The sequence below is a fragment of the Streptomyces sp. GL_148 genome (assembly GCF_057834205.1).
Genome location: NZ_CM174396.1, coordinates 4,082,609 through 4,134,775, shown reverse-complemented (window position 1 = coordinate 4,134,775; position 52,167 = coordinate 4,082,609). Strand labels below are relative to the sequence as shown.

Genomic DNA, 52,167 nt, shown 5'->3' with positions numbered 1-52,167 from the left:
GACGGTGCCGGCGACCTCGCGGCCGGGGACGGTCGGGAGGTCGGGCAGGGGCGCGGGCGGGCCCTGGACGCCGCCGCGCAGCGCGGTGTCGATGAGGTGGACGCCGGCGGCGGCCACCGCGATGCGGACTTGGCCGGGGGCGGGGACGGGGCGGGGGACGGACTCGTACGTGAGGTTCTCGGCGGGGCCGAAGGCGTGGAGGCGGATGGCTCGCATGGTGGTCATGGCGGTCGTGGTCGTCGTGGTGGTCATGGGTGAAGCCTCGGACCTCAAGTGGGGTTGAGGTCAAGGGGTGGGTCAGGATGGGGGGATGGCGATGGCGCGGGACGGGCGGAAGACGCAGAAGCGGCAGCAGCCGCAGACGGTGAAGGCGGCGCGGCGGGCGGAGGTGCGGCTGCCGGAGCTCGGTGGGTGGGAGGACGCGGGGCTGGAGCTGGAGCCGGACGGGGACTACGACGGGCTGGAGCTCGTCGAGGTGGACCTGACGGGTGGGGACGGGCGCGGGGCCCGGTTCATGGACTGTGCGCTACGGCGCTGCGTGCTGGACGAGACCGGGCTGGCCAAGGTGCGGATCCTGGACTCGGTGCTGGACGGTGTCCGCGGGGTGGGGACGGACCTGTCGGAGGCTTCGCTGCGCGACGTGGAACTGCTGGACGCCCGGCTGGGCGGGGTGCAGCTGCACGGGGCGGTGCTGGAGCGGGTGCTCGTGCGCGGGGGCAAGATCGACTACCTGAACCTGCGGAAGGCGCGGCTCAAGGACGTGGTCTTCGAGGGGTGCGTGCTGGTGGAGCCGGACTTCGGGGGCGCGGTGCTGGAACGGGTGGAGTTCCGGGACTGTGAGCTGCGGGCGGTGGACTTCACCGGGGCGCGGATGGCGGACGTGGACCTGCGGGGCGCGAGCGCGCTCGAGATCGCGCGGGGCGTGGACGCTCTGGCCGGGGCGGTGATCAGTGCGGGGCAGCTGTTCGAGCTGGCTCCGGCGATGGCTGCGCAGCTGGGTGTGCGGGTGGTTCCGTAGCGGGCCGCCGTCCTGCGTGCTCGCTCTGCCTCCGGGACGTGGCGAGCACGCAGGCGTGCAGGGCGCGTCAGGAGTAGCGGTGGTTCGGCCAGTGCGGGTCGTACCAGCGGTCGCCGTCGGTGAGGCCGAGCAGCCGCACGGCGTGGAGGAGCTGTTCGGGGGCGCCGTGGGCGCGCAGGCGTTCGGGCGCCCGGCTCACGAGCCAGGCGGTCAGTTCCGTCCGTACGGCTTCCGCTTCGTCCGGCCAGAAGGCCCACGTCGTCCAGGGGAGCGAGTCCCCCAGGAGGTCCCGTTCCCATTCGTCGACGGTGTTGGCGAGGTGCTGGTCGGCGACCGGGTGGTGGAGGGCCTCCCAGTCCGCGAGCCAGGGGCCGATGGTGCCGGAGGCTTCGGTGCACAGTTGGAGGAGTTCGTGCACGGGGAGGGCGGGGTCCGGGGTGAGGAGGGAGTGGGCCCACCAGGCGTGCAGGAACTCCCGTACGGCTGCGCTCTGCGGCGCGGGCCACTCCTGCCACTCGCCGCGGTGGAACGAGTAGCCGACACGGTCGCGGTCCCACCAGTCGCCGAGGCCGCCGGTCAGGAAGCGGGCGAACTGCGGCAGGATGCGGCGCAGCACGGCGCCGTGGTCGCGCCAGTCGGGGACGCTCCAGGTGCGGTGCAGGAGGTCGGGGTCGAGTTCCGTGTCGGGGAGCTTCAGCAGGGCGAGCTCCTCAAGGCTGCCCCAGTGGCAATCGCAATTGCTCTCGTCGGCCCGGGCGGTCATCCCACGGAAGGTGACGGCCAGCTGGGCCAGTGCCCGGTCCAGTCGTACGCGGGCTGCGGCTGTGGCCGCGGCTGCGGGGTCCTGGTCGTGCGCGGGGTCGTGGTCGTGGTCGGTCATGGTCGGCGGTGCCTCACGGGACTCCAGGCCGTCCGGACCTGAAGAGTGCGACCCTACCGGCCGGTCGTCCCCGGGCGGCCGGTGGGTCGGGCCGACGGCTCGGGCCGACGGGTCAGGCCGGGACCCGGGGGAAGCGGGACTGCAGGGTCCAGATGACGGGGTTGTCGCCCAGGCCGTCGTGCATGTCGATGAGGTCCGCGATCACGTCGTGGAGGAAGTCCCGTGCTTCGCGGCGCAGCAGGCGGTGGCTGAAGGTGAGGGGGGCTTCCTCCGACGGCATCCAGTCGGCCTCGACGTCGACCCATCCGAAGCGGCGCTCGAAGAGCATGCGGTCCGAGGACTCGGTGAAGTCGATCTCGGCGTACTGCCGGTTGGCGGCGCGGCTGCCGCGCGGGTCCTGGTCGAGCTGCTCGACGATGTCGCACAGCGCCCAGGCGAAGTCCAGTACGGGCACCCATCCCCAGGCTGTGGACACTTCCCGGTCCGCGTTGGTGTCGGCGAGGTAGACGTCCCCGCAGAACAGGTCGTGGCGCAGCGAGTGGACGTCCGCCGAGCGGTAGTCGGTCTGCGGAGGGTCGGGGAAGCGCCGGGAGAGGGAGTAGCCGATGTCGAGCACGTACCCGATGGTGTCACGTGCGGGGAGGGTGTCGCCGCATCGCGTACCAGCCCGGGAGGGGAAGGGGCGGTGGTGTCGGTCTGCGTGCCGGTGCCGGTGTCGGTGTCGGTGCCGATGGCTCCGTGCTCAGGGGAGGAGGCGTTGCTCCTTGGCCACCGAGACCGCGCCCGCGCGGGTGTCGACGCCGAGCTTGTCGTAGATGCGGCCCAGGTGGGTCTTGACCGTGGCCTCGCTGATGAACAGGGCGCGGGCGATGTCGCGGTTGCCGAGGCCGCGGGCGAGCTGGCCGAGGATGTCGAGTTCACGGTCGGTCAGGGTGGGCCGGGTGCCCCGCATGTGGGCCATCACGCGGCTGGCCACGGGTGCGGAGAGCGTGGTGCGGCCCTGGGCGGCGGAGTGGATCGCGGCGAAGAGCTCCTCCGGGCGTTCCGCCTTCAGGAGGTAGCCCGTGGCGCCCGCGCCGATGGCCCGGGTGATGTCCGCGTCGGTGTCGTAGGTGGTCAGGACCAGGACGTGCGGGGGGTTCGGGGCGGCGGTGATGCGGCGGGTGGCCTCCACGCCGTCGATGCCCTCGCCGAGCTGGAGGTCCATCAGGACCACGTCGGGGCGGAGTTTGGCCGCGAGGGCGACCGCCTCCTCGCCGCTGCCCGCCTCGCCGAGCACCTCGATGTCCGGCTCGCTGCCGAGCAGGGCGAGCAGGCCGGCGCGGACCACGACGTGGTCGTCGCAGAGGAGGATCGTGGTCGCCTTCTTGGCGTCCGCGGCAGGGGTGGCGGCAGGGGCAGGGGCATGGGCAGGGGCAGGGGCAGGGGCAGGGGCCGAAGGGTCCGGGGTCGTCGCGGCCGGGTTCTCGTTCGTGGTCATGGGGTGGGCTCCAGGGGGATCGACGCCGACAGGACCGTGCCCTCGCCCGCGGTGGATTCGATGGTCAGGGTGCCGCCGAGCTGGCGGACGCGGGCCCGCATCGCGGGGAGGCCGTGGCCGCGTTCCCCGGCGGCGCTGCGGGTGGTCTGGGTGAAGCCGTGGCCGTCGTCGGCGACGTCCAGGACGACCTGGTCGCCCAGGAAGCTCAGGGTGAGGGCCGCGGTACGGGCCCCCGAGTGCTCCCGTACGTTCGCCAGCGCGCCCTGCGCGATGCGCAGCAGCGCCTGCTCCGCGCGGTCGGGGAGGCGGACCGGCGCGCCCTCCAGGTGGAAGCGGACCTCGATGTCGGGGCCGGCGTCCAGCGCGCGCAGGGCGTCGGGGAGGCCGGCGCCGTCGGCGAGTTCGCGCGGCGCGAGGTCGTGCACCAGGCGGCGGGCCTCGGCGAGGCCGCGGGCGGTGATGTCGGTGGCGGTACGGACGTGCGCGCGGGCGGTGCCCGGGTCCGTGTCCCAGGTGCGGTCGGCTGCTTGGAGGAGCATCTGCTGGCTGGACAGGTGCTGGGCCAGGGTGTCGTGGATCTCCATCGACAGCCGCTGGCGTTCGGCGAGGGTGCCGGCGCGGCGTTCGGTGGCGGCCAGTTCCCGGCGGGTGCGGATCAGGTCGTCGATCAGGGTGCGCTGGGCCGCCGCCTGGCGCTCCATGTGGACGAACACGGCGGTGGCGAGCGCGGCGACGGCGGGCGGGGCGAGGAGGAGGTTCGGGTCGAAGGGCTCGGCGCCGGAGGCCTGGGCGAGACGGAGCTGGGCCGCTACGACGAACACGGTGAGCAGGGCCACGAGGACGATGGCCGCGCGGGGCGGGAGGGTGCGCAGGGCCGTGTAGAAGAGCGGTACGGCGCACCAGGCGAAGCTCGGCGCGAGGACGACGAGGACCACCCAGACGGCGACGACCAGGCCGAGCCAGAGGAGGCGGCGCAGGGTGGGGGCGGCGCCGAGGGCGGGGCCGAGTACGTAGAGCAGGGCCAGGGTGATGCTGAGGGCGATGATCCAGGGGGTGCGGGGTTCGTCGGGGTGGCGGAGGAGGAAGCGGGCCACGGAGGCGCCCAGGAGGAGGAAGAAGGCGGTGTGCATGACCGTGGCCAGGGCGCGGGTGTCTTTTTGGGGTGGGGGGGTTGCCGGGCGGCTCGGCGGGCCGGGTTGGTGTGCGGTGGTCACGGGGGTGCTCCTGGGGGTGGTGCGTAGGTCCATGGTGCCGGTTGTCCGGCTGTGCGGGTGGGTGGCGCTGCGCGGGCTGTCCCCTACCCGCCCTTCCTCCGTTCCCCGGGCGCTGCCCGGACCCCGGTCCTCACGGTCCTCAAGCGCCGGACGGGCTGGAGGGGTGCCGGGCTGCGCCCGGACCCCCTGGGGCTCCGCCCCAGACCCCGCGCCTCAAACGCCGGCGGGGCTGGATTTGGCTCCGTCCCAGACCCCGCGCCTCAAACGCCGGCGGGGCTGGATTTGGCTCCGCCCCGGGCCCCGCGCCTCAAGCGCCGGCGGGGCTGGATTTGGCTCCGCCCCGGGCCCCGCGCCTCAAGCGCCGGCGAGGCTGGATTTGGCGCCGGACGGCTGGGGGCAGGGGACCGGAAGGTCAGGTAAACGCCTCGTGGGGGCAGGCCGCATCAGCCGATCGGTTGACCCTTGGGTCAACCGGTGGGGGGCGGCTTCGGAGCCGGTACGGGGACGGGGTGGTGGGGGTGGCGGGGAGAGGCTTGGAGCAACGGCAGGACAGCCCGCCGAGCCGACGTTCACAGGAGCAGCAGACATGAACACCCGCACCCGCGTTCTCACCGGTACCGCCCTCGCCGTCGTCCTCGGCGCCGGAGCCCTCGGCGCGGTCAGCGCCAACGCCGCCCCGGCCTCCGCCCCGGCTTCCGCGCCGGCCGCCGTCGCGAAGAAGGACGGCGACAAGAAGAACTTCACCACCTCCACGCACCTCACCGTCGACGCCGCCACCCGCGCCGCCCAGGCCGCGCTGCACGCCGCCGAGCAGGAGAACCAGAAGGTGACCGTCGCGGTCGTCGACCGCAACGGCAACACCATCGTCACGCTGCGCGGCGACGGCGCCGGCCCGCAGTCCTACGAGTCCGCGCAGCGCAAGGCCTACACCGCCGTGTCCTGGAACGCCCCGACCTCGGTGCTCGCCGGCCGCCTCGCCCAGACCCCGAACCTGAAGGACATCCCCGGCACCCTCTTCCTCGGCGGCGGCACCCCCGTCCAGGCCGAGGGAGCCCCGGTCGCGGGCATCGGCGTGGCCGGCGCCCCGAGCGGTGACCTGGACGAGAAGTTCGCCAAGGCCGGCGTGGACGCCCTCGCCGAGTAACGGGGACGAGCGGCACGGGACGTAGTCTCGGACGCGTGGATCACCGCTTTCTCGCACGCCTGGCCGCCCCTGCCGTCGCCACCCTGCTCGCCCTCACGGGCTGCACGGGGGAGACCGTGCAGGGGCGGCCGGGTGCGTCGGGGGTGCGCGACCCGTTCTTCCCGAAGGCCGGCAACGGCGGTTACCAGGTCGAGCACTACTCCCTGGACCTCGACTACGACCCGGCCGACGGGCGGCTGCACGCCACTGCCGTCATCACCGCCCGTGCCGAGCAGGGGCTCAGCTCCTTCAACCTCGATCTCAGCGGACTCGAGGTGGAGGGCGTGAGCGTGCAGGGCGCCGGGGCCCGCTTCAACCGCACCGGCAACGAGCTGACGGTGCGCCCCGCCGAGGACCTGGAGAAGGGGGAGGTCTTCCGTACGGAGGTCGACTACTCCGGCCGGCCCAAGGCGCTCACCGATCCCGACGGGTCCGAGGAGGGGTGGATCGTCACCCCGGGCGGCAAGGGCGCGGTCGGTGTCGGTGAACCCGTCGGGTCGATGGCCTGGTTCCCGGGGAACCACCACCCGAGCGACAAGGCCACGTACGACATCACGGTGACCGTCCCCCACGGGTACGAGGCCGTGTCCAACGGCGAGCTGCGTTCCCGTACGGAGGAGACGGAGGAGGACGACGGGCGGACCGTGTTCGCCTGGCACTCCGCGGAGCCGATGGCGAGCTACCTGGCGACCGTGGCCGTCGGGAAGTTCAAGGTGACGACCGGGCGGACCGCCTCCGGGATCCCCGTCTACACGGCGGTGGCGCCCGGCGAGGCGGCGGCGAGCGGGGCCGCGCTCGCGCGGCTGCCCGAGATGGTGGAGTGGGGCATCGGGCGGTTCGGCCCGTACCCCTTCTCCGCGACCGGTGCGATCGTGCTGCCCGCGCACAGCCTCGGCTACGCGCTGGAGACGCAGACCCGGCCGGTGTTCCCGGGGGCGCCCGGCAGCCAGGAGCTGGTGCTGCACGAGCTGGCGCACCAGTGGTTCGGGAACTCGGTGTCGCCGAAGTCCTGGAAGGACATGTGGCTCAACGAGGGTTTCGCGACCTACGCCGAGTGGCTGTGGTCCGAGGACCACGGCGGGCCGAGCGCGCAGCAGCACTTCGACGCCTACGTCGCCGGGGACACCCGCGTCGACGGCGAGGCGGGCTCGGACTGGAGCGCCTTCCCGCCGGCCGCCCCCAGGAACCCGAAGGAGATCTCCGGGTCCCCGGTGTACGGGCGCGGGGCGATGGTGCTGCAGCGGGTCCGGCAGGAGGTCGGCGACGAGAAGTTCTTCGCCCTGGTGCGGGGCTGGGCCGCCGACCACCGGCACGGGAACGCGAGCACGGCCGATTTCACCGCCTACGCGCAGAAGAAGACCGGCCGTGACCTGACGGAGGTCTGGGACGTGTGGCTGTACGGGAAGGACCGCCCGAAGGCCCCGAAGGCCCCGAAGCCCCCGCAGGCTCCGTAGACGCCGTGGCCCCGCTTACAGAGCCTTGCGCAGGACCGTGCAGGGGCGGCCCGCCTCGCGGTCGGCGCCCCGGCGCAGGGTGACGTAGCCCTGGGACTGCCAGAAGGCGAGGCCCTTCTCGTTGCCGTCGAGCACGGCGAGCCGTACGCCCGACCGTCCGGCGGCGCGGAAGCGGTCCTCGACCAGGGCGACCACGGCGCGGCCGTATCCCTCGCGGTGCGCGGTGGCGTCGATGAGCAGCAGGCCGATCCACGGGTCGGGGTCCTCGGACGCCGGGTCCGGGTGCTGGGCGAGCGTGGCGGCCAGGCCTACGAGGCGTCCGGCGGAGCGGGCGAGGAGGACCTCGGCGCCTTCGCGCGCGAGCTCGTCGGCGAGGGCGGCGGCGACCTGCTCGACCGTGATGCGGCCGGGGTCGGGGAAATCGCCGCTGAGCTCGAAGAACGCGTGGTTCGTCGCGTAGAGGGTGGCGATTTCGGTGAGGACCGGGCCCGGCAGGGCGCCGTCCTCGACGGGAGCGAGCGGCAGGAGGATCACGTACCGAACGGTAGCGAAGCCCCCTCCCCGGACGGCCGGGAGGGGGCTTCGGCTTCAGACGCGTCCGTGGACGCGGGCGCTCAGGGTCAGACGTTGACGCCGAAGTCCTGGGCGATGCCGGTCAGGCCGGAGGCGTAACCCTGGCCCACGGCGCGGAACTTCCACTCGGCGCCGTTGCGGTAGAGCTCGCCGAAGACCATGGCGGTCTCGGTCGCCGCGTCCTCGGAGAGGTCGTAGCGGGCGATCTCGACGCCGCCGGCCTGGTTCACGACGCGGATGTACGCGTTGCGGACCTGGCCGAAGTTCTGGCTGCGGGTCTCGGCGTCGTAGATGGAGACCGGGAAGACGATCTTGTCCACGTCGGCCGGCAGGCCGGCGAGGTTGACGTTGATGGCCTCGTCGTCGCCCGCGCCCTCACCCGTGCGGTTGTCACCGGTGTGGACGATGGTCTGGTCCGGGGTGGACTTGTTGTTGAAGAAGACGAAGTGGCCGTCGGAGACGACCTTGCCGAGCGCGTTGACCGCGATCGCGGAGGCGTCCAGGTCGAAGTCGACACCGGTGGTCGTGCGGGTGTCCCAGCCCAGGCCGACCGTGACGGCCGCGAGGCCCGGGGCCTCCTTGCTGAGCGAGACGTTTCCGCCCTTGGAGAGGCTTACTGCCATGGTGACTGGTGTCCCTTCCTAGTCTCACTTGGTCTCACTTGTCGTATCGACCGTGAGGATGCCCAAGTTACCGCTGACCTCCATAACGCGGCGAGAGGGGCGCCAGGTTCCGCACCGGGGGAATTGTCGAAGAAATGAGGGTGACGGGGCTCCGGCGGGCACGGATCATAGGGGGCATGCCTGGTCCCTATGTCATCCGCGGTTCGGTCGTGCTCCCCGAGGGCGAGCTCGCCTGGCGTTTTTCGCGGTCCTCCGGGCCGGGCGGCCAGCACGTGAACACCTCGGACTCGCGCGTGGAGCTCCTCTTCGACGTCGCGGCGACGAAGTCGCTGCCCGACGTGTGGAAGGAGCGGGCGCTGGAGCGCCTCGCGTCCCGGCTGGTCGACGGGGTGGTGACCGTACGGGCCTCCGAGCACCGCTCGCAGTTCCGCAACCGCGAGATGGCGCTGGTCCGGCTGACCGCGCTGCTGGCCGAGGCCACGGCGCCGCCCCCCAAGGCGCGGCGGGCGACGAAGATCCCCCGGGGCATCAACGAGCGGCGGCTGCGCGAGAAGAAGGCCCGCGGCGAGACCAAGCGGGGCCGCAACGCGCGGGACTGGTAGCCACCGGGCCGCCGGCCGGGCCGCCGGCCGGACCGCCGGCCGCCGGGCTCAGGGCGCCAGGTGCCGGTAGCGCCCCCGGAAGTACGCAAGGGGCGGGGAGTCCGGCGCAGGCTGGGTGGCGGTGAGGACGTGGCCGATGACCAGGGTGTGGTCGCCCGCCTCGACGCGGTTCTCCGTACGGCACTCCAGGGTGGCCAGGGCCCCCGAGAGCAGCGGGGCGCCGGAGACGCCGCCGCGCGTGTAGGGCAGGTCCGCGAACAGCAGTCGGTCGCTGATGCGGTTCTTCATCGAGAACCGGCTCGCGATCTGGACCTGGTGGTCGGCGAGCACCGACACCGACCACAGGGGCTGCTCGGCCAGCAGGTCGTCCATCCGGGAGCCCTCGCGCACGCTGACGAGGACCAGGGGCGGTTCCAGGGACACGGACATGAAGGCGGTCGCCGTCATGCCGACGTCCTCGCCGCGGCTGCCCGCCGACAGCGGGGGTTCCTGCGCGGTGATCAGGCACACGCCCGCCGCCAGTCGGGACATCGCGGCCCGGAACTCGTCGTTGCTCACCCCCACAGCATGGGGTGCGGGTACGGAAAGTGGTGTCACGGGGTCGTTGGGGGCACGGTCGGGACGCTACTGTCACCCCCTCGCGCGGCGCATCGGGCGGAGGTCCGACGGCGCCTCGGGCGGAGGTCCGAGGCGCGCCCCCGTCCGATGGCCTACGCCGGCCCGGGCCGTTCCGGGTTCGGGCGTATCGTTTGCTTCCGGGAACAGATCGGGCGAACCGGCCGGAATGAACCCGAGTGGGGCGACGCGGCGACCCCCTTATTCATCTCATGTGACTTGAGTCACAGAGAGCAAGATTTGTTGACCCTGTGTACCTGCCGCACAGCTCACTGTGATTCAGTGGACGGGATACCGCAACGAAGCGCCGATGACAAACCTGGAGTTGCTGTCGAGGTCTCGGGGAGAGCGAGCAATGGAGACCGAGTCGGAGCCGTACGTCCGTCTTGCGACCCTGCGGCAGCTGCACCGGGTGGTGGCCGAGCTCAATACGGCCCGGAGCCTGGCGGACACCCTGCAGACCGTCGTGGACGGCATCGTCCTCGGCCTCGGCTACGAACTCGCCTGCGTCAACCTCGTTCGCCCCGACGGTGATCTGGTCGTCGCCGCCTTCGCGGGAGACCCCGCCGCAGAAGCCCTGATCACCGGCCGTGTCGGCTCGCGCGCCTCCTGGGAACGCCGCCTGATGATGGGCGAGAACTGGGACGGACTGCGCTTCATCCCGCACACCGAGCGCTGGGTCCTCGTCGAGGACGACGTCCCGCAGTGGCACACGGAGGGCCCCGACCCGCGGTTCGAGGACGAGTGGCACCCCGAGGACCGGCTCTACGCCCCCATGTACGCCACCGGCGGCGAACTGCTCGGCGTGGTCTCCGTGGACCGGCCGCGCAACGGCCGCCGGCCCGGCGCCTGGGGCCGCGAAGCACTCCAGATGTATGCCTTCCAGGCCGCGATTGCCATCAGCAACGCCCGGCTCCGCGCGAACATGCAGCGGGCCCTGGTCCGCCTCGAGCGCGAGCAGCAGGCCCTGCGGGCCAGCGAAGAGTCGTTCCGCCAGGCCTTCGAGTACGCGCCGAGCGGCATGGCCATCGCCGAGATGGGCGGGGACCAGCACGGCCGCCTGCTGCGCACCAACGACGCGCTGTGCCGGCTGCTGGGGCGGCCCGCCTCCGTGCTGCGCCGGTACTCCTTCTCCGACCTCGTGCACCCCGAGGACATCGGCACCCTGCTGCGGACCTCCGCCGAGGGCGGCCGCGCCGAGCTCAGACTCGGCCGGCGCGACGGTACGTACGTCTGGGTGTCGCTGCGCAACTCCGTCGTCGCCGACGCCGCCGACGGGCCGCGCTTCCTGCTCACGCACGTCGAGGACATCGAGGAGCGCAAGCGGCACGAGCTGCAGCTCGCCCACCGGGCCAGCCACGACTCGCTGACCGGCCTGCCCAACAGCGCCGAGCTGCGCTCCCGGCTCGGAGCCCGGCTCTGTCGCCGCCCGCAGTCGGTGCGCGCCACCGCCGTGGAGGCGCTGGACGCCGCCTTCGAGACGCGGCCCCCAGGAGAGGGCGCACCCGGTCAGCACGGCGCGCACGGCGAGCACGGGTACCGGCCCGACGGCTTTCCCGAGCCCTTCGAGTTCCCCGGGGGCATGGGCGGCCCCGGCGGCACGCCGGGCGGTGGCTCGGCCGCGGTGGGCCCGTACGACCACCACGTGCACACGGTCGCGCCGGCGACCGACATCGACGACGGTACGAAGGGGCTCGCGGTGCTCTTCTGCGACCTCGACGGATTCAAGTCGATCAACGACCGGTTCGGGCACCACACCGGCGACGCGGTCCTGATCGAGGTGGCCCGGCGGCTGACCACCGGGGTCCGGGACGGGGACACGGTGGCCCGGCTGGGTGGTGATGAGTTCGTCGTCCTCGCCGACGGGCTGGGCGCCGCCGACGCCGCCGACCTCGCGGTGCGGCTGCGCAACGCGATCATCCCGCCGATCCGGGTGGACGGCCGCGCGGTCCGCGTGGGAGCCAGTTTCGGGATCGGCTGGGCGAGCTGCGGCATGTCGGCCGACGAGGTGCTGCGCTCCGCCGACCAGCGCATGTACATCGAGAAGCGGTCCCGTTCGAAGGCGCACCGCCGGGCCGGGTAAGCTCTCGGGCCGCCCGTGGGCGCACCTGTTCGGGGTAGGCTCCCCGGGGTCGAAAGGAGTGACCTGCGATGACGACGCCCGCGAACCACGGCCCGAACAACGGGGCGAACCAGCCCGAGGATGACGACCCGTTCGGCTACCTCTACGAGGACGGCCAGGCCGCGGGGGCCACCCCGCCCGGGCAGGGCGGCGGGTACGGCTACCCGGGACCCACGGCCGGCGGTCAGCCGGGTGTGCCCCGGACCTCGTACAACCAGGTCCGCACGGTCGGTGACCGGCCCAAGGGCGGCCAGCGCGGCCCCGTGCCCTATCAGCAGGGCCCGCCGCAGCAGCCCCCGGCCTACCAGGCGCAGTACCAGGCCCCCGAGGCGCTCCAGGCGGGCGGCTACGGCGTTCCGCCGCAGCAGCCCCCGCAGTACACCCAGTCCGTTCCGCTGCCGGGCTCCGGCGGCGGGCGCGGTGGCGGCCACGGCGGCGGGCACGGCAGCGGCGGGTCCAGCCGCAGGGGCATGCTCGTCGCGGCCGTCGCGGTGGTCGCCGCGGTGGCGATCGGCATCGGCGCGGCCGTGATCTTCGGCAAGGACGACGACAAGGACAAGGGCAAGAACACCGCGAACACGGGCCAGAGCCCGTCGGCGCCCGCCCAGAACACCCCCTCGGGCCGGCCGAGCGGCTCCGCGTCGCCGGACGCTCCGCTGCCCAAGGGCGACGCGGGCGGCTCCGGCATGGTGATCACCGGTGGCGCCACGCTGGAGAGCGCGGTGCCGGGGGCCAAGAGCGCGAGCGGCAAGTACGTCGGCGGCTTCAACCAGCAGGGTGCGGCCGTGACCTGGACGCTGGACGTCCCCAAGACCGGCGAGTACACCTTCCGGATGTACTACGGCGTGCCGGGCAAGGACGCCAACATGACGCTGGCGATCAACGACACCGTGCAGACCCGGCCGATCAACATGAAGAACTTCGCGAAGGCCGGCGAGGGTGACTGGGCCAAGGGCTGGACCAACACCTACTCCTACGTGAACCTCAAGCAGGGCACGAACACCATCAAGATCTCCTGCGAGGCGGGCAACTCCTGCGAGGCGGTCATCGACCGGTTCGTCCTCGAGAAGCGCTGAGTCCTCGCGCGGTCGGGGCCCCAGCCGGGCCCCGACCGTGGCAGGCTTCCGTTAGATCCGGCCGGCCTCGACGCAGTAGATAGCGACCCAGCCGATACGCCCGTTGTAGTTGACCTTCACCCAGTCGTTGCCCGAGGGACCTCCCGACCAACAGCTGTAAGACCCGCCCTCGTTGTTGCGTGTACAGGGCGTCGTGGTGCACGGGACGCGGGTCGACGTGTTCGAGACCGTGGCGATGAGGCTTCCGGACGTGCTCGCGCTGGTGCGGATGTTGAAGGAATGGCTGCCGTTCATCCACACGCCCGCCGTTTCGGCAGCGGCTGCCGGGTTCGACAAGCCCAGTACTGCCGCAGCGGTGAAGCCGACGCATGTCAGGGCGGCCCGGATTCGTGAGTTCATCAGTGAACACTCCAATTAGCGACTCGGATATGTGTTCGATTTAATGTAGGGGTGAGGTCTCGGTACAGCCCGGGGCTGCACGGAATTGGCTGAAATCCTCGGTCTGACCTGCGGGAATGGCCGAACTACGTGCCCGCCGTGACCTTCACCGACCCCCGTACCTCCTCGTAGGTGCGGGGGTCGAAGTCTCCCGCCGTGGGGGCGGCGACCGTGGCCGCCGAGAGGGCCACCGCGCGGGTCAGGCGGTCCGGCCAGTCCAGGCCCTCGGTGAGGGCCGAGAGCAGGCCCGCGACCGCGGAGTCGCCGGCGCCGGTGGGGTTGCCCGCCAGGGTGCGGGGCGGAGCCGCCCGCCAGGTGCCCCCGGCGGTGGCGGCGAGCAGTCCTTCGGGGCCGAGCGAGGTGACCACCGCGTGGGCTCCGCGGCGGCGGGCGTCCCGGGTGGCGGGCAGCGGCTCTCGCGATCCGGTCAGCTCGGCGAGCTCGGCGGCGTTCGGTTTGATCACGTCGGGGCGGGCGGCGACCCCGCGGCGCAGGGCCTCGCCGCTGGTGTCGAGGAGGACGGGCACGCCGGCTGCGCGGGCCGTCCGTACGAGGGCCGCGTAAGCGCCCACGGGTACGCCCGGGGGCAGGCTGCCGCACAGGGCCACCGCGCGGGCGCCGCCCGCCAGCAGGGCCCCGTAGCGGGTGAGGAACGCGGTCCACTCGGCGGCGCTGATCAGCGGGCCCGGTTCGTTGAACTGCGTGGTGTCCCCGGAGGCCTCGTCGACGACGGCCAGGGTGCGCCGGGTGGTGCCCGCGCAGGGGACCAGCTCGTCCCGGACGCCGGGGGAGCCGGCGAGCAGCTCGCGTACGAGGGCTCCCGTGGGGCCGCCCGCGAAGCCGGTCGCGGTGACCTCGTGGCCGATCGCGGCGAGCACGCGGGCCACGTTGAGGCCCTTGCCGCCGGGCCGTTCGGTGACCTCGGTGACGCGGTGGGAGGCGTGCGCGAGCAGGCGCGGTACGCGGTAGGTGACGTCGAGTGCGGTGTTGAGCGTCACGGTCAGGATCATGGAGGGGCCCCGGGTCTCTGTGTGTGCCGGGATCATGCCAAAAGAAGGAGCGGTCGGCCCAGTACCCCGGGCCGACCGCTTTCGTGAAGGGGCCTGATCAGTTGCCCGCCGCGAGCGGGTTCACGATCCATTCGCCGCGCCGCATGACGCCGCGGACGTCGAAGGCGGCGTCGAGGACGACGAGGTCCGCGTACTTGCCGGGCTCCAGCGAGCCGACCTGGTCGTAGACGCCGATCAGCTTGGCCGGGTTGGCGGAGATCGCCTGGACCACGGACTCGACGGGGAGCTTGTCGAGGGTGACCGACCGCTTGAAGGCGGTGTCCAGGGTGAGGGTGGAGCCGGCGATGGAGCCGCCCTCGACGAGGCGGGCGACGCCCTCCTTGACCTCGACCTCCAGCGGGCCGAGGTGGTAGATCCCGTCGCCGAAGCCGGCCGCGTCCATCGCGTCGGTGATCAGCGCCACCCGGTGCGCGCCCGCGTGGCGGAAGGCCAGCTCCAGCATGGCGGGGTGCAGGTGGGTGCCGTCGTTGATCAGCTCGACGGTGACCCGCTCGTCCTCCAGCAGGGCCGCGATGGGGCCGGGGGCGCGGTGCTCCAGGCCCGGCATCGCGTTGTAGAGGTGGGTGGCGACGGTCGCGCCGGCGTCGATGGCCTCCAGTGTCTGCTCGTACGTGGAGTCCGTGTGGCCGATCGCGGCGATGACCCCGTGCTCGGCGAGCAGGCGTACGGAGTCCAGGCCGCCGGGGAGTTCGGTGGCGAGGGTGAACATGCGGGCGGCGCCGTGCGAGGCGTCGATCAGCTTGCGGACCTCGGCCGGGTCGGGGTCGCGCAGGAGGTCTTCCGCGTGCGCGCCCTTGCGGCAGGGGCTGATGAAGGGCCCCTCGAAGTGGATGCCGGCGATGTCGCCCTGCTGGGTCAGCTCGGCGAGCAGTCCGGCGCGGCGGGCCAGCTCGTCCAGGTCGCCGGTGACGGTGGAGGCGACCAGGGTGGTGGTGCCGTGCTCGCGGTGGGTCCGTACGCCCTTGAGCACTTCTTCGGCGGTGCCGGAGGTGAAGGAGGCGCCGCCGCCGCCGTGGTTGTGCATGTCGACGAAGCCGGGGACGATCAGGCACCCGGAGAGGTCGACGACGGCCGCGTTCTCCTCCGCGCTGCCGGCGATGCGCTCCCCGTCGACGATGAGGCGTCCGCCCTTGACGATGCCCGTGGGCAGCACCACGTCGGCGCCGGTGAGAACGGTGCTGCGGCCCACATGTGCGCTTCCGGACATCAGGCAGGTACCTCCGTGGCGAGTAGATCCCAGGCGAGCAGCCCTGCACCCAGGCATCCGGCGGTGTCCCCTAGGGCCGCCGGAACGATGTGGGGCAGCCGCTGGAACGTCACGCGTTCCTCCACGGCCGTCCGTAGTGGTGTGAACAAGGTTTCCCCGGCCTCGGCCAGTCCGCCACCGATGATCAGCGTGCGCGGGTCCAGCAGGGTGATCGCGGTGACCAGCCCGTCGGCGAGGGCGCCGATGGCGGCGAGCCAGACCTCCAGGGCGCGCTCGTCGCCGGATTCGACGGCCTTGGCGCAGTCCGCGGCGTCCGCGTCGGGGTCGCCGGAGGCAGCCGCCCAGGCGCGGCTGACGGCGGAGGCGGAGGCGAGGGTCTCCAGGCAGCCGCGCTGGCCGCAGCCGCAGGCGGGGCCGCCCGGGCGGACCACGATGTGGCCGATCTCGCCCGCGTACCCGTGCGCGCCGGCCTCGATGCGGCCGGCGATGCCGATGGCTCCGGCGATGCCGGTGCCGAGGGGGACGAACAGGAAGCGGTCGGCGCCGCGGCCCGCGCCGATGCGGCCTTCGGCGAGTCCGCCCGTGCGGACGTCGTGGCCCAGCGCGACCGGGATCCCGCCGAGGCGTCTGCCGAGCAGTTCGCGCATGGGGACGTCGCGCCAGCCCAGGTTCGCCGCGTAGACGGCGATCCCGTTCTCGGCGTCGACGATGCCGGGGACGGCCACGCCGGCCGCGGAGGCGGTGGTGGCGAAGCGCTCCCGGCCGAGGTCGAGGAGCTCGGCGGCGAAGTCCTGGATCGTCTCGACGACGGCTTCGGCGCCCCGCTCGCGGCCGGTGGCGCGGCGCGCCTCGTGGAGCAGGGTGCCGTCGGCGGCGACGAGGGCGGCCTTCATCCCAGTGCCGCCCACATCGAGGGCGATGACGTGTTTCACGGGTTTCACGGGTGACAGTCTCGCGTGATCGGAGGGCAAAGGTCTAGTCCACTGAGGGGGATTGTTGAGTGGCCATACAAATTCGGGACCTTCGCCGGCGAGTGTCTCGGTACGAGGGTCGGTACGCGGGGCCGTGGGCGGGTCCGTGGGCGGGTCCGTGCGCGCGTGCGCGTGCAGGCCGTGTGCACGTTTGGGTCCGAGTGTTGACCAGGCTCAAAAGTGGTGTAGACCTTTACGCGAATCGTACGGAACAACCTGGGGTGGAACGAGAACTTTGAAGGCGCGAACTGTCCAGGCCAGAAAGCTGAACCTCGCCGCGTCCGGCCTCGCACTGTGCCTGACCACCGTGACGCTGACCGGCTGCGGCGCCGTGTCGGGCCTCACCGGGGACAACGAGGTCACCCTCAAGGTCGTGGCGGCCGACTACGGGGACAAACCGGAAAACTCCTCCAAGCCCTACTGGAAGGACCTCGCCGCGTCCTTCGAGAAGCGCCACCCCGGCATCAAGGTCCAGGTCGACGTCTACTCCTGGTCCGAGGTCGACGCCAAGGTCGCCGAGATGGTCAAGGCCGGCGAGGCCCCCGACATCGCCCAGATCGGCGCCTACGCCGACTACGCGGCCGCGGGCAAGCTGTACTCCGCCGACGAGCTGCTCTCCGTCAACACCCAGGCCGACTTCCTCGCACCGCTCGCCGAAGCGGGCAAGGTCCGGCGCGTCCAGTACGGCCTGCCCTTCGTGGGCAGCACCCGGCTGATGTTCTACAACGAGAAGCTGTTCGCCGACGCCGGAATCATCCCCAAGGACGGCAAGACCCCCTGGCAGCCCAAGAGCTGGGCCGATCTGGAGGCCGCCGCCAAGAAGCTCAAGGCGGACGGAGTCCCGACGCCCTTCGCGCTGCCCCTGGGCCGCGAGGAGGCGCAGGCCGAGACCATGCAGTGGCTGCTCGCGGGCGGCGGAGGCTACGCCGACAACGAAGAGCAGTACTCGATCGACTCCGCGGCCAACGTCAAGACCCTGGAGTTCCTGCGCGACGAGCTCGTCGGCGGGGGCCTGACCGGCCCCGTCGAACCGGCCAAGCTGAACCGCCAGGCCGCCTTCGACTCCTTCGCGCGCGGCGAGGTCGGCATGCTCAACGGGCACCCGACGCTGCTCAAGCAGGCCGCCGCGAAGGGCGTGGAGTACGGCATGACCCCCATGCCGACCTCCGACGGTGTGCCCCACCCGACCATGGGCGTCGCCGACTGGGTGATGGCCTTCAAGACCGGCCACCAGACGCAGTCCGGGAAGTTCCTGGACTTCCTCTACGAGGCGAACAACGTGACGGCCTTCACCGAGAAGTACGACCTGCTCCCGGTCACCACCAGCGGCTCCCGGGCGATGGAGGCCTCTACGGGTGCCTCCTCGGCGGAGCTGAAGACCTTCCTGCGCGCCCTGCCCAACGCGCGGCTCTACCCGGTGGGCAAGAAGTCCTGGGCGGCCGTGAGCGAGGACGTCAAGAAGAACATCGGCAAGGCCGTGCAGCCGGGCGGACAGCCCGAGAAGACCCTCGCGGACCTCGCGGAGATGGCGCGCAAGGCGGATTCCCACTGATCCGGGGCGGGCGCGGGCTGTCGTAGGGCGGAGTTAATCTGGCCGTATGACGGACGCGGACGAGAGGCCGCCGGCCGGGCTGAGCGCCGACGAGGCGGCCGTACTGGCCTACGAAGGCCGCACCTGGCCCGGACCGGGCGCCAAGGAGCGGGCCATACGGGAAGGACTGGGGATGCCCCCGGTCCGGTACTACCAGCTGCTCAACGCGCTGATGGACGACCCCAGGGCACTGCGGCACGCACCGGGCACGGTGAACCGCCTGCGGCGCATCCGCGAGGCCCAGCGGGCGAGGCGGTAGCTGCGGGGCCGCGCGCCGTAGCCGTGGCCCCGTTGGGCCGTTAGGGTCGTGCGTATGGGGAGCCATCCGCACGATCTGCCGATGCCCGTCACCACCGCCGGACGCGAGGGACTCGAAGCCCTCCTCCGCGCACCGCGCCGCTGCGTCATCGCCCTCGACTTCGACGGCACCCTCGCCGACATCGTCCCCGACCCCGACCAGGCACGGGCCCACCCCGGAGCCGTCCCCGCGCTGGCCGCCCTCGCCCCCGAGGTCGGCTCCATCGCGGTCGTCACCGGCCGGCCGGCCGGGGTCGCCGTCCGCTACGGGGGCTTCGCCGGAGTCCCCGGCCTCGAACACCTGGTGGTCCTCGGGCACTACGGGGCCGAGCGCTGGGACGCCGTGAGCGGCATCGTGCACGCCCCGGCCGAGCATCCGGGGGTGGCGGCGGTCCGGGCGGAGCTGCCCGGGTTCCTGGACGCGATCGGTGCGTGGCGCGGGACGTGGATCGAGGAGAAGGGCCAGGCACTGGCCGTCCACACCCGCCGCGCGGCCGACCCGGAAGCCGCCTTCGCGGCCCTGCGCGAGCCCCTGGCGGGGCTGGCGGCCCGGCACGGCCTGATGGTCGAACCGGGCCGGGCCGTACTGGAGCTGCGGCCGCCGGGGATGGACAAGGGCGTCGCCCTCACGGAGTACCTCACGGAGGTGGGGGCGGAGGCGGTGCTCTACGCCGGCGACGACCTCGGGGACCTGGCTGCCTACTCGGCGGTGGAGAAGCTGCGGGCCGGGGGCATGCCGGGGCTGCTCCTGTGCAGTGGCTCGGCCGAGGTCCCGGAACTCGCCGCCCGCGCGGACCTGACCCTGTCCGGCCCGTCCCAGGTCGTCACCTTCCTGTCCGCCCTGGCCGCGGCGCTCCCTCCTTCTTGACGCGCCGCTCGCGCGGCTCGGCCCTGGCGGGCCGCACCTTCTTGACGCGTCCCTCGCACCGCTGCGCGGGCTTCGCGCCGCTGCGCCGGACTCCGTCCGGCGGTGGCCGGTCGGCGGTGCCGCCACTGCCGTCTGGGGCGGGGGCCGGTGGGCGGGTGCGGCTGGTTGGTCCCTGCGGGGCTGGGTCCCCTACCCACCCTTCGCCCGTTCCCCGGGCTGCGCCCGGACCCTTGCCGGGTGCGGCGCCGTTGCCGGGGGCCAGCCCCCGGGGCCCCCGCGCCTCAAGCGCCGGCGGGGCTGGAATTGCCCTCCGGGCAATCCAGCGCGCCGTGCACTGCGTGCACGTTCAGGCTGACGCCGGCCGAATCCAGCCTCGCCGGCGTTTGAGGCGCGGGGTCTGGGGCGGAGCCCCAGGGGGTCCGGGCGCAGCCCGGTACCCCCTCCCAGCCCGTCCGGCGCTTGAGGACCGGGTCCGGGCTGGCCCGGGGAACGGTGGAAGGGCGGGTAGGGGACTCCGCCCCGCGCAGCGGCAAGGGTTGCTGCGGGGACTCCGCCCCGCGCAGCGGCAAAGGTCGCTGCGGGGGACTCCGCCCCGTGCCGGGAGGGTCAGGCGCGCAGGGCGTCCAGTTGGGACGTGAGCCATTGGGCCGGGGGGAGGGCGGTGGCGGCCACCGCGAGGCGCTTCGTGCGGTCCGCGCGCTCCGCCGCCGGCATGGAGAGGGCCGCGTGCAACGCCTCCGCCGTGGCCGTCACGTCGTACGGGTTCACCGTCAGCGCGTCCGCGCGCAGCTCCTCGTATGCCCCCGCCCCGGTGGACAGCACCAGCACGCACCCCGCCTCCGAGACCACCGGGATCTCCTTCGCGACGAGGTTCATGCCGTCCCGCACCGGATTGACCAGCGCCACGTCCGCCAGCCGGTACGCGGCCAGCGACCGCGCGAAGTCGTCCTCCACGGAGACCAGCACCGGCTGCCAGTCGGCCGCGGCGAACTCCGTGTTGATCGCCGCGGCCAGCTCCCGTACCGACTCGGTGTACTCCCGGTAGACGGCCAGGTCCTGCCGGGACGGGTAGGCGGAGGCCAGATGGACCACCCGGCCGCGCCATTCGGGGTGGACCGTCAGCAGCTCCCGGTACGCCAGCAGCCCCCGCAGGATGTTCTTCGACAGCTCCGTGCGGTCCACCCGGACGATCGTCTTCAGCCCGCCGACCTCCGCCCGCAGCGCCGCCAGCTTGTCGTCCACCTCCGGCCGGTGCGCGAGCCCGCGCAGCTCGTCCCCGTCCACGCCGAGCGGGTACGGGGTCACCGAGGTGAACCGCTTCTCCTCGTACTTCCCGCGGTCCGCGAGCAGCTTGCGGTGCCACACCCCGGCCTGTCCGTCCCGGGGAAAGAAGGGGTCCGCGATGCCGGTCGCATCATCGAGGTGCGCGCCGGCGATGAAGTTGTCCGCCCACCCCCAGGTGTGGAACCCCAGCCGGTCCGCCCCGAGCATCCCCCACACCAACTGGCTCCGGATGTCCGCCGGGAGCATCTCCAGGAACTCCCGCGAGGCCCACGGCGTGTGCGTGAAGTGCCCGATCCGCAGGTCGGGGCGGAACTCCCGGAGCATCCCGGGGGCCAGGGCCAGGTGGTAGTCCTGGATCAGGACCGCCGCGCCCTCGGCCGCCTCCTCCGCCAGCGCCGCCGCGAAGGCCTCGTTGTACGTGACGTACGAGGCCCAGCGCCGCCGGAACTCCGCGTCGAAGACCGGCTCGCGGGGGACGTCGTACAGGTGGTGGTGGAGGAACCACAGCACCGAGTTCGCGATGCCGTTGTACGCGGCGTCGTAGACCTCGGGGTCGATGTCGAGCATGCGCACGCCCGGCTCGGCGACCCCCCGCCGTACCGCCTCCCGGTCCGCGTCGGACAGGGCCGCGCAGATCCACAGCGCCCCCGGCTGCTCCGCGAGGGCCGCGGAGAGGCCGGAGACGAGGCCGCCCCCGCCGCGGCGGGCACTGAGCGTGCCGGCCGCGTCGAGGGCGTACGAGAGGGGGCCGCGATTCGCGGCGACGAGCACCTGGGAAGCCATGCGGCGAACCTAGCCCGCCTCGCCTCCGGTCAAACGTCAGCGCCTGCGTGTGCGCCGGACCGAGAGGAAGAGCACACCGCCGATCCGGGCGTTACGCCACGCGACGGTGCGCGTACTCCTCGATGTCGAGCATCGGCGGCCGCTCCTCGGTGTCCACGGCGTAGGTGTGCGGCACGAACCCCTCCGGGCCGCGCTCGAACTGCGTCAGCTCGGGGCGTACGAGGTGCCCGCGCGAGAGCCTCACCTGCGCCGTGCGGTAGATCGCGGCGGCCATCCGTCCCAGCGCCTGGCCGTCCTGGTGCCGGTGCAGCCGTACGCCCACGTCCACCTGGGCCAGCGCGTCCAGCCCGGCCGTGTGCAGCGCGTCCACCAGCAGGCCCAGCTCGACCCCGTAGCCCACGGGGAACGGCAGCCGCTCCAGCAGCTCGCGGCGTACGGCGTACTCGCCGCCCAGCGGCTGGACGAAGCCGGCCAGCTGCGGCCAGTGGAGGTTGAGCAGGGGGCGGGCCACCAGCTCCGTGACCCGGCCGCCCTGGCCGTGGCCCTTGGCGGAGGCCGGGGCGGCCGGGTCGCCGAACTCCTGGCCGAGGGGTCGGTCGTACATCGCCTTGACGAACCGCACGTCCGGATCGGTGAGCAGCGGGCCGACGATCCCGGAGACGAAGGAGGCCGAGAAGTCGCGCAGATCGGCGTCCACGAAGCAGACGACGTCACCGGTGGTGACCAGCAGCGAGCGCCACAGCACCTCGCCCTTGCCGGGCAGTGCCGGGATCCGCGGCAGGACCTCGTCGCGGTGCACCACCCGGGCCCCGGCCTTGGCCGCGACCTCCGCGGTGCGGTCTGTGGAGCCCGAGTCGATCACGACGAGCTCGTCCACCAGGGGCACCGGCAAGCCCTCGATCAGATCGCGTCGGATCACCTCGACGATCTCGCCGACCGTCGCCTCCTCGTTCAGCGCCGGCAACACCACGCTCACCGTGGTCCCCGCTGCCCGCTTGGCCGAAAGCAGCTGGCCGAGCGGTCGGTCGGCGGCTGACCAGGAGCGGTCTGCCAGCCAGCGCTCCACCTCTTCCAGCACCTTCAGCACTCCCTGGTTCTTCACTGGTTTGGACCGAAATATGATCCATCTCGCGGTTCGGACGGCTGTCTCAACCGTCCGGGCCTTCGGTTACAGTCTTGAACAACGCGAAGGTCCACCGCATGCCGGGGGTCCCCGCGTACAAACGCACCGGCGCGCCGCAGAGCGCGTGTGCCGGTGCCATACCGCTCATCCAGAGGGGCAGAGGGACACGGCCCGTTGAAGCCCCGGCAACCCTCCAGTCGGTTCTCGCGATCGCGCATTCCAGCGCCGCCAGCGAGGTCCCCGGCTAGGGAAGGTGCCAATTCCGTCTCATGGCGAAGTGCGCCATGGGGAAGATGAGGAGAAAGGGCCTCGCCATCATGGCTGCACAGTCTGTCGCAACCTCTGCCGAAACCGTTGAAATCAATACTGTCGTTGAAGCTGGCACCGTCGGCACCTCTGTCGATCTCGGTCCCGCCACCGGCCTTTCCTGTCGTGAGTGCGGTACCCGCTTCGAGCTCGGCCCGATCTTCGCCTGCGCCGAGTGCTTCGGCCCGCTCGAAGTCGCCTACGACCTGCCGCTCGGTGACCCGGAAGCCCTGCGCGCCGCCATCGAGGCCGGCCCGAACAACATCTGGCGCTACGCGCCGCTGCTGCCCGTCCCGGCGGACGTGGCCTCCAAGCCGAGCCTGAACCCCGGCTTCACCAAGCTCGTGGACGCGGCCAACCTGGCCAAGGAGCTCGGCGTCACCGGCAAGCTGTACGTCAAGGACGACTCCGGCAACCCGACGCACTCCTTCAAGGACCGCGTCGTGGCCATCGCCGTCGAGGCCGCCCGCGCCTTCGGCTTCACCACCCTCTCCTGCTCCTCCACCGGCAACCTGGCCGGCGCCGTCGGCGCCGCGGCCGCGCGCGCCGGCTTCCGCTCCTGCGTGTTCATCCCGCACGACCTGGAGCAGGGCAAGGTCGTCATGGCCGGTGTCTACGGTGGTGACCTCGTCGGCATCGAGGGCAACTACGACGACGTCAACCGCTTCTGCTCCGAGCTCATCGGCGACCCGCTGGGCGAGGGCTGGGGCTTCGTCAACGTCAACCTGCGCCCGTACTACGGCGAGGGTTCCAAGACCCTGGCGTACGAGATCTGCGAGCAGCTCGGCTGGCAGCTGCCCGACCAGATCGTCATCCCGATCGCGTCCGGCTCGCAGCTCACGAAGATCGACAAGGGTCTGCAGGAGCTGATCAAGCTCGGTCTCGTCGAGGACAAGCCGTACAAGATCTTCGGCGCCCAGGCCGAAGGCTGCTCGCCCGTCTCGACCGCCTTCAAGGCCGGTCACGAGGTGGTCCGCCCGCAGAAGCCGAACACCATCGCCAAGTCGCTGGCCATCGGCAACCCGGCGGACGGCCCGTACGTCCTGGACATCGCGCGCCGCACCGGCGGCTTCGTCGAGGACGTCAACGACGAGCAGGTCGTCGAGGCCATCAAGATCCTCGCCCAGACCGAGGGCATCTTCGCCGAGACCGCGGGCGGCGTGACCGTCGGCGTCACGAAGAAGCTCATCGAGAACGGGCAGCTCGACCCCACGCTGACCACCGTGGTCCTGAACACCGGTGACGGCCTCAAGACCCTGGAGGCGGTGGCCGAAGGTGGTGGCCAGACCGCCACCATCCGCCCGAGCCTGGACGCGTTCCGCGCCGCCAACCTGGCCTGATCTCTCTCCCTGCACACCGGAAAGGCAGTAGCGCCATGAGCGTCAACGTCCGCATCCCCACCATCCTGCGCACCTACACCGGCGGCCAGGCCGAGGTCCCCGCCGAGGGCGCGACCCTCGAAGAGGTCATCCAGTCGCTGGAGGCCAGCCACCCCGGCATCGCCGCGCGCGTCCTGGACGACCAGGGCAAGCTGCGCCGCTTCGTCAACGTCTACGTCAACGACGACGACGTGCGCTTCGAGGGTGGGCTGCAGACGTCCACCCCGGACGGCGCGGGCATCTCGATCATCCCCGCCGTCGCGGGCGGCTGCTGAGCGGCCAACGGCTCGTAGAAACTGAATTGCCCCCTCCGTTACTAAACGGAGGGGGCAATTCTGCTTGGTTGGGCGCGGTAGAGTTGGGGAAGTCCCCTCCGCTGTTCTTGCCCGCCGCATATGAGCGGGTCGCGAGAGGGTTGACATTGAGTCAACATGCAAGTGCGCTATGGGTCCTTGGCGTGGTTTGTCCGGCCCGAGTTGCCCAGGAATATTCCGGGTTTTCACCCTATTTCAATCTTTTGGCGTGTCCAGAATTCTCGTCGGAATGACCTGTTGCAGACAGCAGCGGTGCGGATACATTCAGCCCCGGTCGAGGCGTTCCGGCGCAAGTTCTGACCCGGGACCGCGAAGTGCGGTCCTGCGCAAGGGCCAGTAATAGGGGAGTTAGGCATGGCTCAGGGCACCGTCAAGTGGTTCAACGCGGAGAAGGGCTACGGCTTCATCGCGGTCGACGGTGGTGCGGATGTGTTCGTCCACTACAGCGCCATCCAGATGGACGGGTACCGCACCCTTGAAGAGGGTCAGCGGGTCGAGTTCGAGATCTCGCAGGGCCAGAAGGGTCCGCAGGCGGACATGGTCAAGCTCGCCGCCGGCTAAGACGCGTTCCGTATTTCCGCTACGATCGCCAAGTCCCGTGAGGGGCAGGGCGAGAAGACGCCCTGTGGGAGTCAACCGCACCGTGTCCGTCCCCGGCTCGCCGGTACGGATCACGCGGCAGTGCAACGCCTGCGTTGTGCCTCTGCTCCCCGAATGCCGGACCAGCGCCCTGAGCGACCCCGGATGAGCCGCCCCCGGGCGACCACGCCGGACAGCCCAGGAACCGCCCCGGCTGCAATCCGTCATCCCCACAGGAATGGTGGATCAAGTCTTAGTCCGACCGCGATCGGCAACGGACATGTACGCGGCCACGCACGGCGGTCGCGCACAGCGACACCACTGCATGCATACGAGGGGCCCACATCCTGGACACGGGATGCGGGCCCCTCGTGCGTGGCGGCTCCGGCGCCCTTGTGGCGTCTGGGTGTTCATCCCGGGTTGGCCGAAGCCGCTTGCACTCGGGGGGGTCGAGTGCTAATCATTGGCGTTAGCACTCTCCTGGTGAGAGTGCTACCTATACGAGGACCGGGTCAGTGAGGCCCGCAGGGTCCGGCGGGAAGAAACCGCCGGGCACGCAGGCCGTCCGTCGCGGGCGCGGGCGCGGTCCGGGAGCAATCCACCGCTGTCCGGGAGGACCACTTCAGATGGCCAAGATCATTGCGTTCAACGAGGAGGCCCGGCGCGGTCTCGAGCGAGGCATGAACCAGCTCGCCGACGCCGTCAAGGTCACCCTTGGCCCCAAGGGTCGCAACGTCGTCCTTGAGAAGAAGTGGGGCGCCCCCACGATCACCAACGATGGTGTCTCCATCGCCAAGGAGATCGAGCTCGAGGACCCGTACGAGAAGATCGGCGCCGAGCTGGTCAAGGAAGTCGCCAAGAAGACGGACGACGTCGCCGGCGACGGTACGACCACCGCCACCGTTCTCGCCCAGGCGCTCGTCCGCGAGGGCCTGCGCAACGTGGCCGCCGGTGCGAACCCGATGGCCCTCAAGCGCGGTATCGAGAAGGCCGTCGAGGCCGTCTCCGCCGCCCTGCTGGCGCAGGCCAAGGATGTCGAGACCAAGGAGCAGATCGCTTCGACGGCCTCCATCTCCGCCGCCGACACCCAGATCGGCGAGCTCATCGCCGAGGCCATGGACAAGGTCGGCAAGGAAGGCGTCATCACGGTCGAGGAGTCGCAGACCTTCGGCCTGGAGCTCGAGCTCACCGAGGGCATGCGCTTCGACAAGGGCTACATCTCGGCGTACTTCGCCACCGACATGGAGCGCATGGAGTCGTCCCTCGACGACCCGTACATCCTGATCGTCAACTCCAAGATCGGCTCGGTCAAGGACCTGCTGCCGCTCCTGGAGAAGGTCATGCAGTCCGGCAAGCCGCTGCTGATCATCGCCGAGGACGTCGAGGGCGAGGCCCTCTCCACCCTCGTCGTCAACAAGATCCGCGGCACCTTCAAGTCCGTCGCCGTCAAGGCCCCGGGCTTCGGTGACCGTCGCAAGGCCATGCTCGGCGACATCGCCATCCTCACGGGCGGCACGGTCATCTCCGAGGAGGTCGGCCTCAAGCTCGAGAACGCCGGTCTCGACCTGCTCGGCCGCGCCCGCAAGGTCGTCATCACCAAGGACGAGACGACCATCGTCGACGGCTCCGGTGACAGCGACCAGGTTCAGGGCCGCGTCAACCAGATCCGCGCCGAGATCGAGAACTCCGACTCGGACTACGACCGCGAGAAGCTGCAGGAGCGCCTGGCGAAGCTCGCCGGCGGTGTTGCGGTCATCAAGGCCGGAGCCGCGACCGAGGTCGAGCTCAAGGAGCGCAAGCACCGCATCGAGGACGCCGTTCGCAACGCGAAGGCGGCCGTCGAAGAGGGCATCGTCGCCGGTGGCGGCGTGGCCCTGCTGCAGGCCTCCTCGGTCTTCGACAAGCTCGAGCTCACCGGCGACGAGGCGACCGGCGCCAACGCCGTCAAGCTCGCGCTGGAGGCCCCGCTCAAGCAGATCGCCGTCAACGGTGGTCTCGAGGGTGGCGTCGTCGTGGAGAAGGTCCGCAACCTGCAGATCGGTTGGGGCCTGAACGCCGCGACCGGCGAGTACGTGGACATGATCGCCGAGGGCATCATCGACCCGGCGAAGGTCACCCGCTCTGCCCTGCAGAACGCGGCGTCCATCGCGGCTCTCTTCCTCACCACCGAGGCCGTCATCGCCGACAAGCCCGAGAAGGCCGGCGCCGCTGCCGGCGGCGGCATGCCGGGCGGCGACATGGACTTCTGATCCACCCCCGGGCTCCGGCCCGACGGTAGATCGGCTGTTCTTCACGTACCGAGGGCGGCACCCCTTCCTGGCGGAGGGGGTGCCGCCCTCGGGCGTTTCCGCCGGGCCGCTGGTGCCGTAAGACGTTTCGTCTTACGCTTGGTGCCATGGCTGACACCGTGACGATCCGCACCGACTCGGAGACCGAGCACGCCCTGGCTGTCCTCACTCAGGACGGCAGCTCGCGATCCGTTGCCATAAGAGCCGCGGTGCTGGAAGCGGCCCTGCGCAAGGAACGCGCCGCTGCGCTGCGCCGCGCGGTCCTGCGGATGCCGCTGGGTGAACCCGACGGCATCGACATCGCGGCGGAACTCTCCCGAAATCGCGAGGACGAGCGCTGATGATCTACCTCGACTCCGCCGCGATCGTGAAGCTGGTCCACGCTGAATCCGAGACGCAGGCACTGCGTGACTGGCTCGACGAAAGGGCGGAAACCGGCTGGGTCAGCTCGGCGCTGGCCGAGGTGGAGTCCTTCCGGGCGCTGGCTCGCCATGCCCCGGCCGCCGCCGTGCGGCTCCATCTCGTTCTGGACCTGATCGATCTGATCGAACTCGATCCGGGCATCCGCATCCTGGCCCAGACCGTGCGGCCCGCCACCGTTCGAAGCCTTGACGCCATCCATCTGGCGACGGCGCTCGACATCGGCGCGCGGCTGACCTCGTTCGTCACCTACGACAAGCGCCTTGCGGATGCCGCCCGCGATGCGGGACTGCCCGTCGACGTCCCCGCGTAGCTGATTGACTGCCGGCATGACTGACGTGAGCGACGTGTTCATCAAGATCTGCGGGCTTCGGACCGGGCGGGACGTCGAGGTCGCCGTGGCGGCCGGAGCCGATGCCGTGGGCTTCGTGTTCGCATCCGGCAGTCCGCGTACGGTCGACGTCGCCACCGCGCGGGCGCTGGCCGCCGGGGTGCCGGACGGGGTGCTCACCGTGGGGGTGTTCCGGGGCCAGTCCGTGGCCGAGGTGCGGCGCTTCACCGAGGAGAGCGGCGTACGGGGCGTGCAGCTGCACGGCGAGGAGGCCCCGGAGGACTTCGCGGCGCTGCGCGCCGAGGGCCGCACCCTGCTGCGGGCGACGGCGCACCACGTGGAGCGCTGCGGGGAGTACGGGGAGGACCTGCTCCTGATCGACGCCCCGGACCCCGGCTCCGGCAAGCCGTGGAACTGGGGCTCGCCGGAGTTCACCGCCCCCGCGGGCCACTGGCTGCTGGCGGGCGGGCTGACCCCGGCCAACGTGGGCGAGGCCCTGACGGCCACCGGCGCCTGGGGCGTGGACGTCTCCAGCGGCGTGGAGAGCGAGCGCGGGGTGAAGTCCCCGGACCTCATCCGCGCCTTCATCACGGCCGCCCGCGCGGCGGGCCCCCGCCGGGGCTGACCGGTCGGCGGGGTCGGGGCCGGGGCCGGGGGCGCCACGCCCGGGGGCGCGGGCCGGGCGTGTGGATCCGCTGCGCCGTCCGGCCGCTCGCCGCCGGTGTCGCCGGAGATCGGCCCGCCGGGGATGGTCAGCTGTCCGACGGTCAATCGCCCCCAGCGAAAGGTGGTACCCGGTGAAACGAGCCCGTTTCCTCGCCGCCGTCCTCGTCCCGTCCCTGCTCACGGCCGCCCTAGGCGCCACCGCGCTGACCGCGACGGCCGCGGCCGCGCCCCTGCCGAAGCCGAAGTACCCGGTCCCGCACTGCTTCGGCACGGACAGGACAGACCTCAACGAGTTCCACGGAGTGAAGGAGCGGATCGTCGGTCCGCCCACCTGCCGCGAGATCTACGCCAAGGAGAAGTGGGTCAGGGTCGCGCCGGGCTGGAGCACGGCGCCCAGCGCCGCCGTGGCCGTCTACCCGGCCGGCTACACGCCGTCCGAGACCGACCCGATCGACGACTTCAACTCCAAGTTCGTCAGCGCCACGTACGTCCTCGACATCGGCACGCCGCAGGAGAAGCGCTACACGTTCAAGAAGAAGCAGGTCCTGCGGACCGGCCTCCACGGCCCCGACGGCCTTCCGTACTCGGCGCCCGTCTCGCCGTCGCTCAAGGCGCCGGACCTCGGCCCGCACACGAACACCGTCCTGTTCACCCTCAAGGACGAGCACTGCGACGGCCTCGGGTCGGACCGCGAGGCCAGCTGCCTGCCCGCGGGCACCTTCCCCTACACGGGCGACACCCCCATCACGGTGGTCCCGGCGCCGTAGTCAGGTCAGCGGGGGCCCGGTCTGCGGGGGTCCGGTCAGCGGATGTCCGGTCACGCCAGCGAGTCGATCCAGCGCTCCAGGCGGCGCCCTTCCGAGGCCATCAGCTCCGGGTCGCGGAAGGTGTTCGTGAGCAGCGAGATGCCCTGGTACGAGGCGATCAGGGCGACCGCGAGCTCGCGCGCGTCGGTGGTCCGGCCCATGGCGAGGAACTGCTGCTCGGCCCAGTCGAGCAGCACCCGCATGACCTTGGCGAGGGTCTGGTCGAGGCCGTCGTCGCGCTTGTCGAGCTCGGAGGCGAGCGAGCCGGTGGGGCAGCCGTAGCGGGCGGTGAGCTCGCGCTGGTCGACCCAGCCGGCGAGGAGGGCCTTCAGCCGGTCCTGCGGGGCGGGGAGCACGTCCAGGGCGCTGATCATGTCCGCGAGGGCCTGCGCGTGGGCGTCGATGGCCGCTTCGACCAGCTGGTCCTTGGTCTTGAAGTAGTAGTAGACGTTGCCGACGGGGACGTCGGCCGCGCGCGCGATGTCGGCGATCGTCGTCTTCTCCATGCCCTGCTCGTGCAGGACCTGGGCCGCGGCCGCGGCGAGGCGTTCGCGCTTGCTGCTGCTGCCCCCGCGCTTCGTACCTGAGTAAGTCACCTGACTAAGTGTAGACGGGCGCCGCCCCGGGGGCTATGGTCGTCCCCAGAAGTTAGTCAGTCGACTAACTCACTTCACGGGTGGGAGTCGCCTTTCATGTTCGTCATCACGGGTGCGACCGGAAACGTCGGCAGCGAGCTGGTACGGATCCTCGCGGCGGGGGGAGAGCAGGTCACGGCCGTGTCCCGCCGGGCGCCGCAGGACGCCCTGCCCGAAGGCGTCCGCCACCACCGGGCCGACCTCGCCGAGCCGCAGAGCCTGCGGCCGGCTCTCGCCGGGGCCGGGGCCCTGTTCCTGCTCGTCGCGGGCGAAGACCCGCGGGCGGTCCTCGAAACGGCCGCGGAGGCCGGCGTACGCAGGGTCGTGCTGCTGTCCTCGCAGGGGGTCGGGACCCGGCCCGGGCAGTACGGGCACCCGGCCGCCTTCGAGGAGGCCGTCCGCCGGTCCGGCCTGGAGTGGACGGTCCTGCGCTCGGGCGGGCTCGACTCCAACGCCTTCGCCTGGGCCGAGTCGATCCGTACGCACCGCACGGCCGCCGCGCCCTTCGGGGACGTCGGGCTGCCGACGGTCGATCCGGCGGACGTCGCCGAGGTCGCGGCGGCCGTACTGCGGGGCTCCGGGCACGCGGGGAACACGTACGACCTGACCGGCCCGGCGCCGGTCACCCCGCGCGAGCGGGCCGAGGCGATCGCGGGGGCGATCGGCGAACCGGTGCGGTTCGTGGAGCAGAGCCCCGAGGAGGCCCGGGCGCAGATGCTGACCTTCATGCCCGAGCCGGCGGTGGAGGGCACCCTGGCGATCCTGGGCGCGCCGGTCGCCGCCGAGCGGGCCGTCAGCCCGGCCGTCGAGCGGATCCTGGGCCGGGCCCCGCGCCCCTTCGCCGCCTGGGCGGACCGCTCGGCGGCGGCCTTCCGCTGACCGGCCCCGGCCTTCCGCTGACCGGCCCCGGCCCGGTCCCGCATCAGCCGGCATCTCCCTCCCCTTCTCCACAGGAGCAGCAGCCATGCCCGTACAGCCCGTACTCGACTCGACGATCCACTACCGGGAGGCCGGTGCGCGTACCGGTGTGCCGGTGGTCTTCCTTCACGGGAACCCGACCTCCTCCCACCTCTGGCGGGAGGTGCTCCCCGCCGTCGGCGGTCAGGCGCGGCTGCTCGCGCCGGACCTGATCGGGATGGGGGACTCGGGCAAGCCCGCCATCGGCTACACCTTCGCCGACCACGCCCGCTACCTCGACGCCTGGTTCGACGCGCTCGGGCTGGAGGAGGCGGTGCTCGTCGGGCACGACTGGGGAGGCGCGCTCGCCTTCGACCGGGCCGCCCGGTATCCGGGGCGGGTACGCGGGATCGCGTTCACCGAAACCATCGTCAAGCCGATGAGCTGGGAGGAGTTCCCCGAGGGCGGCCGCGAGCTGTTCCGGGCGATCAAGACGCCGGGGGTGGGGGAGGCCATGCTCCTCGACGCGAACGGCTTCGTGGAGCAGGCGCTGCCCGGCAGCGTCGCCCGGCCGCTGGACCCCCGCGACCTGGACGTGTACCGGGCCCCGTACCCGACCCGGGAGAGCCGGCGCCCGCTGCTGCAGTGGGCCCGGTCGATGCCGCTGGGCGGGGATCCCGCCGAGGTGGTCGCCCGCGTGGCGGCGTACGGGGAGTGGCTCGCGGGGAGCCCCGGGATACCCAAGCTGCTGCTGACCTTCGCCCCGGGGCCCGGGGCGATGACGGGACCGGCGACCGTCGACTGGTGCGTGGCGAACATCGCGGGCCTGGAACTCGCCCGGCACGACGACGTGCCCGCCGGGCACCACACGCCCGAGGACCACCCGCTGCTGGTCGCGGCGGCGGTACGGGACTGGGCGGGGCGGCACGGGCTGTGGGGGTGAGACGGCTGGCGAGCCGGTCGCTCCGAGCGGCGGGCGCCCGGTCGCTCCGGCGGGAGCCCGGTCGCTCCGAGTGGCGAGGGCGGGGCGAAGGGCGCGCAGCGCGGGCCTTCGGACCCCCCGGCGGCGGACGTAGGTCCCTGTCGGTGGGCCTTCCGCCCCGGGGAGACTTCGCATCATGGACACTCTGGATTCGGTGATCGTCAACGTCAACGATCACCTCTGGACCTACCTGCTGATTCCGCTGGTGGTCGGTGCGGGCCTGTACTTCACGGTCCGCTCCCGGGGTGTGCAGCTGCGCCTGCTGCCCGAGATGTTCCGGGTGGTGAAGGAGAAGACCCCGCCGCGCGCCGACGGCCGCAAGCAGGTCTCGTCGTTCGGCGCCTTCACGATCTCCGCCGCCGCGCGCGTGGGTACCGGCAACATCGCCGGTGTCGCCGCCGCCATCACGCTGGGCGGCGCGGGCGCCGTGTTCTGGATGTGGATGATGGCTCTGATCGGCGCGGCCTCCGCCTTCGTGGAATCGGCCCTCGCCCAGCTCTACAAGGTGCGCAACGCCGGCGGTGCCTACCGGGGCGGCCCGGCCTACTACATGCAGCGGGCGCTCGGTAAACAAGGGCTGGCGGGCCGAGATCGACGGCGGCCGGATCACCTTGAAGCCGCCGTCCCACCGTCACCGCCACGCCATCGCGGCCACGGTGCAGCGCGCCCTGTACGGGGTCGTGCCGCCCGAGTGGGGTGTGTATCTGTGGCTCGGCGTCCACATCGCGGCACTCGACAAGCTCTACGTGCCGGACCTCGTGGTCGCCCCGGCCGCCCTGGTGGATGACGTGGGACCTGAGGTCTCCGACCCCGTCGACGCGGCCGAGGCGCTGCTCGTCGTGGAGATCACCTCCAAGAGCAACGCCGAGGACGACCGGAAGAAGAAGCTCTGGGCCTACGCCCACGCCCCCGTCCCGGTCTACCTCCTCGTCGACCGCTTCGACGAGCACGGCCCCACGACCACCCTGTTCACCGAACCCCAGAACGGCGCGTACAAGCACGCCGTCCGGGTCGCCTTCGGCGACGGGTTGCGGCTCCCCGAGCCCTTCGCGCTGACGCTCGGCACGGGGAGCTTCCCGCACTGATCCGCCGGTCCGTGGCCGTCAGGCGAGGCGGTCCGGTATCGGGGCCAGGTCGTAGTTGGCCCAGACGTAGGAATCCATCTGGTGCTGGTCGCCGGAGAGGTTGGTGACCCGGTCGACCTTGCCGTCGGCGTCGAAGTGCCAGACCAGCGCCCACAGCGTGTCGACCTTGCCGACGCCCCCAGTGGTCCAGCCGCGGTGGACGTCGACCACGTACTCCTCGTTGGCCTCCAGGAACAGCGGGTCGGCCTGGAATCCGGCCTTGCCGAGCTGGGTGAAGAAGGCCGCGACCTCCTCGACGCCCCGCTTGGTACCCGACAGCGGGTGGTGGCCGGGGATGGTCCACTCGATCCCCTCCGCGAGCACCTCCCGCATGCCGTCGAGGTCGTAGGCCGCGTAGGCGGTGAAGAACTTGGTGATCGCGTCGACCTTGGCGTTCTTGTCGCTCATGTGGTGTGGATCCGTTCCTTCTCGTCCGTGATCGCGTGCCGTTCCTCGTACCGCGCACGATCGACGATAGGTGCGGACTCCCGCGTTCAGGAGGGGGATTTCACCCGCGGGCCGACCGGCCTAGGCCGGGCCGGAGACGGCGACCGGGCCGTCCGGCTCGACCGAGGTCACGACCGCCGTCGCCCGCAGGGACTCGACCTGTTCGGGGGAGAGGCGGGCGCTGAAGCCGTTCAGGGCGTGGCGGTAGACGTGGACGGGGGTGATCCCGTAGGCGTCCGCGACGGCGGCCGGGTCGAGGCCGCGGTGCACGGTGACGATGTACGCCGGCCACTCGGCCGGGGCCGTACGGGACGCGGGAGCGGCTGGTCCGGTGGTGGGGGAGAGGGGGGCGGCGTGCGCGGGCAGGGCGGCCGAGGCCGCCAGGGCGAGGGCGGCGAGGGTCGTCGGCAGGGTCCAGCTCGTACGGGTACGCATGTCGGCGAGGCCACCACGTACGGCCGGTCCGGTGAACGACCTGCGGCGGCGCGGCGGCCGGGGGCGGGGGTGAACCGCGGGAACCGCGAATGCGCCCCTCGCCGGATGCGCGCGCGGTGTCTTCCGTACGGGTGAACCTGCCGGCCCGCGCCGCACGGGCGCGAGGTGTTCGCGCAGGTCGGGAGGGGCCGGGAGCCACGAGGGCGGAATCCTTTCTTCAGTCGGTACGAGAATCAGCCCGCGCCGGCCTGCACCGGCTCGCGGCGCGGCCGTACGGCGGCGCCGGCCCGGTCAAGGCCCGTGGCCGGTCCGCCGATGAACGGGAGGGCCGCACTCCGGGACGGGTTTTTCGGTGTTCCCGTCGGAAGGAGGCGGCTTCCGCATGCCGCCCTCCACCCTTCGGGAGTCCCCTCGATGTCGATGCGCCTGCTCGCCCGCGCCGCCACCGCCGCCCTGCTCGCCGTCACCCCGGTGGCCGTCGGTTCCGCGTCCGCCGACGCCGCGCCCGAGCCCACCCCGGTGCCGCTGACCGTCTCGGCCAATGCCATCCCCGGCCAGTACATCGTGACGCTCGAGCCCGGCTACGAACCGGCCAAGGTGGCGGAGCGGCTGGGCCTCAAGCCGAAGTTCCTCTACACCAAGGCCATGAACGGCTTCGCCGTCCCCATGACCAAGCTCCAGCTGGAGATGGCCCGCGTCGCCCTGGGCGTGAAGTCGGTCGAGACGGACGCGAAGGTCTCGGCCCCGTCGAGCGTGCCGTCGACGGCCCCCGCCCTGCGCGGGCCGTCCGCGTCCTGGGGCCTGGACCGGATCGACCAGAAGGAACTGCCGCTCGACGACACCTTCACCACCCAGGGCAACGGCGCGGGGGTGACCGCGTACATCCTCGACACGGGCATCGACTACAAGCACGAGGAGTTCGACGGCCGGGCCACCTTCGGCTTCGACGCGATCAAGGACGGCCGAGACGGCCAGGACTGCAACGGCCACGGCACGCACGTCGCGGGCACGGTCGCCGGCCAGACGTACGGGGTGGCGCGCAAGGCTTCCCTGGTCAGCGTCCGCGTCCTCAACTGCGAGGGGACGGGCGACTCCTCCGGGATCATCGCCGGCCTGGACTGGGTGGCCAAGAACGCCAAGCAGCCCGCCGTCCTCAACGGCTCCCTGGGCGGGGACAAGTCCGAGGTGCTGAACTCGGCGGCGGACGCCGTGACGGACGCGGGCGTCCTGCCCGTCTTCGCGGCGGGCAACTCCTCGAAGGACGCCTGCCTCGTCTCGCCCGCGTCGGCTGGGAAGGTGCTCACGATCGCCGCAAGTAACCAGTGGGACGAGGAGACCAGCTTCTCCAACTACGGTGACTGCGTCGGCCTGTACGCGCCCGGAGAAGCGGTCGTCTCCGCCAAGCTGGGCGGCGGCAGCGTGGCCGAGAACGGCACGTCCATGGCCGCACCGCACGTCACCGGCGTGGCCGTGCTCTACAAGCAGGCGAACCCGTCCGCGACGCCGCAGAGCATCGTCGAGTACTTGAGGGACGAGTCCACGAAGGACGTGCTGAAGAGCATCAGCAAGGGCACCCCGAACGAGCTGCTGTTCACCAGCGGCCTCTGACCACCACGGACGCGAGGGCCGTGGCGCTCACGCAGCGGCGCGATTCCTTCGACGCGGTGATCTGTCTGTATGCCCTGATCCACATTCCGGTGGAGGAACAGCCTGCCCTACTGAGCCGGATCGCTTCCTGGCTGCGGCCCGGGGGCTGGTTTCTGGCCACCACCGGGCATCGGGCCTGGACCGGGACCGATGCGAGGGCGACAACGGCCATGTTTTGTTCTGGGCTCGGCGGCGGCGCTCACTTCACCTCACCCCCAAGGAACTTCCGGGGGCGACCACTTAGAGCGTCCGCCAGTAGGTCATCGGATGCGGGGTGTGCGGGGTCGTGTGTTCCAGCGGTAGCGGGTCCATGCCTGGCGGATCAGGTGGCGGACGGTGACGAATACGCAGGCCAGGGCGATGTAGAACTTGATGGCACTCTTTCGTCGCTCGGTGCAGCGTCGGAGTTTCCCGAAGTTGTTCATCCAGGAGTTCGTGCGCTCGACGACCCACCGGCCTCCCGCCTGGATCGGGACTTTCTCTCCGCGTGGGGTGATCTGTGCGTCGATGCCGCGTTCGGCCAGATCGTCGTGGACGGGGCGGTAGTCGTAGCCGGCGTCCAGGCCCAGCCGCGGGCGCTCCGGCAACGGCCCCAGGGCCTTCTCAAGATGGCTGTACGCGTCCAGGGTGGCGGGCAGGAGAGTGTGGTCGCGGATGTTCGCGGGTGCAGGCTCGGTGATCAGGGGTATGCCGCGGGCTTCGGTCAACTGCGAGCGTTTGAGGCCTTGTTTACCGCGGTCGACGGGGCTCCTGCCGGCGCACTCACCACCAGAGGGGGCCTTCGTGATGCAGCCGTCCGCGACGAGGTGGTCCAGATCCAGGCCGATCACACGGTCGTAGGCGTTCAGGACCAGCAGCCGCAGCTCCTCCATGACTCCCAGCTTGATCCACTCGTCCCGACGGCGCCGCAGCGTCGTGGCGGAGCAGTACTCGTCGGCCGCGCGTTCGTATCCGCAGCCGAAGGCGAGGACCTGGACCAGGCGGTCGAAGACAATCCCGTCGGCTATCCGCGGGTTGTGACAGCCCAGCGGATGACGCTCCTCACGGTCAGGCAGCAGCGCCAGGAACTGGTCGCGAACCGGTTTGAGCAGGCATGATGGGACAGCAGGCACGGACACCCCGAGTGATCATGAAGCGTGAGAACTCCATGATCGGGGACCGTGCCTGCACCACTTCACCCGCCTACTGGCGGACGCTCTTAGTACCAGGGGCGGGCGTCGGGCGTGGGCAGCGGGCGCAGCTTCGGCCAGCGTGCGACGAGGCGGTCGGCCAGGGCGGAGCTGAGGCGGCCGACGCCGTGCAGGTGATCGTGGTCGCGGGTCATGCCGGCGACCACGCCCAGGCGGTGGACGAGCCGCTCGCGGGCGGTGACGTAGCCCCACTCGAAGTCCTCGACGGGCACCCGGGCGAGCTGGTCGACCGTGCCGCGGTGGGCCCGCTCGACGAGCGCGTCGCCCTGGATCACCCAGCCCGCGCACGCGTCGGCGAGGTCACCCGGCACGTCCGTCCCGGTGAGGCCGCGCCAGGTGCTCCGGTAGATGTCCTCGACCTCGGTGAGCGGGGCCGCGGTGACCGACAGGGCACACCAACAGGTGGGGAAGCCGATGCGGAAGTAGGCGAGTTCCATCAGGCCGTTGCCGAGCGAGGCCCGCTCGAAGTCGACGAAGCGGATGCCGTCGGCGGTGCGCAGGTCATTGCCGGGGCAGGGGTCGCCGTGCAGCAGCGCATGGTGCGGGGTGGGGTCCAACCGGTCCAGGAGACCGGCGAGTTCGCCGGGAACCGTGGCCGGTACGGGTACGTCGAGCGTCCCGGCCAGGGCGAGGAAGGACTCCGCGTCGCCGGTGGTGGGCCCCGACGCGACCGGCAGGGCGCCCGCGTCGGCGGGCCCGGTCAGGGCGTGTAGCCGGGCGAGCGACTCGGCGTACGCGGGCAGCCAGTCGCCCGTCTCGCCGAGGTCGGCCACGTACTCCAGGACGATCACCCGCGAGGCCGGGTCCGTGGCGAGCACCGCGGGAGCCACGGCGGGCCCGGAGGCCCGCCCCGCCAGGCGCAGCCCGGCGAGCTCCCGCGCGAAGCGGGTGCCCGCGTCGGCGGCCGTGTCCCCGACGTCGGTGGCCTGCTTGACGATCACCGGCCGCCCGTCCGACAGTCGCACCCACCACACGCGTGACCGCGGACTGCTGTCCAGGAGTTTGGTCTCCTCGGGGGTGCCCAGGGTGGAGATCAGCGACTCGTTGAACGGAAGACGGTTCGACATGCGCGGCTCCTAGACGAGGGCGGCGACGAAGGCGGCCCAGGCGGGGGCGCCGAAGGTGAGGTGGGGGCCGTCGGGGACCTTGGAGTCGCGGACGGGGATGATGCCGGGGTGGCCGTCGGCGACTTCGAGGCAGTCGCCGCCCGTGCCGTCGCTGTAGGTGGACTTGCGCCAGGTGGCGATCTCCAGGCAACTTCCGCCGCTGCCGTCGCTGTGGCTGGATTTGTGCCAGGTGGCTGTCGACAGGCCGTACTCAGGCTGCTGCGTCATGCTCGTACCCCTCCGCCACGGACTCGATCAGGGCCAGTGACTCGTGCGGTGACAGTGCGCTGGCTGTAAGGAGATCGTAGGTCAGGGAGTGGCGGGCGACTGTGGCTGGATCGTCCAACAGGATCCCTATCGCGTTCCCTTGGACGTAGGCGAGCGGTGGAGCGTCCTCGAACGACATCAATTTGAGCGTGCCGCCCATGGAGGGATGTGCGCCCGCACTGAACGGGAGTACTTGCACGATGATCCGGCGTGATCGCATCAAGGATGCGATGTGGCGCAGGCTCTGGGCCATCACGGTCTTGCTGACCACGATCCGCCTAAGGAGGGTCTCATCGAGCACACACCACAACAATGGCGTTGTTGGATCACTGAGGAGCTTTGCGCGGGCCAGCCGGTTGGCGACCAGCTCGTCGATGACCTCGTCCGTCGCGGTCGGCTGATATGCACGGAATACCTCCCGGGCGTATGGCTCCACCTGCAATATTCCGGGGATCGCCAGGGGCGCGTACTCCCGGATCTCCTTGGCCAGGGCCTCCGCCTCGGCCGCTGGAGCGAAGTGGTTGGGGTACTTGGACTTGGCCAGCGCCCCGGAGTTGCGGGTGAAAAAGTCGTCCGTGCCGAGGATTCGGTCTATCTCGCGGCCCAGCTCCACCGTCATCCGGCGCGTGCCCGCTTCGAGTTGGCCGATGAAGGAGCCGCTGACGAAGAGGGGCTCTCCGAGTTTGTCCTGGCTGAGGCCGGCCCTTTTGCGGGCCACGCGCAGTTCGGAGCCGAGCATGGTGCGGGGTGAGGAGAACGGGTCGACGTCTCCGGAATCGGGCACGGCAACTCCCCTGACAACAGGTGCGGTTGTTGGTGTGTGGCCCATGAAGGCTAGCCAGGGCGTGGCCACGCTGTGTACCGAACGCGATTACTCAGAGCGAAAGGTGACATGTCATGGTGCTCACGCCGATGGAGCGGATGCTGGCGGCCGAGGAGGCCGTGGGGCAGCTGAAGGCCGCGCTGACGGACGTAGGGGTGGTGTTCCCCTCGCTCGGGGTGGACGGGGTGTCCGCGGCGGGGTCGTACGGGCTGCCGCTGGTCGATCTGGGGCGCTGCAACCTGGACACCGCGCTACGGCTGGCCGCCGTCCTGCACGAGCGGGCCCACCCCTGAGGGATCGGTGAGGCGGACGGTCAGGCGCGGGAGGAACCAGCCGACCAGGGGGCCCGTGCACAGGGCGACGAGCACGGTGCCGAGGCCGAGGGTGCCGCCGAGCAGCCAGCCGAGGCCGGCCACGGACACCTCGATGCCGGTGCGCACCGTCGCGACGGGCAGGCCGGTGAGCCGGACGAGTCCGGTCATGATGCCGTCGCGCGGGCCCGAGCCGAACTGCGCGCCGAGGTAGAGCGCGTCGAAGAAGCCGAGGGCGACCAGGCCGAGGGCGAGGTACGCGAGCGCGGCGGCGGTCCCCTGGGGGGTGGGGAGTACGGCGGCGGTGGCGTCGGCGGCGAAGCCGACGATGGCGACGTTGAGGACGGTGCCGAGCCCGGGGAGCTCGCGCAGCGGGATCCAGGCGAGGAGCACCAGGAGCGAGATCAGGTTGGTGGCCCAGCCGAAGGAGATGCCGAGGCTCTTGGCCGCGCCGTCGGTGAGCACGCTCCAGCTCGCCGTGCCGAGGCCGGACTCGACGAGCACCATGACGGCGGCGCCGTAGCCCGCCAGGCCGAGCAGGAGTTGGGGGACGCGGCGCGCGGTGCGGCCCGCACGGAGCTGGGCGAAGGCGTTCATGCGGGGCGGGTGGGTGGCGGGAGCGGGGTGAGGCATGGCCTTAGCCTCGGAGATATCTGGACCGTGATTCCATAGCCAGATTGGTTAGCCTGGTCCGATGAAGATCAGCGCGCACTCCGTCGGACGCATGGTGGGGACCTGGCAGGAGGGGCCCGGCCCCGCGCACCGGCGGCTCTCCGACCGGCTGCGGCTGCTGATCCTGGACGGGCGGCTCTGTCTCGGGGCGGCGCTGCCGGGCGAACGCGATCTCGCCACGGCGCTCGGTACGAGCAGGACCACGGTCGGGGCCGCGTACCGCACGCTGGTGGAGCACGGGTACCTGGAGACGAGGGAGCGCGCGAGGGCGACCTACGGCTCCCGCACGGGGACGCGCCCGCTCCGCGCCGGGCCGGTACGGACACGGAGGCCATCGACCTGTCCTTCGCCGCGCCGCCCGCGCCCTCCGAGATCCTTCACGCCGCCTTCGCGACGGCGCTGGAGAGGCTGCCGCTCCACTTCGAGCGGCACGGGTACGACCGGTACGGCACTGCGGAGCTGCGCGAGGCGGTCGCCGGGTGGTACGGGCGCAGGGGGCTGCCGACCTCGCCCGATCACGTCATGATCACCAGCGGTGCGCAGCACGCGATCGGTCTGCTGGTGCGCACGCTGCTGTCGCCACGGGACAAGGTGCTGTTCGACCACCCCACCTATCCGCACGCGATCCGGGCGTTCACCGATGCGCGCGCCCGGCTCCTGCCGGTGGCGGTGGGCCCGGCGGGCTGGGACGTACCGCACCTGCTCACGGCGGCGCGGTCCGCGCAATTGGCCTACCTGATCCCGGACTTCCACAACCCGACCGGGATGTACATGCCCGTGGGCGTGCGCCGGAGCCTGCGGCCGGCCTGCCCCACGATCATCGACGAGACGCTGGCCGATCTGCGGCTGGAGGCGGCAGACCCGGATCTGACTGCGGAACCCTTCGCCGCGCACCACGCCACCGCCATCAGCATCGGCTCGGTGTCCAAGAGCATCTGGGGTGGCCTGCGCATCGGCTGGATCCGCGCCGTGCCCGCGCTGCTGGAACGTGTCGCGCGGGCCCGCCCCGCGACCGATCTCGGCACCCCGGTGGTGGAACAGCTGGCCACCGCAGCGCTTCTGAACGGTGGTCAGACCCGACGGCCGGACGCGCTCCGTCAACTCCTGGAGCAGCAGGACGCCCTGCTGGGGGCGCTGGCGGAGCACCTGCCGGAGGTCCACGCGCCGCGGGCGGCGGGCGGTGTGACGCTCTGGGCGCGCTTCCCGGAGCCGGTCGCCTCGCGGCTGGCGGCGGTCGCGCCGGACCACGGGGTGGTGATCGCGGCGGGGCCGCGGTTCGGGGTGGGCGGCGCGTTCGAACGTCATGTCCGGCTGCCGTACACGCTCCCGCCGCCCCGGCTCGCCGAGGCCGTGCGCCGCCTCGCCGCCGCGCACCGGGCCCTCACGGCGGGTGCCACCGGGATCCATACGCCGGCGCCGGTGGCCTGAGCCGCGTTGGGCCGTGGCGGTGGCCGTCTCCGGCCGTTCGGGGGAACGGCGGCGATCCGGTCCACCCCTTCTGCCGTCCGGCGTGGGCATCGTCGACGCAACGAAAGAAGGTGGACGCGATGCCGCTGTATCTGTCGAGGTTCAGCTACACGCCGGAGACCTGGGCGAGGCTGATGGCCCACCCCGAGGACCGGGCTCAGGCCGCCCGGTCGTACATCGAGTCCGTCGGCGGGAAGCTGCACGGCTTCTGGTACGCCTTCGGCACGCACGACGGCTACAACCTCTGGGAGGCCCCGGACAACGTGTCGATGGCCGCGGTCGCTCTGGCGATCAGCGGGGGCGGCGCGCTCAGCTCGTTCGAGACGACGGTCCTGCTGAGCGTCGACGACACCCTGGACGCCCTGCGCAAGGCCGAACAGATCCGCTACCGGCCCCCGGGTGCGTCCGGGACGCCGTGAAAGCGGGGATCGACGACCTCTAGACCTTCACCGCGGCGAAGCGCGTGCCGCAGAGCGCGGTGAGGTCCTCGGGGTCGGAGGTGAGGACGGTGACCGGGCCGGGCGCCGCGAGTGCGGTGGCGGCCAGCATCGCGTCGATGGCGTACTTGTGCCCGTGCAGGCCGGCCTCGCGGAGCAGGGCCGTGGCGGCGTGGGCGATCTCCTCGGTGACGGGCTCGACCACCACTCTGGACAGCGCCCACATGAGGGCGGGCATGTTGATCTTCAGGTGCACCACCTCGACAAGGGTGGCCGTGCTGGTGATGACCCGCATGTCGTCCGCGAGGGCGAGGGCGAGCCAGCGCGTGATCGTGCGGTCCCGCAGCACTGCCTTTGCGAGTCCCTCGCTGTCCAGCACGAGGGTGCCTCCGGGCTTGGTCGGCTTCGGAGTCATGCGACGTCCTTCTGCTCGGTGTTGCTGTCGGGCTGCCCTCCGTGGGCGCGGCGGAATTCCTCCCGGGTCGCGTCGATCTCCTCCGCGGTGATCGGTCCGTGCTCCGCCTCCGCCACGGCGACGAGCTCCGCCAGGTTGTCCCGTTCGATCTGACGGGCCACGGCGGCGGTGACGTAGGCGGAGAGGCCGGAGGGGCCGCTGCGGGCGCGAGCGGCCTCGGCGATGTCGCGGGGCATCGAGATGGAGTACTTCTGGGTAGCATCGCTCATGCCACCCATGCTACTTCCGGTGCCACCGCCGGGCTCGGCGTGTGGGGCGTAGAGGTACATGTGCATAGGCTCTCGGCATATGCAGGACCGGGATGACTTTTCGTGCCGGGTTCGCTCGATGGGGTGACGGCCCGCCCTCAGTCCGTGCTGAGCCTGGCGTGGAGGTGTTCGTCGTGCCAGCCGTCCGCGTGGAGGAGGGCGCCGCGCATGGTGCCCTCCAGGGGGTAGCCGGATTTCAGGGCGAGGCGGCAGGAGGCCGGGTTGGCCGTGGAGTGGGTGATGCGCAGGCGGTGCAGGCCGAGGTCCTCGAAGGCCCAGCGGGTCAGGACGGACAGGGCCTCGGTGGTGGCTCCGCTGCCGCGGCCGGCCGGGAGGAGCCAGTACACGAACTCCCCGCTGCCGTCCCGCAGGTCGATGTCGGCGAGGCCGATCATGCCGACCGCCACCGGGCTGCCGTCGCGGTCGCCGTCGCCGGCTTCGGTGGGGGCCAGGGCCCAGACCGCCGAGCGTTCCGCGTGCCAGCGCTCGCGCCAGCGGGCCATGCGGGTGACGGCCTGGGCCTCGGTGAGCGGGTCCGGGCGGTTCCAGTGGCGGATGTCCGGGTCGGCGTACGCGGCCACGAGCGCGGGGGCGTCGTAGGGCTCCCAGGGGCGCAGGCGCATCCCGCAGGGGAGCTCGTACGAGGGCTGGGTGAGAGCGGCCATCCGGCCTGACGGGACGACGGGCGGTATCGAGTCGGTCATCGGGTCATCATCGGCCGTCGGCGTACTCGTGCCGAGCACCGGTGTCCGCCATCGGGGGGTGGTCGCCCCGGCGACGGCTCTCGGCGATCACCGCGGCCGGGGCGGTGGCGCGGAAGAGGGCGAGGAGTGCGCGGCCCTCGGCCGAGTCGGGGTCGAAGAGCTGGCGGGCGAGGCCGGGCGTGACGGCCGGGCCGTGCAGGCGGACCTCGTGGCAGCTGAAGCAGAACTGGGCCTCGAACAGCGCGAACGCGAGGTCGTCCGCGTAGGCGCGCATCGCCCAGCCCGGATGGAATCCGCAGCGGTGCCGTACGCCGTCCGGCAGCGACGCGACGAGCGCCAGCGCCGTCTCCGTCTCGGCCCCGGTCCACAGGGCGACCGGTTCACCCGTGAACGGGCCGTCGGCGGATCGGGTCGGCGGCGCGGTGAGGCGTACGACCTCCATCAGCGCGGTGGTGGACACGGCTTCGGCGGGGAGCTGCATGTCCGCAGTCTCCCCGCAGGCGCCTCGTACCGTCAGGCCAGGGCCGGTTCCTTCGCGGACTCCGGTTCCGTGGCCTGCGCCGGCTCGGTGTCCGGGCCGGAGTTGAAGTCGGTCAGCATCTGCTGCGTGAAGCCGAAGAAGTACGTGGCAGCGAAGCCGACGAGGTAGCCGACGGCCAGGCCGCCCGCGTAGATCGCGATGGTCATCCCCATGCCCGACTTGCCGTCCAGCAGCGGGAACAGTGCCCAGCCCGAGGGGCCGATGGCGGTGGAACCGAAGGCGGTGCCCAGCTGGTTGAAGAGGCCCACGAAGGCTCCGCCCGCGGCGCCGCCGATGCAGGCGGTGATGAAGGGGCGGCCCAGGGGCAGGGAGACACCGTAGATGAGGGGTTCGCCCACGCCCAGGAAGCCGGCCGGGAGGGCGGACTTGATGGTGGCGCGGATCGAGCGGTTGTGCGGGAGCTTGTAGTAGACGGCGATGGCCGCGCCGACCTGGCCCGCGCCCGCCATGGCGAGGATGGGGAGCAGGACGGTGTAGCCGGTCTGCTCGATCAGGGTGGTGTGGATGGGGATCAGGGCCTGGTGCAGGCCCAGCATGACCAGCGGGAGGAAGAGCCCGCCGAGGACCAGGCCCGCGAAGGCCCCGCCGGTGGCGAGCAGCCAGGTGGCGAAGGTGCCGATGGCGCTGGAGACCTCACCGGCGACGAACATCAGGCCGAAGATGGTGACGAGGCCGGAGATCAGGACGGTGAGGGTGGGGGTGACCAGGACGTCCAAGGCCTCTGGGACCCACTTGCGGCACCACTTCTCCACCTGGACGGCGAGCAGCGCGGCCGCCAGTGCGCCGAGTACGCCGCCCTGGCCGGGGGAGAGCTGCTGGCCGAAGGCGTCGATCTTCGCGACGCCCGGGAAGACGATGATCGCGGCGACCGCGCCGCCGAGGATGGCGGTGCCGCCGAACTCCTTGGCCGTGTTGTAGCCGACGAAGACCGCGATCAGGGACATGAACCCGGAGGCCATCGCGGCGAGCGCCGGGACGACGGCCGGCACCCAGCCCATGTTGGTGAGGAACCCGCCCAGCCCGGCGATGATGCCGCAGCCGATGAGGGCCGGGATCAGCGGGACGAAGATGTTCGCGATGCGGCGCAGGAACAGCTTGAAGGGGGTGGAGTTCTTCGCCTTCCGGGCGTTCTTGATGGCCGCGCCCTGGGCGGCGAGTTCGTCGGCGGTCACGGTGTGGGGGGCCGTGGTGTGGGGGCCCGCGGTGTGGGCGGCGGCGGGCGCCGTCGCGGCGGCCGACCGGCCCTCCTCGACCAGGGCTTCGAACTCGGGCGTGACGCGGGCGACGGTGCCCGGTCCCAGCACGATCTGGTAGGTGTCGTCCTCGACGACGCCCATCACGGCGGGGAGGGCCTTGAGGGCCTCGTCCTGGACCAGGGAACGGTCGCGCAGGGTGATGCGCAGCCGCGTCATGCAGTGCGCGATGGAGAGGATGTTGTCCGGACCGCCGACCAGGGGAAGGATCGCGGCGGCTGTGGCGCGGTTCTTGTCAGTGGACATGTGGTGTTCGCCTTGCTGCTGGGGGGTCAGCGGGGGTGGCCTGGAGGGCAGGGGTGGGTCAGCGCGGGGTCTGGGTCAGCGCGGGGTCTGGGTGAGGGCGGCTCGGAGGTGGCCCCGGGAGGCGGCGAGCAGGTCGGCGGCCGTGGGGCCGTCGACTCCGCCGAGGATGACGAGGATGGCCTGCTTGACCTCGCCGTCGGCGGCGGTGAGCGCGGCCTCGATCTCGGCGTCGGGGGCGCCGGTGGCCAGCGAGACGATGCGGCGGGCGCGGGCGCGCAGCTTCTCGTTGGAGGAGCGCATGTCGACCATCAGGTTTCCGTACGTCTTGCCGAGCCGGATCATCGTGAGGGTCGAGATGAGGTTGAGGACGAGCTTCTGCGCGGTGCCGGCCTTCAAGCGGGTGGAGCCGGTGAGGAGTTCGGGGCCGACGACCACCTCGATGCCGTGGTCGGCGGCGGCGGCGAGCGCGGAGCCGGCGTTGCAGGACAGGCCGACGGTGAGGGCCCCGCGGTCGTGGGCGAACTCGACGGCGCCGATCGCGTAGGGGGTGCGGCCGGAGGCGGAGATCCCGATGACGGTGTCGTCGGCGGTCAGGGCCAGCGCGGTCAGGTCCTCGGCGGCCAGTTCCTTGGAGTCCTCGGCACCTTCGACGGCCTTGACCATGGCGGAGGGGCCGCCCGCGATCAGGCCGACGACTTCGGAGGGGTCGGTGTTGAAGGTGGGCGGGCACTCGCTGGCGTCCAGTACGCCCATCCGGCCGGCGGTGCCGGCGCCCGCGTAGATCAGGCGGCCGCCGCGGGCCATCCGCTCGGCGATCCCGTCGATGGCGGCGGCGATCGTCTCCAGCTCACCGGCGACGGCGGCCGGGACGGTGGCGTCCTCGGCGTTCATCAGGCGGGCGATCTCCAGGGTGGACAGCCGGTCGATCTCGGCCAGTTCGGGGCGGAAGGCCTCGGTGGTCAAGGTGGCGAGCTGGGCGCGGAGTTCGGCGTACGCGGTCATGGGCTTCGGCTCCTGAGCTACTGGCTGCTGTTGCTGGTGTCGCTGCTGGTGCTGTTGCTTCTAGTGCTGTGGCCGGAAAGGTTTGCCGGGTCGCGGCGTTCGGTGCGGTGCATCGCAAGGCGGAGGACCGCGCCTCGTACTGGACGTACCGGCGTGGTCCGACAACGCGGCGAGGTGCCGTGCCGGGCGTCGCGACCCGGTGAACCTTTCCGGTCACAGCACTAGCGGGTGGTGCTGCCCCGCTGGGCGGCGGGTACGGGGGTGTGGTGGCGGGGTGCGAGCGCCTCGTACGAGGCTGCGAGCGCGGGCGCCGCCGTCTCGTAGGTCTGCTGGGCGACGCCCACGAACAGGCAGTCCACGACGAGGAGCTGGCTGGTCCGGCTCGACATGGCCGCCGGGCGCAGCTGGGTCTCGCGGGCGGCGGAGGTGGCCAGGACGAGGTCGGCGTAGTGGACGACGGGGGAGTTGGCGCGGGCCGTGAGCGCGAGGGTGGTGGCGCCGTGCTCGAAGGCGGTGCGCAGTGGCTCGATGACGTCGCCGGTGCCGCCGGAGTGGGTGATGGCGACGGCCACGTCGCCGGGGCGCAGCAGCACGGCGGTGGTGACGGCCAGGTGCGGGTCGCCCGGCGCGTGGGCGATCAGGCCGATGCGCGACAGCTTCTGCGCGAGGTCCTGGGCGACGAGGCCGGAGGCGCCGACCCCGTAGATCTCGATGCGGCGGGCGCCCGCGAGGGCGGCGACGGCCGAGCCGAGGGCGGTGACGTCGAGTCCGGCGGCGGTGTCGGTGAGGGTCTGCGCCTCCTCCTGGGCCAGCTTGGCGACCACGTCCGCGAGGGAGTCGTCGACGGCTATGTCCACGGTGACGGCGGGGGCCGCGCCGGACTCCTGCTGGGCGGCGAGCGCGGCGAGCGCGAGGCGCAGGTCGCGGTAGCCGGCGTAGCCGAGGAGGCGGGCGGTGCGGACGACGGTGGCCTCGCTGGTGCCGGTGCGGGCGGCGAGGTCGCTGACGGTGAGCGCGGCGCATCCGGCGGGGTCCTCGGCGACGGCCTCGGCGACGGCCTGCATGGAGCGGGTCATCGAGGGGCCGAGGCTGCGGACGCGGGCCCGCAGGGCGGCGGGGGCGGGGACGGGGACCGGGGCGGGGACGGGGACGGGGACGACGGTCGCGTCCACGCTGCCGCTGAAGGTTTCTTTCGCATTCTTGCTCACCCTTGAAACTTATTTTCAGGGGGGCGGGAACGTCAAGACGCCATAAGTCATCGGGGAAAGAGGACCTTCGCCACATGACCCGTCCGGGTCCACAATGTGTCCATGGACCACGCGACCCCCCTAGAACAGGCGCTGCACGCCGCACGCGCCCTGGTACTCGCCGATCTCGTCGCGGGCGAGGTCGCAGAGGCCGATGTCGTCTCCCTCGTCGAGAACGCGGTCACCCACCGCCGGTGGTGGGTGGAGGAGTGGCCGGAGGGTGTCGACTACCTCGCCGGACTCGTCGCCCAGGACGTGAAGGACGCGCTGCTGGAGAAGTACGGACGCTGGCCGCTGTGCCCGGTCTGCAACCACGGCGAGCCGCACGCGCTGGACGTGGAGCCCGAGCTCGGCCCGGACCCGATGTGGGTGTGCTCGGAGGCCGGCGTGCGGGTGGCGCCGGTGGGCGGCCTCGGACCGGTACTCGGCGGCGGCCTCGGCTCCGGGAGCGGCTCCGCCTTCGGGTACGGCGAATGAGCCGCCGGTGACGGTGTACATCGACCCGCCCGACTGGCCGGGTCACGGCCGCATGTGGTCGCACCTGGTCAGCGACGCCTCGTTCGAGGAACTGCACGCCTTCGCGGCATCGATCGGCTGCCCGCCGAAGGCCTTCGAACGCGACCACTACGACGTCCCGGAGCATCGCTACGCGGACGCGGTGGGCGCGGGCGCGGTGGAGATCGGCAGCAAGGAGCTGGTCCGCAGGATCACGGCGGCCGGGCTGCGGCGGCCCAAGGGGCGGCCGGCGTAGGCGCTGTCCGCTGTCTACTGCCTGTGCTGTCAGGGCTTGGCTGCGGGTGCTGTCCGTCAGACCTTTTCGGTCGCGCCCGACCGGGACGGGGCCGAGGTGGCCACCACGAGGGTCGGGCGGGCCGCGCGGGACCCCGTACGGCGGTCCAGGCGCAGCGCTACGAGACCCAGGGCGATGGCGGTGACGGTCATCGCGCCGCCCGCCCAGGCGGTGGCGGAGTAGCCGTACCCGGCGTCGATGACGGTGCCGCCGAGCCAGGGGCCGCCGGTGTTGCCGAGGTTGAAGGCGGCCGTGGTGGTCGCGCCGGCCAGCGTCGGGGCGGCGCCCGCGACGTTGAACATGCGGGCGTTGAGCGCCGGGGCGGTGAAGAACGCCGAGAAGCCCAGCAGGAACGACAGGGCGATCGCGGCCGCCGCCGTGGAGGCCAGCAGGGCCAGCACCGCGAGGAAGACAGTGGAGGCGGTGATGCCCCACAGCATCACCCCGAACAGGTGCGCGTCGGCGATCCGCCCGCCCGCCGTGGTGCCCACCAGCGCGCCGATCCCGAAGAGGCCGAGGATCCAGGGGACCCACTTCGAATCGAGCCCGGCCACGTCCGTGAGCAGCGGGGACAGGTAGCTGAAGGCGCAGAAGACGCCGCCCGCGGCGAGCGCCGTGACGCCGATCGACAGCCACACCTGACGGTCGCGGTAGATGCGCAGCTCGCGCGCGAGCGTCGGCTTCTCGGCGGGCAGCGGGATCTTGGGGATCAGCGCGAGGATGCCGACGAGCGCGACGGCGGAGGCCGCGCCGACCGCCCAGAACGCGGAGCGCCAGCCCAGGTGCTCACCGAGGAACGCGCCGGCCGGGACGCCGAGGACGTTGGCGATGGACAGCCCGCCGATCATGACGGCCATGGCCCGGGCCCGCTGGTGCTGCTCGACCATGGCGATGGCCACGGCGGCGCCGACCGCCCAGAAGCCGGCGCAGGCGAGCGCGGAGACGATGCGGGAGGCGAAGAGCAGCTCGTACGAGGGGGCCAGCGCGCCCGCGACCTGCCCGAGGCCGAAGAGGGTGATCAGCGAGAGCAGGGTGGTGCGCCGGGGCAGCCGCAGCGTGGCGACGGCGAGCAGGGGCGCTCCGACGACCATGCCGATCGCGAAGGCGGATATGAGCAGGCCCGCCTGGGGGATGGTGACGCCCATGTCCTCGGCGATGGGTGGCAGGAGCCCGGAGAGCATGAACTCGCTGGTACCGAGTGCGAAGACGGAGAGGCCGAGGATGTAGACGGCAACGGGCATACGGGTGCGTTCGGCTGCGGCGGGCATGAACTATCCCAACCACGACGCACGGGATCGCATTCCCCAGGGCTATGCGGTGCCGCTTTCGCCTTCGCCTTCGCCTTCGGTTTCGGTTTCGCTGAGCTCCGCGAGCTCGGCGGCCAGGTTCGCGCGGGCCGGGGCCTCCCAGTGCGCAGCCCCGTAGGCGGTGCGGAAGAGGCGGGGCAGCTCCAGCAGCTGGCGCAGCACCGCGGCCCGGCCGGCGCGGAAGGCCTCGTCGGGGACGAAGCCGTACTCGGCGCGCACGGCTGACGCGTAGGCGGCGTACTCCTGCGCCGTGCCCGCCAGGACGCCCAGGTCGGCGTCGCAGAGCAGCTCGCCGTTGGTGTCGCCGGGTGCGGGGTCGTGGGTGATCGTGAGCCGGACGAGACGGGCCACCTCGGCGGTGCGGGCGCCGTCGATGCCGAGCTCGGGCAGGGCGCGCTCGGCGAGGGCGGCGCTGCGCTCCTCGTTTTCGGAGCGGTCGGGCCGGTAGACGGCGTCGTGGAACCAGGCGGCGAGCTCTACGGCGGGCTGGTCCGCTCCTTCCCCCTCCGCCGCGAGTACGTCGATGCGTGCGAGTACGTCGGCCAGGTGCGCGGTGGTGTGGTACCTGCGCTGCGGCTCCGCCCAAGCGGTGAGGAGGCGGTCGGCGTAGGGGGCGGGGTCGAGTCCGGGGGCGGCTCCGGCGGCGGCGGTGGTGGCGTGCCAGCGGGCGCGGAGGTTCTGCTCGCGGTGCGTGTCGGACGTCATGGCGGATGTCATGCGCACATTGTGGTGGTGGCGTGATTGTGCTGGTGAAGGGCGGGGGAAGGCCCGTACCCTGGATATTGGACTAGACCTATTTTCCAATGCGGGACGAAGGATGGGATTACATGAGCAACCGTGCGCTCCTGGAGGTGATCGCCCTCGACGTGGAGGATGCGGTCGCGGCCCAGGCCGGTGGGGCGGACCGACTCGAGCTGGTCACCGACATGGCCGCCGACGGGCTGACCCCGCCGCGCGAGACCTTCGCGGCGATCCGGGCGGCGGTCGACATCCGGCTGCGCGTGATGCTCCGGAAGGCGGACGGCTTCTCGGCGGGCTCCGCGCAGGACGTGGAACGCCTGGTGGAGGAAGCGCGAGCGCTGCGCGCCGAGGGCGCGGAGGAGTTCGTCCTGGGCTTCCTGAACCCCGACGGCAGCCCCGACCTCACCGCCGTCGAGGCCGTCGTGGCGGAGCTCGGCGGCTGCGGATGGACCTTCCACCGGGCGATCGACCGGGCGGCCGACCGGGACCAGCTCCGCAAGGCGGTCGCGGACCTGCCCGGGCTGGACACCTACCTGACCGCGGGCGCGGCGGGCGGGGTCGACGAGGGCCTGCCGGTGCTCCTGGCGGAGGCGGCCCGGTCCGCGGCCGCCGAGCCCGGCTACGAACCCCGCATCCTGGTCGGCGGCGGCCTGGCCCTCTCCCACCTGCCCGTCCTGCGGGAGGCGGGCATCTCCGCGTTCCACATCGGCAGCGCGTCGAGGCCCTCCGGCTGGGACCGCCCGGTGTCGCCGGAGGCGGTCGCGCGGTGGCGGACGGCGCTCGACGGCTGAGGGCGCCGGGCGGGAGCCCGGGGGGCCAGGGGCCGGGCGCGCTGCCCCCGGCCCCGGCCCCGGGCCCGGGCCCGCTGCCTAGGTCCGGACGGTCGCGGTCGCGGAAGGCCCGGTTGCGGAAGGGGCGATGTCCGAAGGTCCGGACTCCGAAGGCTCGGTCGCTCCCGCGTCCGGCGGCCCCGCCTTGCTCCCCGGACCGCGCTCGATCATGCCCAGCGCCACCCCGATGATGATGACGACGCCGCCTGCGGCCTGGGCCGCCCGGATCGACTCCCCGTTGATCACGACGGCGCCGATGACGCCGAAGACCGGTACCAGGTTGAGGATGTTCACGGCGACGCTCGACGCCATCCTGCGCAGGCCGTAGTTGTAGAGCAGGAAGCCGCCGACCGAGCACGCCACGGCCAGGTAGACGAGCAGCGACGAGGCGGTGGCGCCCGGCGCGTGCCAGTCGCCGATCTCCAGCAGGGAGGCGAGGAGGAATCCCGCCGCACCCGCCAGGGTCTGGTAGTAGGTGATGCTCACGGCGTTCTGGCCGGCGCCGGCGCGCTTGGCGAGCACGTTGTACCCGGCCCAGGCCAGCCCGCCGAGCAGCAGGAGGACGTCTCCGGCCCAGCGTGCGCTTCCGCCGACCTGGGCTCCGTTGCGTACGACGAGGAAGGCGCCGACGGCGGCCAGCAGCACGCCCGCCACGCGCAGCAGCGGCATCCGGGTGCGGTGGAGGACCAGTTCCAGCAGCATCGTCATCAGCGGGTACGTGGCCACGATCAGGGACGCGTCGGACGCGGTGGACAGATCGACGCCGATGTTCTCCAGGATGA

The 52,167-nt window shown here is 72.0% G+C and carries 60 protein-coding genes, 2 pseudogenes and 1 riboswitch (2 of these 63 only partly in view); of the genes and pseudogenes, 31 read left to right on the top strand and 31 right to left on the bottom strand.

The features are described from left to right. Positions 1–216, bottom strand: partial view of a zinc-binding dehydrogenase gene (locus AC3IYI_RS19000; protein WP_489411584.1) — the 5' end (the start) only. 777 nt of this gene lie to the left of the window's left edge; the window shows 216 of its 993 coding nt (coding positions 1–216); its start codon is at positions 214–216; its stop codon lies off the left edge, out of view. 94 nt (positions 217–310) lie between these two features. Between AC3IYI_RS19000 and AC3IYI_RS18995 the strand changes: the two genes are divergently transcribed. Next, the gene (locus AC3IYI_RS18995; RefSeq protein ID WP_489411305.1) at positions 311–1,018 is read left to right on the top strand and encodes a pentapeptide repeat-containing protein; all 708 of its coding nucleotides are present in this window, start codon (positions 311–313) and stop codon (positions 1,016–1,018) included. 67 nt (positions 1,019–1,085) lie between these two features. Here AC3IYI_RS18995 and AC3IYI_RS18990 read toward each other — a convergent pair whose 3' ends face one another. The 4 genes from AC3IYI_RS18990 to AC3IYI_RS18975 form a co-directional block, all read right to left on the bottom strand. Further along, positions 1,086–1,898: a hypothetical protein gene (locus tag AC3IYI_RS18990; RefSeq protein WP_489411304.1), complete on the bottom strand. Its 813-nt coding sequence runs from the start codon at positions 1,896–1,898 to the stop codon at positions 1,086–1,088. Positions 1,899–2,010: 112 nt separating this feature from the next. Beyond that, complete coding sequence (locus tag AC3IYI_RS18985) at positions 2,011–2,514, bottom strand: hypothetical protein (RefSeq protein WP_489411303.1); 504 nt, start codon at positions 2,512–2,514, stop codon at positions 2,011–2,013. A gap of 126 nt (positions 2,515–2,640) precedes the next feature. Continuing rightward, complete coding sequence (locus AC3IYI_RS18980; RefSeq protein WP_489411302.1) at positions 2,641–3,378, bottom strand: response regulator; 738 nt, start codon at positions 3,376–3,378, stop codon at positions 2,641–2,643. Beyond that, positions 3,375–4,592 (bottom strand): sensor histidine kinase, encoded by a 1,218-nt coding sequence (locus AC3IYI_RS18975; RefSeq protein WP_489411301.1) that lies wholly within the window; start codon positions 4,590–4,592, stop codon positions 3,375–3,377. Before AC3IYI_RS18975 ends, AC3IYI_RS18980 begins: the two co-directional genes overlap by 4 nt. Positions 4,593–5,178: 586 nt before the next feature. On the opposite strand from AC3IYI_RS18975, the gene AC3IYI_RS18970 reads away from it, so the two are divergent. Together AC3IYI_RS18970 and AC3IYI_RS18965 are read left to right on the top strand one after the other, a co-directional pair. Next, the gene (locus tag AC3IYI_RS18970; protein ID WP_489411300.1) at positions 5,179–5,736 is read left to right on the top strand and encodes a GlcG/HbpS family heme-binding protein; all 558 of its coding nucleotides are present in this window, start codon (positions 5,179–5,181) and stop codon (positions 5,734–5,736) included. Positions 5,737–5,771: 35 nt separating this feature from the next. Next, positions 5,772–7,229 carry a M1 family metallopeptidase gene (locus tag AC3IYI_RS18965; protein WP_489411299.1) on the top strand — a complete coding sequence of 486 codons (1,458 nt, stop codon included), beginning with the start codon at positions 5,772–5,774 and terminating at the stop codon, positions 7,227–7,229. A gap of 15 nt (positions 7,230–7,244) precedes the next feature. Here the strand turns inward: AC3IYI_RS18965 and AC3IYI_RS18960 are convergent, their stop codons facing one another. Both AC3IYI_RS18960 and AC3IYI_RS18955 read right to left on the bottom strand, forming a co-directional pair. After that, the gene (locus tag AC3IYI_RS18960; RefSeq protein WP_489411298.1) at positions 7,245–7,763 is read right to left on the bottom strand and encodes a GNAT family N-acetyltransferase; all 519 of its coding nucleotides are present in this window, start codon (positions 7,761–7,763) and stop codon (positions 7,245–7,247) included. 86 nt (positions 7,764–7,849) lie between these two features. Then, positions 7,850–8,425: a TerD family protein gene (locus AC3IYI_RS18955; RefSeq protein WP_250744549.1), complete on the bottom strand. Its 576-nt coding sequence runs from the start codon at positions 8,423–8,425 to the stop codon at positions 7,850–7,852. Positions 8,426–8,601: 176 nt separating this feature from the next. Here AC3IYI_RS18955 and arfB point away from each other — a divergent pair, with 176 nt between their 5' ends. After that, on the top strand, positions 8,602–9,027 hold the full coding sequence (gene arfB / locus AC3IYI_RS18950) for an alternative ribosome rescue aminoacyl-tRNA hydrolase ArfB (protein WP_243339524.1): 426 nt from the start codon (positions 8,602–8,604) through the stop codon (positions 9,025–9,027). A gap of 48 nt (positions 9,028–9,075) precedes the next feature. Here arfB and AC3IYI_RS18945 read toward each other — a convergent pair whose 3' ends face one another. Beyond that, positions 9,076–9,558 carry a flavin reductase family protein gene (locus tag AC3IYI_RS18945; RefSeq protein WP_489411583.1) on the bottom strand — a complete coding sequence of 161 codons (483 nt, stop codon included), beginning with the start codon at positions 9,556–9,558 and terminating at the stop codon, positions 9,076–9,078. A gap of 439 nt (positions 9,559–9,997) precedes the next feature. Here AC3IYI_RS18945 and cdgB point away from each other — a divergent pair, with 439 nt between their 5' ends. The 3 genes from cdgB to AC3IYI_RS18930 all read left to right on the top strand — a co-directional run bounded on the left by cdgB (position 9,998) and on the right by AC3IYI_RS18930 (position 13,258). Further along, positions 9,998–11,725 (top strand): diguanylate cyclase CdgB, encoded by a 1,728-nt coding sequence (cdgB, locus tag AC3IYI_RS18940; protein WP_489411297.1) that lies wholly within the window; start codon positions 9,998–10,000, stop codon positions 11,723–11,725. A 68-nt stretch (positions 11,726–11,793) separates the two neighbouring features. Next, positions 11,794–12,840, top strand: coding sequence for a CBM35 domain-containing protein (locus tag AC3IYI_RS18935; RefSeq protein WP_489411296.1), 1,047 nt, complete (start codon positions 11,794–11,796; stop codon positions 12,838–12,840). A 217-nt stretch (positions 12,841–13,057) separates the two neighbouring features. Beyond that, complete coding sequence (locus AC3IYI_RS18930) at positions 13,058–13,258, top strand: hypothetical protein (RefSeq protein ID WP_489411295.1); 201 nt, start codon at positions 13,058–13,060, stop codon at positions 13,256–13,258. 106 nt (positions 13,259–13,364) lie between these two features. Here AC3IYI_RS18930 and AC3IYI_RS18925 read toward each other — a convergent pair whose 3' ends face one another. From AC3IYI_RS18925 to AC3IYI_RS18915, 3 genes are all read right to left on the bottom strand, one after another. After that, on the bottom strand, positions 13,365–14,288 hold the full coding sequence (locus AC3IYI_RS18925; RefSeq protein ID WP_489411294.1) for a 1-phosphofructokinase family hexose kinase: 924 nt from the start codon (positions 14,286–14,288) through the stop codon (positions 13,365–13,367). Between the two features lie 97 nt (positions 14,289–14,385). Next, complete coding sequence (gene nagA / locus AC3IYI_RS18920; RefSeq protein ID WP_489411293.1) at positions 14,386–15,555, bottom strand: N-acetylglucosamine-6-phosphate deacetylase; 1,170 nt, start codon at positions 15,553–15,555, stop codon at positions 14,386–14,388. Beyond that, positions 15,555–16,448, bottom strand: a complete 894-nt coding sequence (locus AC3IYI_RS18915; RefSeq protein ID WP_243339592.1) for an ROK family protein — start codon at positions 16,446–16,448, stop codon at positions 15,555–15,557. The genes nagA and AC3IYI_RS18915 overlap by 1 nt, the downstream gene beginning before the upstream one ends. Before the next feature lie 313 nt (positions 16,449–16,761). Between AC3IYI_RS18915 and AC3IYI_RS18910 the strand changes: the two genes are divergently transcribed. From AC3IYI_RS18910 to otsB, 3 genes are read left to right on the top strand one after another with little or no spacing between them, the layout of a single operon-like run. Next, positions 16,762–18,078 (top strand): extracellular solute-binding protein, encoded by a 1,317-nt coding sequence (locus tag AC3IYI_RS18910; protein ID WP_489411292.1) that lies wholly within the window; start codon positions 16,762–16,764, stop codon positions 18,076–18,078. A 46-nt stretch (positions 18,079–18,124) separates the two neighbouring features. Beyond that, the gene (locus AC3IYI_RS18905) at positions 18,125–18,376 is read left to right on the top strand and encodes a DUF3263 domain-containing protein (protein ID WP_266907402.1); all 252 of its coding nucleotides are present in this window, start codon (positions 18,125–18,127) and stop codon (positions 18,374–18,376) included. Positions 18,377–18,430: 54 nt separating this feature from the next. Beyond that, positions 18,431–19,282 (top strand): trehalose-phosphatase, encoded by an 852-nt coding sequence (gene otsB / locus AC3IYI_RS18900; RefSeq protein ID WP_489411291.1) that lies wholly within the window; start codon positions 18,431–18,433, stop codon positions 19,280–19,282. 606 nt (positions 19,283–19,888) lie between these two features. On the opposite strand, the gene AC3IYI_RS18895 is transcribed toward otsB, so the two are convergent. Next, positions 19,889–21,349: an alpha,alpha-trehalose-phosphate synthase (UDP-forming) gene (locus tag AC3IYI_RS18895; protein ID WP_489411290.1), complete on the bottom strand. Its 1,461-nt coding sequence runs from the start codon at positions 21,347–21,349 to the stop codon at positions 19,889–19,891. A 91-nt stretch (positions 21,350–21,440) separates the two neighbouring features. Then, positions 21,441–22,427: a glucosyl-3-phosphoglycerate synthase gene (locus AC3IYI_RS18890; RefSeq protein ID WP_489411582.1), complete on the bottom strand. Its 987-nt coding sequence runs from the start codon at positions 22,425–22,427 to the stop codon at positions 21,441–21,443. A 186-nt stretch (positions 22,428–22,613) separates the two neighbouring features. Further along, positions 22,614–22,772, top strand: a riboswitch (SAM riboswitch). A 17-nt stretch (positions 22,773–22,789) separates the two neighbouring features. Between AC3IYI_RS18890 and thrC the strand changes: the two genes are divergently transcribed. The 8 genes from thrC (at position 22,790) to AC3IYI_RS18850 (ending at position 29,522) form a co-directional block, all read left to right on the top strand. Then, on the top strand, positions 22,790–24,118 hold the full coding sequence (gene thrC, locus AC3IYI_RS18885; protein WP_489411289.1) for a threonine synthase: 1,329 nt from the start codon (positions 22,790–22,792) through the stop codon (positions 24,116–24,118). Positions 24,119–24,153: 35 nt separating this feature from the next. Then, positions 24,154–24,432 carry a MoaD/ThiS family protein gene (locus AC3IYI_RS18880; RefSeq protein WP_266907411.1) on the top strand — a complete coding sequence of 93 codons (279 nt, stop codon included), beginning with the start codon at positions 24,154–24,156 and terminating at the stop codon, positions 24,430–24,432. Between the two features lie 393 nt (positions 24,433–24,825). Then, positions 24,826–25,032: a cold-shock protein gene (locus AC3IYI_RS18875; protein ID WP_008743607.1), complete on the top strand. Its 207-nt coding sequence runs from the start codon at positions 24,826–24,828 to the stop codon at positions 25,030–25,032. A gap of 644 nt (positions 25,033–25,676) precedes the next feature. Next, the gene (gene groL, locus AC3IYI_RS18870) at positions 25,677–27,299 is read left to right on the top strand and encodes a chaperonin GroEL (RefSeq protein ID WP_327253499.1); all 1,623 of its coding nucleotides are present in this window, start codon (positions 25,677–25,679) and stop codon (positions 27,297–27,299) included. Between the two features lie 146 nt (positions 27,300–27,445). After that, complete coding sequence (locus AC3IYI_RS18865; protein WP_489411288.1) at positions 27,446–27,679, top strand: hypothetical protein; 234 nt, start codon at positions 27,446–27,448, stop codon at positions 27,677–27,679. After that, positions 27,679–28,071 carry a type II toxin-antitoxin system VapC family toxin gene (locus AC3IYI_RS18860; protein ID WP_489411287.1) on the top strand — a complete coding sequence of 131 codons (393 nt, stop codon included), beginning with the start codon at positions 27,679–27,681 and terminating at the stop codon, positions 28,069–28,071. The genes AC3IYI_RS18865 and AC3IYI_RS18860 overlap by 1 nt, the downstream gene beginning before the upstream one ends. A 16-nt stretch (positions 28,072–28,087) precedes the next feature. Next, positions 28,088–28,714: a phosphoribosylanthranilate isomerase gene (locus AC3IYI_RS18855; protein ID WP_489411286.1), complete on the top strand. Its 627-nt coding sequence runs from the start codon at positions 28,088–28,090 to the stop codon at positions 28,712–28,714. A 172-nt stretch (positions 28,715–28,886) separates the two neighbouring features. Beyond that, positions 28,887–29,522 (top strand): hypothetical protein, encoded by a 636-nt coding sequence (locus AC3IYI_RS18850; protein WP_489411285.1) that lies wholly within the window; start codon positions 28,887–28,889, stop codon positions 29,520–29,522. Positions 29,523–29,572: 50 nt separating this feature from the next. On the opposite strand, the gene AC3IYI_RS18845 is transcribed toward AC3IYI_RS18850, so the two are convergent. Then, entirely contained in the window at positions 29,573–30,157 is a 585-nt protein-coding gene (locus tag AC3IYI_RS18845; protein WP_489411284.1) for a TetR/AcrR family transcriptional regulator, read from the bottom strand. A 96-nt stretch (positions 30,158–30,253) separates the two neighbouring features. On the opposite strand from AC3IYI_RS18845, the gene AC3IYI_RS18840 reads away from it, so the two are divergent. From AC3IYI_RS18840 to AC3IYI_RS18825, 4 genes and pseudogenes are all read left to right on the top strand, one after another. Further along, positions 30,254–31,075, top strand: a complete 822-nt coding sequence (locus AC3IYI_RS18840) for an NAD(P)H-binding protein (protein ID WP_489411283.1) — start codon at positions 30,254–30,256, stop codon at positions 31,073–31,075. Positions 31,076–31,160: 85 nt separating this feature from the next. Then, positions 31,161–32,036, top strand: a complete 876-nt coding sequence (locus tag AC3IYI_RS18835; protein WP_489411282.1) for a haloalkane dehalogenase — start codon at positions 31,161–31,163, stop codon at positions 32,034–32,036. Between the two features lie 175 nt (positions 32,037–32,211). Continuing rightward, positions 32,212–32,598, top strand: a pseudogene (locus AC3IYI_RS18830) (alanine:cation symporter family protein); the annotation flags it as partial. After that, a complete protein-coding gene (locus tag AC3IYI_RS18825) occupies positions 32,597–33,160 on the top strand; it encodes a Uma2 family endonuclease (RefSeq protein WP_489411281.1) in 564 nt (187 codons plus the stop codon). The pseudogene AC3IYI_RS18830 and the gene AC3IYI_RS18825, both read left to right, overlap by 2 nt. 18 nt (positions 33,161–33,178) lie before the next feature. Here AC3IYI_RS18825 and AC3IYI_RS18820 read toward each other — a convergent pair whose 3' ends face one another. After that, positions 33,179–33,607 (bottom strand): nuclear transport factor 2 family protein, encoded by a 429-nt coding sequence (locus AC3IYI_RS18820; protein WP_489411280.1) that lies wholly within the window; start codon positions 33,605–33,607, stop codon positions 33,179–33,181. A gap of 120 nt (positions 33,608–33,727) precedes the next feature. Next, positions 33,728–34,081: a protease inhibitor I9 family protein gene (locus tag AC3IYI_RS18815; RefSeq protein ID WP_489411279.1), complete on the bottom strand. Its 354-nt coding sequence runs from the start codon at positions 34,079–34,081 to the stop codon at positions 33,728–33,730. A 420-nt stretch (positions 34,082–34,501) separates the two neighbouring features. Here AC3IYI_RS18815 and AC3IYI_RS18810 point away from each other — a divergent pair, with 420 nt between their 5' ends. Beyond that, on the top strand, positions 34,502–35,689 hold the full coding sequence (locus AC3IYI_RS18810; protein ID WP_489411581.1) for a S8 family peptidase: 1,188 nt from the start codon (positions 34,502–34,504) through the stop codon (positions 35,687–35,689). A 20-nt stretch (positions 35,690–35,709) separates the two neighbouring features. Continuing rightward, positions 35,710–35,784: pseudogene (locus tag AC3IYI_RS18805) on the top strand (hypothetical protein); the annotation flags it as partial. Positions 35,785–35,988: 204 nt separating this feature from the next. Here the strand turns inward: AC3IYI_RS18805 and AC3IYI_RS18800 are convergent. From AC3IYI_RS18800 to AC3IYI_RS18785, 4 genes are all read right to left on the bottom strand, one after another. Further along, positions 35,989–36,840 (bottom strand): IS5 family transposase, encoded by an 852-nt coding sequence (locus tag AC3IYI_RS18800; protein WP_489411278.1) that lies wholly within the window; start codon positions 36,838–36,840, stop codon positions 35,989–35,991. 86 nt (positions 36,841–36,926) lie between these two features. Continuing rightward, the gene (locus AC3IYI_RS18795; protein ID WP_489411277.1) at positions 36,927–37,985 is read right to left on the bottom strand and encodes a phosphotransferase family protein; all 1,059 of its coding nucleotides are present in this window, start codon (positions 37,983–37,985) and stop codon (positions 36,927–36,929) included. A 9-nt stretch (positions 37,986–37,994) separates the two neighbouring features. Further along, positions 37,995–38,252, bottom strand: coding sequence for a DUF397 domain-containing protein (locus AC3IYI_RS18790; RefSeq protein WP_489411276.1), 258 nt, complete (start codon positions 38,250–38,252; stop codon positions 37,995–37,997). Further along, positions 38,236–39,075 carry a helix-turn-helix domain-containing protein gene (locus AC3IYI_RS18785; RefSeq protein ID WP_489411275.1) on the bottom strand — a complete coding sequence of 280 codons (840 nt, stop codon included), beginning with the start codon at positions 39,073–39,075 and terminating at the stop codon, positions 38,236–38,238. Before AC3IYI_RS18785 ends, AC3IYI_RS18790 begins: the two co-directional genes overlap by 17 nt. Positions 39,076–39,188: 113 nt before the next feature. Between AC3IYI_RS18785 and AC3IYI_RS18780 the strand changes: the two genes are divergently transcribed. Further along, positions 39,189–39,407, top strand: a complete 219-nt coding sequence (locus tag AC3IYI_RS18780) for a hypothetical protein (protein ID WP_274548266.1) — start codon at positions 39,189–39,191, stop codon at positions 39,405–39,407. On the opposite strand, the gene yczE is transcribed toward AC3IYI_RS18780, so the two are convergent. Beyond that, complete coding sequence (gene yczE, locus AC3IYI_RS18775; RefSeq protein WP_489411274.1) at positions 39,366–40,058, bottom strand: membrane protein YczE; 693 nt, start codon at positions 40,056–40,058, stop codon at positions 39,366–39,368. The genes AC3IYI_RS18780 and yczE overlap by 42 nt on opposite strands. Before the next feature lie 61 nt (positions 40,059–40,119). On the opposite strand from yczE, the gene AC3IYI_RS18770 reads away from it, so the two are divergent. The 3 genes from AC3IYI_RS18770 (at position 40,120) to AC3IYI_RS18760 (ending at position 41,983) form a co-directional block, all read left to right on the top strand. Next, positions 40,120–40,623, top strand: coding sequence for a GntR family transcriptional regulator (locus AC3IYI_RS18770; protein ID WP_489411273.1), 504 nt, complete (start codon positions 40,120–40,122; stop codon positions 40,621–40,623). Next, complete coding sequence (locus tag AC3IYI_RS18765; protein ID WP_489411580.1) at positions 40,506–41,525, top strand: aminotransferase-like domain-containing protein; 1,020 nt, start codon at positions 40,506–40,508, stop codon at positions 41,523–41,525. Before AC3IYI_RS18770 ends, AC3IYI_RS18765 begins: the two co-directional genes overlap by 118 nt. Positions 41,526–41,644: 119 nt before the next feature. Next, complete coding sequence (locus tag AC3IYI_RS18760) at positions 41,645–41,983, top strand: GYD domain-containing protein (RefSeq protein WP_489411272.1); 339 nt, start codon at positions 41,645–41,647, stop codon at positions 41,981–41,983. Positions 41,984–42,002: 19 nt separating this feature from the next. On the opposite strand, the gene AC3IYI_RS18755 is transcribed toward AC3IYI_RS18760, so the two are convergent. The 7 genes from AC3IYI_RS18755 to AC3IYI_RS18725 form a co-directional block, all read right to left on the bottom strand. Continuing rightward, entirely contained in the window at positions 42,003–42,416 is a 414-nt protein-coding gene (locus AC3IYI_RS18755) for a PIN domain-containing protein (protein ID WP_489411271.1), read from the bottom strand. After that, positions 42,413–42,685: a CopG family transcriptional regulator gene (locus AC3IYI_RS18750; RefSeq protein ID WP_489363372.1), complete on the bottom strand. Its 273-nt coding sequence runs from the start codon at positions 42,683–42,685 to the stop codon at positions 42,413–42,415. The genes AC3IYI_RS18755 and AC3IYI_RS18750 overlap by 4 nt, the downstream gene beginning before the upstream one ends. A 137-nt stretch (positions 42,686–42,822) precedes the next feature. Then, on the bottom strand, positions 42,823–43,428 hold the full coding sequence (locus AC3IYI_RS18745; RefSeq protein WP_489411270.1) for a GNAT family N-acetyltransferase: 606 nt from the start codon (positions 43,426–43,428) through the stop codon (positions 42,823–42,825). 7 nt (positions 43,429–43,435) lie between these two features. Further along, positions 43,436–43,909, bottom strand: a complete 474-nt coding sequence (locus AC3IYI_RS18740; RefSeq protein WP_489411269.1) for a hypothetical protein — start codon at positions 43,907–43,909, stop codon at positions 43,436–43,438. A 32-nt stretch (positions 43,910–43,941) separates the two neighbouring features. After that, positions 43,942–45,468, bottom strand: coding sequence for a PTS transporter subunit EIIC (locus AC3IYI_RS18735; RefSeq protein WP_489411268.1), 1,527 nt, complete (start codon positions 45,466–45,468; stop codon positions 43,942–43,944). A 75-nt stretch (positions 45,469–45,543) separates the two neighbouring features. Then, entirely contained in the window at positions 45,544–46,470 is a 927-nt protein-coding gene (murQ, locus tag AC3IYI_RS18730; RefSeq protein ID WP_489411267.1) for an N-acetylmuramic acid 6-phosphate etherase, read from the bottom strand. Between the two features lie 221 nt (positions 46,471–46,691). Next, positions 46,692–47,678: a MurR/RpiR family transcriptional regulator gene (locus AC3IYI_RS18725; RefSeq protein ID WP_489411266.1), complete on the bottom strand. Its 987-nt coding sequence runs from the start codon at positions 47,676–47,678 to the stop codon at positions 46,692–46,694. Between the two features lie 102 nt (positions 47,679–47,780). On the opposite strand from AC3IYI_RS18725, the gene AC3IYI_RS18720 reads away from it, so the two are divergent. Together AC3IYI_RS18720 and AC3IYI_RS18715 are read left to right on the top strand one after the other, a co-directional pair. Further along, positions 47,781–48,194, top strand: a complete 414-nt coding sequence (locus AC3IYI_RS18720) for a DUF8819 family protein (protein ID WP_489411265.1) — start codon at positions 47,781–47,783, stop codon at positions 48,192–48,194. Between the two features lie 7 nt (positions 48,195–48,201). Next, positions 48,202–48,468, top strand: a complete 267-nt coding sequence (locus tag AC3IYI_RS18715; protein WP_243339573.1) for a DUF4031 domain-containing protein — start codon at positions 48,202–48,204, stop codon at positions 48,466–48,468. Between the two features lie 56 nt (positions 48,469–48,524). On the opposite strand, the gene AC3IYI_RS18710 is transcribed toward AC3IYI_RS18715, so the two are convergent. Further along, on the bottom strand, positions 48,525–49,748 hold the full coding sequence (locus AC3IYI_RS18710) for a Cmx/CmrA family chloramphenicol efflux MFS transporter (protein WP_489411579.1): 1,224 nt from the start codon (positions 49,746–49,748) through the stop codon (positions 48,525–48,527). 69 nt (positions 49,749–49,817) lie between these two features. Then, entirely contained in the window at positions 49,818–50,531 is a 714-nt protein-coding gene (locus AC3IYI_RS18705) for an HD domain-containing protein (RefSeq protein ID WP_489411264.1), read from the bottom strand. 110 nt (positions 50,532–50,641) lie between these two features. On the opposite strand from AC3IYI_RS18705, the gene AC3IYI_RS18700 reads away from it, so the two are divergent. Further along, entirely contained in the window at positions 50,642–51,346 is a 705-nt protein-coding gene (locus tag AC3IYI_RS18700; RefSeq protein ID WP_489411263.1) for a copper homeostasis protein CutC, read from the top strand. A 78-nt stretch (positions 51,347–51,424) separates the two neighbouring features. Here the strand turns inward: AC3IYI_RS18700 and AC3IYI_RS18695 are convergent, their stop codons facing one another. Further along, positions 51,425–52,167: the 3' portion of a DMT family transporter gene (locus AC3IYI_RS18695; protein ID WP_489411262.1), read on the bottom strand. Its footprint extends 256 nt past the window's final position; the window shows 743 of its 999 coding nt (coding positions 257–999); the start codon falls outside the window, past its right edge — the gene reads right to left on this strand; the stop codon is at positions 51,425–51,427.

What these genes read in the sequence shown, in the direction of transcription:
- otsB (WP_489411291.1), top strand. Translation starts at nt 18,431, where the DNA reads ATGGGGAGCCATCCGCACGATCTGCCGATGCCCGTCACCACCGCCGGA.
- AC3IYI_RS18745 (WP_489411270.1), bottom strand. Translation starts at nt 43,428, where the DNA reads ATGACCGACTCGATACCGCCCGTCGTCCCGTCAGGCCGGATGGCCGCT.
- AC3IYI_RS18780 (WP_274548266.1), top strand. Translation starts at nt 39,189, where the DNA reads ATGGTGCTCACGCCGATGGAGCGGATGCTGGCGGCCGAGGAGGCCGTG.
- AC3IYI_RS18875 (WP_008743607.1), top strand. Translation starts at nt 24,826, where the DNA reads ATGGCTCAGGGCACCGTCAAGTGGTTCAACGCGGAGAAGGGCTACGGC.
- AC3IYI_RS18990 (WP_489411304.1), bottom strand. Translation starts at nt 1,898, where the DNA reads ATGACCGACCACGACCACGACCCCGCGCACGACCAGGACCCCGCAGCC.
- AC3IYI_RS18855 (WP_489411286.1), top strand. Translation starts at nt 28,088, where the DNA reads ATGACTGACGTGAGCGACGTGTTCATCAAGATCTGCGGGCTTCGGACC.
- AC3IYI_RS18925 (WP_489411294.1), bottom strand. Translation starts at nt 14,288, where the DNA reads ATGATCCTGACCGTGACGCTCAACACCGCACTCGACGTCACCTACCGC.
- AC3IYI_RS18790 (WP_489411276.1), bottom strand. Translation starts at nt 38,252, where the DNA reads ATGACGCAGCAGCCTGAGTACGGCCTGTCGACAGCCACCTGGCACAAA.
- AC3IYI_RS18865 (WP_489411288.1), top strand. Translation starts at nt 27,446, where the DNA reads ATGGCTGACACCGTGACGATCCGCACCGACTCGGAGACCGAGCACGCC.
- groL (WP_327253499.1), top strand. Translation starts at nt 25,677, where the DNA reads ATGGCCAAGATCATTGCGTTCAACGAGGAGGCCCGGCGCGGTCTCGAG.
- arfB (WP_243339524.1), top strand. Translation starts at nt 8,602, where the DNA reads ATGCCTGGTCCCTATGTCATCCGCGGTTCGGTCGTGCTCCCCGAGGGC.
- nagA (WP_489411293.1), bottom strand. Translation starts at nt 15,555, where the DNA reads ATGTCCGGAAGCGCACATGTGGGCCGCAGCACCGTTCTCACCGGCGCC.
- AC3IYI_RS18955 (WP_250744549.1), bottom strand. Translation starts at nt 8,425, where the DNA reads ATGGCAGTAAGCCTCTCCAAGGGCGGAAACGTCTCGCTCAGCAAGGAG.
- AC3IYI_RS18740 (WP_489411269.1), bottom strand. Translation starts at nt 43,909, where the DNA reads ATGCAGCTCCCCGCCGAAGCCGTGTCCACCACCGCGCTGATGGAGGTC.
- AC3IYI_RS18755 (WP_489411271.1), bottom strand. Translation starts at nt 42,416, where the DNA reads ATGACTCCGAAGCCGACCAAGCCCGGAGGCACCCTCGTGCTGGACAGC.
- AC3IYI_RS18995 (WP_489411305.1), top strand. Translation starts at nt 311, where the DNA reads ATGGCGATGGCGCGGGACGGGCGGAAGACGCAGAAGCGGCAGCAGCCG.
- AC3IYI_RS18720 (WP_489411265.1), top strand. Translation starts at nt 47,781, where the DNA reads ATGGACCACGCGACCCCCCTAGAACAGGCGCTGCACGCCGCACGCGCC.
- AC3IYI_RS18945 (WP_489411583.1), bottom strand. Translation starts at nt 9,558, where the DNA reads ATGTCCCGACTGGCGGCGGGCGTGTGCCTGATCACCGCGCAGGAACCC.
- murQ (WP_489411267.1), bottom strand. Translation starts at nt 46,470, where the DNA reads ATGACCGCGTACGCCGAACTCCGCGCCCAGCTCGCCACCTTGACCACC.
- AC3IYI_RS18860 (WP_489411287.1), top strand. Translation starts at nt 27,679, where the DNA reads ATGATCTACCTCGACTCCGCCGCGATCGTGAAGCTGGTCCACGCTGAA.
- cdgB (WP_489411297.1), top strand. Translation starts at nt 9,998, where the DNA reads ATGGAGACCGAGTCGGAGCCGTACGTCCGTCTTGCGACCCTGCGGCAG.
- AC3IYI_RS18705 (WP_489411264.1), bottom strand. Translation starts at nt 50,531, where the DNA reads ATGACATCCGCCATGACGTCCGACACGCACCGCGAGCAGAACCTCCGC.
- AC3IYI_RS18770 (WP_489411273.1), top strand. Translation starts at nt 40,120, where the DNA reads ATGAAGATCAGCGCGCACTCCGTCGGACGCATGGTGGGGACCTGGCAG.
- AC3IYI_RS18905 (WP_266907402.1), top strand. Translation starts at nt 18,125, where the DNA reads ATGACGGACGCGGACGAGAGGCCGCCGGCCGGGCTGAGCGCCGACGAG.
- AC3IYI_RS18760 (WP_489411272.1), top strand. Translation starts at nt 41,645, where the DNA reads ATGCCGCTGTATCTGTCGAGGTTCAGCTACACGCCGGAGACCTGGGCG.
- AC3IYI_RS18895 (WP_489411290.1), bottom strand. Translation starts at nt 21,349, where the DNA reads ATGGCTTCCCAGGTGCTCGTCGCCGCGAATCGCGGCCCCCTCTCGTAC.
- AC3IYI_RS18795 (WP_489411277.1), bottom strand. Translation starts at nt 37,985, where the DNA reads ATGTCGAACCGTCTTCCGTTCAACGAGTCGCTGATCTCCACCCTGGGC.
- AC3IYI_RS18915 (WP_243339592.1), bottom strand. Translation starts at nt 16,448, where the DNA reads ATGAAGGCCGCCCTCGTCGCCGCCGACGGCACCCTGCTCCACGAGGCG.
- AC3IYI_RS18935 (WP_489411296.1), top strand. Translation starts at nt 11,794, where the DNA reads ATGACGACGCCCGCGAACCACGGCCCGAACAACGGGGCGAACCAGCCC.
- AC3IYI_RS18750 (WP_489363372.1), bottom strand. Translation starts at nt 42,685, where the DNA reads ATGAGCGATGCTACCCAGAAGTACTCCATCTCGATGCCCCGCGACATC.
- AC3IYI_RS18980 (WP_489411302.1), bottom strand. Translation starts at nt 3,378, where the DNA reads ATGACCACGAACGAGAACCCGGCCGCGACGACCCCGGACCCTTCGGCC.
- AC3IYI_RS18810 (WP_489411581.1), top strand. Translation starts at nt 34,502, where the DNA reads ATGCGCCTGCTCGCCCGCGCCGCCACCGCCGCCCTGCTCGCCGTCACC.
- thrC (WP_489411289.1), top strand. Translation starts at nt 22,790, where the DNA reads ATGGCTGCACAGTCTGTCGCAACCTCTGCCGAAACCGTTGAAATCAAT.
- yczE (WP_489411274.1), bottom strand. Translation starts at nt 40,058, where the DNA reads ATGCCTCACCCCGCTCCCGCCACCCACCCGCCCCGCATGAACGCCTTC.
- AC3IYI_RS18880 (WP_266907411.1), top strand. Translation starts at nt 24,154, where the DNA reads ATGAGCGTCAACGTCCGCATCCCCACCATCCTGCGCACCTACACCGGC.
- AC3IYI_RS18710 (WP_489411579.1), bottom strand. Translation starts at nt 49,748, where the DNA reads ATGCCCGTTGCCGTCTACATCCTCGGCCTCTCCGTCTTCGCACTCGGT.
- AC3IYI_RS18835 (WP_489411282.1), top strand. Translation starts at nt 31,161, where the DNA reads ATGCCCGTACAGCCCGTACTCGACTCGACGATCCACTACCGGGAGGCC.
- AC3IYI_RS18735 (WP_489411268.1), bottom strand. Translation starts at nt 45,468, where the DNA reads ATGTCCACTGACAAGAACCGCGCCACAGCCGCCGCGATCCTTCCCCTG.
- AC3IYI_RS18970 (WP_489411300.1), top strand. Translation starts at nt 5,179, where the DNA reads ATGAACACCCGCACCCGCGTTCTCACCGGTACCGCCCTCGCCGTCGTC.
- AC3IYI_RS18820 (WP_489411280.1), bottom strand. Translation starts at nt 33,607, where the DNA reads ATGAGCGACAAGAACGCCAAGGTCGACGCGATCACCAAGTTCTTCACC.
- AC3IYI_RS18700 (WP_489411263.1), top strand. Translation starts at nt 50,642, where the DNA reads ATGAGCAACCGTGCGCTCCTGGAGGTGATCGCCCTCGACGTGGAGGAT.
- AC3IYI_RS18840 (WP_489411283.1), top strand. Translation starts at nt 30,254, where the DNA reads ATGTTCGTCATCACGGGTGCGACCGGAAACGTCGGCAGCGAGCTGGTA.
- AC3IYI_RS18815 (WP_489411279.1), bottom strand. Translation starts at nt 34,081, where the DNA reads ATGCGTACCCGTACGAGCTGGACCCTGCCGACGACCCTCGCCGCCCTC.